This is a genomic window from Variovorax sp. PBL-E5 (assembly GCF_901827185.1).
GTDB lineage: Bacteria > Pseudomonadota > Gammaproteobacteria > Burkholderiales > Burkholderiaceae_C > Variovorax.
Genome location: NZ_LR594671.1, coordinates 4,017,541 through 4,073,266, shown reverse-complemented (window position 1 = coordinate 4,073,266; position 55,726 = coordinate 4,017,541). Strand labels below are relative to the sequence as shown.

Genomic DNA, 55,726 nt, shown 5'->3' with positions numbered 1-55,726 from the left:
ACCAGCCCACGCGGCCCGCATCCAGGCTCGGCCGCACCGGCGACTGCGACAGCACGTAGAGGTAGCGGCGCGTGAGCGCGCTAGCGCGGCAATGGAACTGGTCGGGCACCGGCTGCGCCCATTGCACCGCGATGTCGGCGGGCAGGAAGCGGTTGGTGCCGCGCACCCAGGAGAAGGGGGTGCGGTGAATGGCCGTGTCGAAATGCACCACCTGCATCAAGGCATGGACACCGGCATCGGTGCGGCCCGCGCAGAGCGTGGAGATCGGCTGGGCGGCGAAGCGGGTGAGCGCCGCTTCGAGCTTGTCCTGGACGGTTTGGCCCGACAGCTGGCTCTGCCAGCCCTGGTAGCCCTGGCCGTTGTAGCGGATGCCGAGCGCCAGCCTCACGGTGGAGTAGGCGGCGCCATGGCCGCTCAGCGCAATTGGCCGAGCAGTTGCTTGGCTTCGGCCTTGACGTCGCCCGAGCTCTCGGCAGCGACTTCCTCGATCAGTGAGCGGGCACCTTCGACATCGCCGAGTGCCTTCAGTTCGCGCGCCAGCGAAAGCTTGATCGCATGCGGGCTCTCCGCGCCTTCTTCGAGCGGTTCGAGCCGGCCACGCTCGGTGTCGGACGGGTTGCGATCCGGCAGGCCGGCCAGCGAACTCATGTCGAATTCGATGAAGCCGGAATCGCCGGGCAAGCCCGCGCGCAGGGTTGCCGGCTGCGTCATTTCGTCCTCGGGCGAGGGCGCGCGCGGAATCGGCTCGAGCACACCCGGTGCGGTGTCGAAGTCGTTCTCGAGATGAAGTGCTGCGATGGCGCTCAGCGGAGCGGCGTCGGTCGCCGCAGCGGCTGCGGGCGTCGGGGTGCGCGGAACCTCGCGCACCGTCGACGGGAATGGCTCCGGCGACGGTGTCGGCGGCAGGCTGGCCGTGAGCGGCGCCGGCGTCGAGGGCTTGGCCAAGTCGAGATCGAAATCGAGCGGCGCCACGGAAGGCACGAAGGCCGGTGGAGGCGCTGCGACGACCTGTGGCATGACCGGGCCGGAACTCGGGCTCAGGGCCGGCGCGGGCGAGGATGTCGCCGCTGCCAATGTGCCTGCGAATGCGGCGGCTTCGGCGGCGGAGACGCCGCGGCTGCCGGATTCATACAGCGGGTTGCCGGGATCCAGGTCCTTGCCCATTTCCGCCACGCGACCCCAGTCGCTGCCGGTGCCGCCGGTCAGCTTGTGCACATCGGCCGCGAGCGCCTCGTAGGCGCGCAGGTCGCGGCGCTTGGCATGGATCTCGAGCAGCTTGAGGTGGATGGCGGTGCGTTCAGGATTGACCCGCAGTGCTTCGCGCAGGATTTCCTCGGCTTGCAGATCGCGGCCGTAGGCCAGATAGACATCGGCTTCGGCCACCGGGTCCACGTCGCCTGCGTCCAGCTGGCTGGGAGAGTAGGACAGCGAGGAGACGACCGAATTGCCCCGGTTCTTGGTGTCGACCGACTCGCCGCCGCTGGCGCCGAAGAAGGAGTCCTTGGGCATGCGGCTTTCGATGAACACGCTGTCGCCGCTTTGGGGGCGCTTGCGGCCCAGCACGCGATGGAGAAAGAAGGCGACCAGCAGCGCGATCAGTGCGGCGGCACCGAGCATGAGCGGGTTGTCGAGCAGTTCCGCGAAGAACCCGCGCTCTGTCGGCGCAGGCGTGGCCGCCGGCTTGACAATGACCGGTGCCTTGGGCGCAGCGGAGGCAGTGGCCGCGGCCGACGAGGCGGCTTGCGTCGTCCCGTCGGCTGCTGTGGCAGATGCCGCGGCAGCGGGCGCGACGACAGCGGGCGTCGGCGGGCTGATCGCGCTCGCTGCCGATGCCGCGTTACCCGAGCCCGCAGTGCTTCCCGCAGCGGAGGCTGCGACCGACGGAGCGCTTGCCGCAGCGGGTGCGGCGCTGCTTGCCGTAGCAGCGGTCCCGCTGGCGCTTTGCAGCTTGTTCAGCTCGCTGATGTTCTTCGACAGTTCGGCAACGCGGGCGCTGCTCTCCTGTGCCTGCCGGGTCTGCGCCAGCTTGTCTTCGGCGGACACGTTCGCCGGGCCGCCCTGCGTGACCTTGAGTTTGTCGGCTGCTGCATTCGCCGCATTGCGATCCTCGACATTGGCCTGCAGCTTGCCCGAGGCCTGGCGGCCGGCGTCGGCGACGTTCGATTCGGGGGTGTTATCCGCCAGGCGGCGGCGGTACTCGCTGAAGTCGTGGCTCTGCGCTGTCACCATGCGCCGCGCTTCGGTCGCAGGAACGGCGCTCGCCTGGGACGGGTCCGGCAAGTCGAGCACGGCACCGGCCTTGATGCGGTTGACATTGCCGCGAATGAAGGCATTGGGATTGGCACGCAGCAGCGCCACCAGCATCTGGTCGAGCGATACGTCCGCTGTCTTGTAGGCACCGGCGATCTTGCTGGCGGTATCGCCGGCCTGTACCGTGACGTGCTGATCGCCGCCCGCGGGGGTGCGAATGGCCGGACTCGCGTTTGCCGCCCTTGGCGCTGCCTGCGTCGCGGCTGCGGACGGAGCGCCCGGCACCGCCGCCGGCGATGGGCGGCGGATCGGGGGTTCGATGACGGCCGGCGCGGTGGAACGCAGCGGCTGCGGCGGGGCTGCGCTGATCTGCGGCGCGATCGGCGCAACCGGCGCCGCGGCCAGCCGGCTGCCCGGCGGATCGAGCAGCACGGTGTAGTCGCGCACGATGCGGCCCGAATTCCAGTTGGCCTCGAGCAGCAGGTCGATGAAAGGTTCGCTGACTTGGCGGTTGCTGGTGAGGCGCACGACATAGCGCCCGTTGGCGCGTCGCTGCAGGCCCACCCTCATGTCCGACAGCACGGCGTTGTAAGGCACGCCCGCAGCGCGGAAGGCCTCGGGCGAAGCGATGGCGATCCGCAGGCCGTCGGCTTCGGATGCGCTGATCTCGGTGACGTCGATTTCGGCGCGAAGCGGTTCACCCAGCGCCGACTGGACATTGAGCCGCCCGAGCGCGAGCGCCGAAGCATCGGTGCTGACGAAGCCCAGGGCCAGAGTGATCGCCGCGCTCAGAAGGGACAGCCGCCCCCGGCCGGAAAACGTCGGGATCTGGCAAGGCGCCGGGAGGCGGGCCGCAGGCAACGGATGTCGTGTCATGCTGGTAGGGGCAGCGCGGCCCAAAAGTGTAAGGGGACGTTAACATCATCACCCTGCACTGACAAGGCGACAGGCCTTATCTACCCAGTGCGTGCCAACTTCGGCATGCCTGTCGCGTTGTGATGCAGCAACGCAGAACGGCGTTTCGGCCGTCCTGCGGTGGCTCAGGCTTCGAGCAGGATACGCAGCATGCGGCGCAGCGGTTCGGCGGCGCCCCACAGGAGCTGGTCGCCGACGGTGAAGGCGCCCACATAGTCCGGTCCCATCGCCAGCTTGCGGATGCGGCCGACAGGGATGCCCATGGTGCCGGTGACTGCCACCGGCGTGAGATCCTTCATGGTGGCTTCCCGCGTGTTCGGCACCACCTTGACCCATGCGTTGTCCGCGGCGATCAAGGCTTCGATGTCGGCGACCGGCACGTCCTTCTTCAGCTTGAAGGTCAGCGCCTGGCTGTGGCAGCGCATGGCGCCGACGCGCACGCAGAAGCCGTCGACCGGCGTCGCGGCCGTTCCGAAGGCGGCGCCCTGGCCCAGGATCTTGTTGGTCTCGGCGCCGGCCTTCCATTCTTCCTTGCTGATGCCGTCGCCGAGGTCCTTGTCGATCCACGGGATCAGGCTGCCGCCGAGCGGGACGCCGAAATTCGCCGTCTCGGCGGCACTCAGCGCCTGTTGCCGGCCGAGCACCTTGCGGTCGATCTCGAGGATCGCCGACTTCGGATCGTCCAGCAGCGCACGCACTTCGCTGTGGAGCGAGCCGAACTGCGTGAGCAGTTCGCGCATGTGCTGCGCGCCGCCGCCCGAGGCCGCCTGGTAGGTCATGCTGGTCATCCACTCGACCAGCCCGGCCTTGTAGAGAGCACCCACGCCCATCAGCATGCAGCTCACCGTGCAGTTGCCGCCGATCCAGTTCTTGCCGCCCTTGGCCAGCGCGTTCTGGATGACCGGGAGGTTGACCGGATCGAGCACGATGATCGCGTCGTCGTTCATGCGCAGCGTGGACGCCGCGTCGACCCAGTGGCCCTTCCACCCTGCGGCGCGCAGCCTGGGAAACACTTCGGTGGTGTAGTCGCCGCCCTGGGCGGTGACCACGATGTCGCACTTCCGGAGCGCCTCGATGTCGCGCGCATCCTGGAGTCGGGTCTCGTTCCTGGCCATCGCCGGGGCCTTGCCGCCGGCATTGGACGTTGAGAAGAAGACCGGCTCGATCAGTTCGAAGTCGCCTTCGGCCTGCATGCGATCCATCAGGACCGAGCCCACCATGCCGCGCCAGCCCACGAGGCCGACCAGAGGTTGATTTGCGTTCGCCATTTTCAGATTGCCCTTGTGAAAAAAGAAAGCTGTTTTCTCTTTGCGCCCGGCTCGTCAGAGCCGGGGAGGGGCGTGACGAATCGGGCTGTGGTTAGCCGGTAATCGCCGTTTTGGTGATCGAGGAAGACAGGGCCGCCACCACCGCGTCGCCCATTTCGCGGGTGCCGACCTTGGTGGTGCCTGCGGACCAGATGTCTGCCGTGCGCAGGCCTTTCGCGAGCACGTGCTTGACCGCCGACTCGATTCGGTCGGCGGCTTCGGGCTGGTTCAGGGAAAAGCGGAGCATCATGGCAGCGGACAGGATTGTAGCCAATGGATTGGCAACCCCTTTGCCGGCAATGTCGGGCGCGCTGCCGTGGCTCGGTTCGTAAAGGCCCTGGTTGCCCGCGTTGAGCGAGGCCGAGGGCAGCATGCCGATCGAGCCGGTCAGCATCGCGGCCTCGTCCGAGAGGATGTCGCCGAACATGTTGCCGGTGACAACCACGTCAAACTTCTTCGGCGCCTTGACCAGCTGCATCGCGGCGTTGTCCACGTACATGTGGTCGAGTTCGACGTCGGGATACTCCTTGCCGACCTCCGTGACCACGTCCTTCCAGAACTGGAAGGTCTCGAGCACGTTGGCCTTGTCGACGCTGGTCACGCGCTTGCTGCGCTTGCGCGCCGCCAGGAACGCGACGTGGGCGATGCGCTCGATCTCCGGACGCGAATAGCGCATCGTGTCGAAGGCTTCCTCGGCGCCCGGGAAATGGCCATCGACTGCGGTGCGGCGTCCGCGCGGCTGGCCGAAATAGATGTCGCCGGTCAGCTCGCGGATGATCAGGATGTCGAGTCCGGCGATGAGCTCGGGCTTCAGGCTGGACGCATCGACCAACTGCTCATAGCAGATGGCCGGGCGGAAGTTGGCGAATAGGCCGAGGTTCTTGCGCAGGCCGAGGATGGCCTGCTCGGGCCGCAGCGAGCGCTCCAGCTTGTCGTACTTCCAGTCGCCCACCGCGCCGAAGAGCACGGCGTCGGCTTCCTTGGCCAGCTTGAGCGTGGCGTCGGGCAGCGGATGCCCGTGCGCCTCGTAGGCCGCGCCGCCGACCGGCGCCGATTCCATTTCGAAGGAGAGATCGAGCACGTCGAGGACACGAATGGCCTCCGCGACGATTTCGGTGCCGATGCCGTCACCGGGAAGGACTGCGATTTTCATGAAGGTCTGTTCGGAAGTTGGAAAAGGATGGAGGTCAGGCGATCAGCTGGTGCGTGAGCCAGGGCTTCTGCGCCAGGCGTTCCGCCTCGAAGGCCTTGATCTTGTCCTTGTGGCGCAGCGTCAGGCCGATGTCGTCCAGGCCGTTGATCAGGCAGAACTTGCGGAAGGCCTGGACCTCGAAGGCCAGCTCGCTGCCATCGGGCTTGACGATCACCTGTCGCTCGAGATCGACGGTGAGGCTGTAGCCGGGAAAGGCAAGCGCCTCGTCGAACAACTGCGCCACCTGCGACTCGGCGAGCACGATCGGCAGCAGCCCGTTCTTGAAGCTGTTGTTGAAGAAGATGTCGGCATAGCTCGGCGCGATGATCGCGCGGAAGCCGTACTGGTCGAGCGCCCAGGGCGCGTGTTCGCGCGACGAGCCGCAGCCGAAGTTCTTGCGCGCGAGCAGCACCGAGGCGCCCGCATAGCGCGGCTGGTTCAGCACGAAGTCGGGGTTCGGCCGGCGTGACTTCGGGTCCTGGCCCGGCTCGCCCGGATCGAGGTAGCGCCAGGCGTCGAACAGATTGGGGCCGAAGCCGGTCTTGCGGATCGACTTCAGGAACTGCTTGGGGATGATGGCGTCGGTGTCGACGTTCTCGCGGTCCATTGGCGCCACGAGGCCCTTGTGCACGGTGAATTTCTGCATGGTGTTCTTGCTCCTCGGATCAGGCGAACTGGCGAACGTCGACGAAATGGCCGTGCACGGCGGCGGCGGCAGCCATGGCGGGGCTGACCAAGTGGGTGCGGCCACCCGCGCCTTGCCGGCCTTCGAAATTGCGGTTGCTGGTCGAGGCGCAGCGCTCCCCCGGCTCCAGCCGGTCGGCGTTCATCGCGAGGCACATCGAGCAACCCGGTTCGCGCCACTCGAAGCCCGCGGCCTTGAAGATCTGGTCGAGCCCTTCGCGCTCGGCCTGTTCCTTCACCTGGCCGGAGCCTGGGACGACCATCGCCAGCTTCACGTTCTTCGCGACCTTCTGGCCCAGTTTCTTGACCATCGCGGCGGCTTCGCGCATGTCCTCGATGCGGCTGTTGGTGCACGAGCCGATGAACACCTTGTCGATCAGGATGTCGTTCATCGGCTTGTTCGGCTCCAGGCCCATGTAGGTCAGCGCGCGCTCGATGGCACCGCGTTTGTTGGCGTCCTTCTCCTTGTCCGGATCCGGCACGTGGCCATCGACCGGCACGACCATCTCGGGCGAGGTGCCCCAGGTCACCTGCGGCTTGACCTGCGCCGCATCGAGTTCGACCACGGCGTCGAAATGCGCGTTCGGGTCCGACTGCAGCGTCTTCCAGTAGGCGACCGCCTGATCCCACTCGACGCCGGTCGGCGCGAGCGCGCGGCCCTTGACGTAGGCGATGGTCTTCTCGTCCACCGCCACCAGCCCGGCCCGCGCACCGGCCTCGATCGCCATGTTGCACACGGTCATGCGGCCTTCCATGCTGAGGTTGCGGATCGCGGCGCCGGCGAACTCGATCGTGTAGCCGGTGCCGCCGGCGGTGCCGATCCTGCCGATGATGGCCAGCACGATGTCCTTGGCGGTACAGCCCGGGGCCAGCTTGCCTTCGACCTTGACGAGCAGGTTCTTGGCCTTCTTGGCCAGCAGGGTCTGCGTCGCCATCACGTGCTCGACCTCGCTGGTGCCGATGCCGTGCGCGAGCGCGCCGAAGGCACCGTGCGTCGAGGTGTGCGAGTCGCCGCAGACCACTGTCATGCCGGGCAGCGTCGCGCCCGATTCCGGTCCGATCACATGCACGATGCCCTGCCGCTTGCTCAGGAAGGGGAAGAAGGCGGCGGCGCCGAATTCCTTGATGTTGCTGTCCAGCGTGGTGATCTGTTCCTTGCTGATCGGGTCGGCGATGCCGTCGTAGCCGAGCTCCCAATGCGTGGTCGGCGTGTTGTGGTCGGCCGTGGCGACCACCGAGCTGATGCGCCACAGCTTGCGGCCGGCTTCCCGCAGCCCTTCGAAGGCTTGCGGGCTGGTCACCTCGTGCACCAGATGCCGGTCGATGTAGAGGATCGCGGTGCCGTCTTCCTCGGTGTGGACGACGTGCTCGTCCCAGAGTTTGTCGTAGAGCGTGCGTGCCATGGTGGTCTCTTTCGTGGGAAATGGGATTGTCTTCAAGCGGCGAGCTGCTCGCTCGCCGGCGCGGATGCATGGAGGTGCTTGACGAGCATGCGCGCGGCGACCGGCAGCGTCGAGAAGTCGCGCGCGACCAGCCGGATTTCGCGTGCAGCCCAGGGGTCGTCGAGCGCGACGCTCGCCAGGCCGCGGCCGATGCCGCCCTGCATGAGCTCGAAGGCGCGCAGCGGCATCACGCCCAGGCCCAGGCCGTTGTCGATCATGCGGCACATGGCGTCGAGCCCGGTCACGTGGATGCGCAGCTTGATGGTGCGGTCGGCGGCCAGGGCGGCCTGGTGCATCGCCACGTAGATCGAGCTGTTGGTATGCAGGCCGACGTGGTCGGCGTCCAGCGAATCGACGAAATCGATCGAGCGGCATGCCGCCAGCGGATGGTCCGCGGGCACGACCAGCACCAGCGCGTCGCGACGGTAGAGCAGGCTCTGCAACTCGCTCGTGCCTTCCGGCAGGTGGCAGATGCCGAGGTCGGCCGCGCCTTCGTGCACGGCGCGCACCACCTCGCTGCTCAGGTGTTCCTCGAGGTCGATCTTGATGCCGTCGTGCGCGCGCGTGAAGGCACCGAGGTCTTCCGGCAGGAACTGCACGATGGCGGAGATGTTCGCGTGCACGCGCACATGGCCGCGCACGCCGTCGGCGTATTCGCTGAGTTCGCCCTGCATCTTCTCGAGGCTGTAGAGCACCGAGCGCGCGTGATGCAGCAGGCTCTCGCCGGCCGGCGTCAGATCGACGCCGCGCGCATGCCGGTACAGAAGGGGCGTGCCCAGGGTGGCTTCCAGGTCGGACAGCCGCTTGCTGATCGCCGACGCGGCAATGAACTCGCGTTCCGCCGCGCGCCCGATGCTGCCGAGTTCGCACACGGCCACGAACAGCTGCAGCGACGTGAGGTCGATGCGGCGGGCGAAACTGCGCTCGGAGGAAATCATGGGCGGCGTTGACATCTCGTATGGAGATGGAGGTGTGTATTTTCTATTGGTTTTTCCCGCAATGACATCGCGATCCGCGATGACCTTGATGCCGGTGCGCGATGAGCCAGGCGAAAAAAAGCGGACCGCAGTCCGCTTTTTTGATGCGCGACGCGACTTTCAGCGCGCGGCGATAGGCTTGACCTCGCGCTTGGGCGAGCCTTCGAAGAGCTGGCGCGGACGTCCGATCTTGTAGTCGGGATCGCCGATCATCTCGTTGAGCTGCGCGATCCAGCCGACCGTGCGCGCGAGCGCGAAGACCGCGGTGAACAGCGGCACCGGGATGCCGATCGCGCGCTGCACGATGCCGGAATAGAAGTCGACGTTCGGGTAGAGCTTGCGCGACACGAAGTACTCGTCTTCCAGCGCGATCTTCTCGAGCGCCATCGCAAGCTTGAACAGCGGATCGTTCTCCAGGCCGAGTTCGCCCAGCACTTCCTTGCAGGTCTCCTGCATCAGCTTGGCGCGCGGGTCGTAGTTCTTGTAGACCCGGTGCCCGAAGCCCATCAGCTTGACGTTCGAATTCTTGTCCTTGACCTGCTTGATGAACTCGCCGATCTTCTCGACGCCGCCGGCCTTCTGGATGTCGTAGAGCATGTTGAGCGCCGCCTCGTTGGCGCCGCCGTGGGCCGGGCCCCAGAGGCAGGCCACGCCCGCAGCGATCGCGGCGAAGGGATTGGTGCCCGACGAACCGCACAGGCGCACGGTCGAGGTCGACGCGTTCTGCTCGTGGTCGGCATGCAGGATGAAGATCCGGTCGAGCGCGCGCTCGAGCACCGGGCTCACGGTGTACGTCTCGCAGGGCGTGGCGAACATCATGTGCAGGAAGTTGCCCGCGTAGCTCAGGTCGTTCTTCGGGTACATGTAGGGCTGGCCCACGGTGTACTTGTAGGCCATGGCGACCAGCGTCGGCATCTTCGCGATCAGGCGGATGGCCGCGATCTCGCGGTGCTTCGGATTGTTGATGTCGGTGCTGTCGTGATAGAAGGCCGACAGCGCGCCGACCAGGCCGGTCATGATGGCCATCGGATGCGCGTCGCGGCGGAAACCCCGCAGGAAGAACTGCATCTGCTCGTTGACCATCGTGTGGTTCGTGACGAGCTTGGTGAAGTCGGCCTTCTTGGCCGTGTCGGGCAGCTCGCCGTACAGCAGCAGGTGGCAGGTCTCCATGAAGTCGCAACTGGTGGCCAATTGCTCGATGGGGTAGCCGCGATAGAGCAGCTCACCCTTGTCGCCATCGATGTAGGTGATGGCCGATTCGCAAGACGCGGTCGACATGAAACCCGGGTCGTAGGTGAACATGCCGGTCTGAGCGTAGAGCTTTCGGATGTCGATCACGTCGGGGCCCATCGTGCCCTTGTAGATCGGCAGCTCGATGCTCTGACCGCCGTTGCTGAACGACAGATTGGCCTTGGTCTCGGAAGCTTTCATTTCGGGTCTTTCAAAGAATTGTTCAGGAAGATAGGGATTGCGCGCCGTCGGTACGCATCAGCTGCAACAGTTCCGCCACTTCGGCACCGGCCCATCCGGGCACGGGCTCCTTCCTGCGCAGCAGAAGGTCCAGCAGATCGTTGTCCGACAGATCCATCAATGTCTCCAGTGCCTGCGCCTGCCCGCAGGTCAGGCTTGCCTCGTGCCGTTCGAAAAAGCGGGCAATGAACAGGTCGTTCTCCAGCAGGCCGCGGCGGCAACGCCACTTCAGCTTGCTCAACGCACGCACGCCGATCAGCTCCCCGGCCGCCGCGTCGGGAGGCCGGGAATTGCTGCCGGTGTCGTTCGTGGAATCCATGGTCCTAGATGGCGCGACGCACCATCAGCTCCTTGATCTTCCCGATCGCCTTGGTCGGGTTCAGGTTCTTCGGGCACACGTCGACGCAGTTCATGATCGTGTGGCAGCGGAACAGGCGGTACGGGTCCTCGAGATTGTCCAGGCGCTCGGCAGTGGCTTCGTCGCGGCTGTCGGCGATGAAGCGGTAGGCCTGCAGCAGGCCCGCGGGGCCGACGAACTTGTCGGGATTCCACCAGAAGCTCGGGCAGCTCGTCGAGCAGCTCGCGCACAGGATGCATTCGTAGAGGCCGTTGAGCTCTTCGCGCTCCTCGGGCGACTGCAGGCGCTCCTTCTCGGGCGGCACCGTGTCGTTCTGCAGGTAGGGCTTGATCGAGTCGTACTGCTTGAAGAACTGCGTCATGTCCACGATCAGGTCGCGGATCACGGGCAGCCCGGGCAGCGGCTTGAGCACCACCGTGCCCTTGAGCGTGTTCATGTTGGTCAGGCAGGCGAGGCCGTTCTTGCCGTTGATGTTCATCGCGTCCGAGCCGCAGACGCCTTCGCGGCAGGAGCGGCGGAACGACAGCGACGGATCCTGCGCCTTGAGCTTCATCAGGGCGTCCAGCAGCATGCGCTCATGGCCGTCGAGTTCGATCTCGATGGTCTGCATGTAGGGCTTGGCGTCCTTGTCCGGATCGTAGCGGTAGATTTGGAATGTGCGCTTCATCGTGAGGGCCTTGTTGCGTGTCTCGTGGGTTAGAAGGTGCGGACCTTGGGCGGGACCGAATCGACCGTCAGCGGCTTCATGCGGACCGGCTTGTACGAGAGGCGGTTGCCTTCGCGATACCAGAGCGTGTGCTTCATCCAGTTGGCGTCGTCGCGGCCCAGCGGCGCGACCGGATCGTCGGCCGGGCGCTCGTAGTCCTCGACCGTGTGGGCGCCGCGGCATTCCTTGCGGGCGGCGGCCGAGACCATGGTGGCCTGCGCCACCTCGATCAGGTTGTCGACTTCCAGCGCCTCGATGCGCGCGGTGTTGAAGACGCGCGACTTGTCCTTCAGCGTGACGCCAGCGACGCGCTCGCGCACGGCCGCGATCTTGCGCACACCTTCATCCATCGAATCCTGCTTGCGGAACACTGCGGCGTGCTGCTGCATGACGGCACGGATCTCGGCGGCCACGTCCTGCGCGTACTCGCCGGAGGTCGAGGCCTCGAGCTGGTTCAGGCGTTCGAGCGTGCGGTCGGCGGCGCCGGCCGGCAGCGCCTTGTGTTCCTTCAGCTTGTCGTTGAATTCGACGATGTGGTTGCCGGCCGCGCGGCCGAACACCAGCAGGTCGAGCAGCGAGTTGGTGCCCAGGCGGTTCGCGCCGTGCACGCTCACGCAGGAGCATTCGCCGACCGCGTACAGGCCGTTGACCACGGCGCTGTTGTCGTCACCCTTCTGGATCACCACCTGGCCGTGGATGTTGGTCGGGATGCCGCCCATCTGGTAGTGGATGGTCGGCACGACCGGGATCGGTTCCTTGGTGATGTCGACGTTGGCGAAGTTGATGCCGATCTCGTAGACCGAGGGCAGCCGCTTGTGGATCGTCTCGGCGCCCAGATGGTCCATCTTGAGCAGCACGTAGTCCTTGTTCGGCCCGCAGCCGCGGCCTTCCTTGATTTCCTGGTCCATCGAGCGCGAGACGAAGTCGCGCGGCGCCAGGTCCTTCAGGGTCGGTGCGTAGCGCTCCATGAAGCGCTCGCCGTTGCTGTTGATCAGGATCGCGCCTTCGCCGCGGCAGCCTTCGGTCAGCAGCACGCCGGCGCCGGCGACGCCGGTCGGGTGGAACTGCCAGAACTCCATGTCCTGCAGCGGGATGCCCGAGCGGGCCGCCATGCCGAGGCCATCGCCGGTATTGATGAAGGCATTGGTCGACGCGCCGAAGATTCGGCCTGCGCCACCGGTCGCCAGCAACACCGTCTTGGCCTGCAGGATGTGCAGGTCGCCGGTTTCCATTTCGAGTGCGGTCACGCCGACCACGTCGCCGTCGGCGTCGCGGATCAGGTCGAGTGCCATCCATTCGACGAAGAACTGCGTGCGGGCCTCGACGTTCTTCTGGTAGAGCGTATGCAGCATCGCATGGCCGGTGCGGTCGGCCGCCGCGCAGGCGCGCTGCACGGGCTTCTCGCCATAGTTGGCCGTATGGCCGCCGAACGGCCGCTGGTAGATCGTGCCGTCCGGATTGCGGTCGAAGGGCATGCCGAAATGCTCGAGCTCGTACACCACCTTCGGCGCTTCGCGGCACATGTATTCGATCGCGTCCTGGTCGCCGAGCCAGTCGGAGCCCTTGATCGTGTCGTAGAAGTGATAGTGCCAGTTGTCCTCGCTCATGTTGCCGAGCGAGGCACCGACGCCGCCTTGCGCTGCCACGGTGTGCGAGCGGGTGGGAAACACTTTCGAGAGCACGGCCACGTTGAGGCCGGCGCGCGCCAGCTGCAGCGAGGCACGCATGCCCGAGCCGCCGGCGCCGATGATGACGACGTCGAACTTGCGCTTGGTGATTTGTTCTTTGGTATAGGTCATGGGGGTCACACTCTCCAGAGCACTTGAATGGCCCAACCCGCGCATGCCACAAGCCAGACGATCGTGAAAACTTGGGCAACCAGGCGGATGCCGACCGGCTGGACGTAGTCCATCCAGACGTCGCGCATGCCGACCCAGACGTGATAGAGCAGCGAGGCGATCACCACGAAGGTCAGCACCTTCATCCATTGCGCGGCGAAGATGCCGGCCCAGAGGTCGTAGCCGATCGGCCCGCGCGTGAACAGCACCTGGGCCAGCAGCACGATGGTGAAAAGCGCCATCAGGCTGGCCGTGATGCGCTGGCTGAGCCAGTCGCGCAAACCGTAATGTGCGCCGACGACGATGCGCTTGGAGCCGTAATTCACAGACATTGCGTGCTCCTTCTCAGTAGATGCCGAACAGCTTGGCGCCGAGGACGATCGTCAGCAGGATGCTCAGCGCCAGCGTCGCGAGCGCCGAGCTCTTGCCGAATTCCTTGTTCACCGCGGCATGGCTCACGTCCATCCACAGATGGCGCAGCCCGGCGATGAAGTGATGAAGGTACGCCCAGATCAATGCCAGCGCCACCAGCTTCAGGAACCAGCCCGGAACGAAACCAAGGCCGCTGTTGAAGGCGGCCTTGAAGCGGGCAAACGAGATCTCGGAAGACACGGACGCGTCGAACATCCAGATGATGAAAGGCAGCAGCAGGAACATCAGCACGCCGCTCACACGGTGAAGGATCGACACGATGCCGGCCGGCGGCAGCCGGTAGGTCGTCAGATCGGTGAAGGCGTTGATGTTGCGAAACTCGCGCCGTGGTGGTCGGGGAGGTGTGGCCAGCTCTGTCATTGGGGGCTTTCGGTTTTTTCGAGGGGCGGCTTGTTCTTTGGCAGAAATGCAAACAACGAAAAATTGTATTGCAATGCACCATCCGGCTGCGCGAGCCTGCCCAGTCACCACACCGCCACTGTCGGATGCTCGGCTTAGCCGAGGTCGTTTTTGTAGTGGTGCGTGTCGGTGCGATAGAGGCCGCGCCGCAGCTCCATCGGCGTGTCGTGATAGGTATGCGCCACGCGCTCCACGCTCAGCAGCGGCGTCGTTGTCTCGATGCGAAGCAGCGCGGCCTGCGCCGCGTCGGGCAGCACGGCGCGGATCTTTTCCTCGGCGCGCACCATGCGCACGCCGAACTCGGTTTCGAACAGCGCATACATCGGGCCGTGCCAGGCGTTCAGCCGCTCCGCAGTCAACCCCTTGAAGGCCACGCCGGGCAGCCAGAGATCCTCCAGGATGGTCGGCGTGCCACGGTAGGCGAGCACGCGCCGCACCTGCAGCACGGCGTCGCCGGTGCGAAGCGCCAGCGCGCGCGCGATGTCGGCGCTGGCGCGCTGGCGGCGGCAATCGACGATCTCGCGATCGGCCGGTCCCTCGCTGTCGACATCGCCGCTGTCGGGTACCAGCTTCAGGAAGCGGTATTGGACATGCTGTTCGGTATGCGTCGCGACAAAAGTGCCCCGGCCCTGGCGGCGCACCACGAGGTTCTCGGCCGCCAGCTCGTCGATCGCCTTGCGCACGGTGCCCTGGCTGACGTGGAAGCGCGCGGCCAGATCGATTTCGCTCGGGATCGGCTCGCCCGGCTTCCACTCGCCGGCGTGCAGGCTCTGCAGGATCAGTGCCTTGATCTGCAGGTAGAGCGGGCTGAACGACGGCGTTGCGAGTTCGGCCATCAGGAGCGGGAGGTGGTCATATCGGCTGAATCTTATATAAGACATAAGACAAGCGCCATCGAAACCGCAAATCGGCATAAAATCGCAGACGGCCACAGGCCAGGGTTCGCCCGGGCGTCGCTGCCCGGTTCGACGCAGCGGCCGCGCTCTCGCGGTTGCGCACCGTTTTCATCATTTCCTGGAGTTATCCCATGAGCAAGAAGCCCGTTCGCGTTGCCGTCACTGGTGCCGCCGGCCAAATCGGTTATGCCCTGTTGTTCCGCATCGCTTCGGGCGAAATGCTCGGCAAGGACCAGCCGGTCATCCTGCAACTGCTCGAGATCCCGGACGAGAAGGCCCAGAAGGCGCTCAAGGGCGTGATCATGGAGCTCGAGGACTGCGCCTTCCCGCTGCTGGCCGGCGTGATCCCCACCGGCGACCCGATGGTCGCCTTCAAGGATGCCGACTACGCGTTGCTGGTCGGCGCCCGTCCGCGCGGCCCCGGCATGGAGCGTGCCGACCTGCTGGCCGCCAACGCCCAGATCTTCACCGCGCAGGGCAAGGCTCTCGACAAGGTGGCCAGCCGCAACGTCAAGGTGCTGGTGGTCGGCAACCCGGCCAACACCAACGCGTACATCGCGATGAAGAGCGCGCCCAGCCTGCCGCGCAAGAACTTCACCGCCATGCTGCGTCTCGACCACAACCGCGCCGCCAGCCAGATCGCCGCCAAGACCGGCACCGCCGTGGGCGACATCGAGAAGCTCACCGTCTGGGGCAACCACTCGCCGACCATGTACGCCGACTACCGCTTCGCCACCGTCGGCGGCAAGCAGGTCAAGGACCTGATCAACGACCAGGTCTGGAACGCCGACGTGTTCCTGCCCACCGTGGGCAAGCGCGGCGCTGCGATCATCGATGCGCGCGGTCTCTCGTCCGCGGCGTCGGCCGCCAACGCTGCCATCGACCACATGCACGACTGGGCGCTCGGCACCAACGGCAAGTGGGTCACGATGGGCATTCCGTCGGATGGCCAGTACGGCATCCCCAAGGACGTGATCTTCGGCTTCCCGGTCACCACCGAGAACGGCGAATACAAGCTGGTCGAAGGCCTCGAGATCGACGCCTTCAGCCAGGAGCGCATCAACAAGACGCTGAAAGAGCTGCAGGACGAACAGGCCGGCGTCGCCCACCTGCTCTGAGCCGCTCCCAGATGCTCGACTGGAACCCCGCGCTCTACCGCCGCTACGAAGACGAGCGCACGCGGCCGGCGCAGGAATTGCTGGCGCGCGTCCCGCTGGCACGGGCAGCGCAGGTGGTCGACCTCGGCTGCGGGCCGGGCAACTCCACCGAGCTGCTGGTGCAGCGCTTCAACGGTGCCACGGTCGTCGGCACCGACAATTCCGAGGCCATGCTGGCGAGCGCGCGCGAGCGCCTGCCGCAGGCGCGCTTCGAACTCAGCGACATCGCGACCTGGCGGCCCGAGTCGCCGCCCGATCTGATCTACGCCAACGCCGCGCTGCAATGGGTGCCCGGCCACGAGACGCTGATCCCGCGCCTCTTCGCCGCGCTGGCGCCGGGCGGTGTGCTCGCGATCCAGATGCCCGACAACCGCCAGGAGCCGACGCATCGCCTGATGCGCGAGCTCGCGGCCGAGGCGCCGTGGGCGCAGGCGATCGGCGATGCCGACAAGCTGCGCACCCTCTTGCTGTCGATCGAGGACTACTACGACCTGCTCGCGAGCGATGCCGCGAAGGTCGATGTCTGGCGCACCGCCTACCAGCATCCGATGGCGTCCGCGGCCGCCATCGTCGAATGGGTGCGTGGCACCGGCCTCAGGCCCTTCGTCGACCGGCTGCCGCCGGATCTGCAGGCCAGCTACCTCGCCGAATACGAACGCCGCGTTGCCGAGGCCTATCCGCCGCGCACCGACGGCCGCCTGCTGCTGGCCTTTCCGCGCATGTTCATCGTGGCGCAGCGCAAATCATGAGTGTTGCCGTTCACCCGCGCGATGCGCTGCTCGGCGCGCAGGCCGGCGCGGTCGTGCTGCCCGTGTGCGACCACTACAGCGGTGTCGAGGCGCGCATGCGCAAGAGCCTGGCGCTGCAGGCCGAGATGGCCGCCGAGTTCGGCGCCTGCGTGTTCGACGTCACGCTCGATTGCGAGGATGGCGCGCCGATCGGCTTCGAGGCCGAACATGCGGCGCTGATCGGCGAGCTCGCGCGCTCCGCGGCGCCCGGCATGCGCGTGGGTGCACGCGTGCATCCGGTCGACCATCCGGCCTTTGCGGGCGACGTGGTCACCATCGCCGGTGGCGCCGGCCATCGCCTGAGCCACCTGATGGTGCCCAAGGTCGAATCGATCGACGACGTGCGCGTGGCCGTGGAGGCACTCGATGCCGCCGGCGCCGAGGCATTGCCGCTGCACGTGCTGATCGAATCCCCGCTGGCCGTGCACCACGCCTTCGCAATTGCCGCCCATCCGCGCGTGCAGTCGCTCAGCTTCGGGCTGATGGATTTCGTGTCCTCCCACGGCGGTGCGATACCCGCCGAGGGCATGGGTGCCGCCGGGCAGTTCACCCATCCGCTGGTGGTGCGCGCCAAGCTCGACATCGCCTCGGCCGCGCACGCGCACGGCAAGGTGCCTTCGCACTGCGTCGTGACCGAGTTCAACGACGTCGGCGCCATGCGCGCCGCCGCGAAGAAAGCAGCCGGCGAATTCGGCTACATGCGCATGTGGAGCATCCATCCGAATCAGATCCGTCCGATCCTCGAGGCCTTCGCGCCCGATGACCGGCAGATTCAAATCGCTACAAAAATCATTGCCTCGGCCGCCCGTGCGGCGTGGGCGCCGGTCAGTATCGATGGCACATTGCATGACCGCGCGAGCTACCGTCATTTCTGGCAGGTGCTCGAGCGGGCCCATGCCACGGGCCGCGCGCTGCCTTCCGAAACACGGGACTGGTTTGCGCCGGCTTCCTCCTGAAAACCAACCCCCGAAAGAACAGAACCCATGAAGACCATCGTGCTGATCGCTGCCGCAGCCCTCGCGCTGCCGATGGCGGCAATGGCCCAGACCACGGGCCACGCCGCCGCGCCCGCCGCTGCCGCCTCGTCGGCAAAGCCGCCGCTCAAGCAGCGCGCCAAGACCAAGGCCAAGGCCGTGGCGCAAAAGGTCGTGCCCAAGCGCGTCCTCAAGAAAGTCGAAGAAGCCCAGCCCATCAGCGACGACACCAACGTCACGCTGTCGCCCGAGGATCTGGCCGTGGCGCAGCGCGTGCTCACCGGTTCGGTCAAGTGCGAGCTCGGTGCCAGCGTGAATGTCGAGGCGGATGACAAGAAGCCCGGCTTCTTCAACCTCACGCTCGGCGGCCAGCGCTTCCGCATGCACCCGGTCGAAAGCCGCACCGGCGCGATCCGCCTCGAGGATCCGCGGGCCGGCGCCATGTGGCTGCAGCTCGGCAACAAGTCGATGCTGATGAGCCAGAAGCAGGGCATCCGCCTCGCCGATGACTGCCAGGCCGCCAAGCAGATCGAAGTCGAGGAAGAGATGAAGAAGAACCCGCCCAAGAGCCTGTTCGATGGCGCCGACGCGCCGCCCGCAGGCAAGAAGTAAGAAAAGTCGTCAAGGCGCGGCTGCGTCCTCCACGCCGCAGCCGCCCGCCCTTTGTTCCGGAGAAAAGAAGATGTTGCAAGCCTACGTTGACCATGTCGCCGAGCGCGCCGCGCTTGGCATTCCGCCCCTGCCGCTGACGGCCAAGCAGACCGCCGAGGTCATCGAGCTCATGAAGAGTGCGACGGGCAAGGACGGCGAGTTCCTGCTCGAGTTGCTCACGTACCGCGTGCCGGCCGGCGTCGACGATGCGGCCAAGGTCAAGGCGAGCTACCTGGCGGCGGTCGCGCACGGCACTGAGAAGAACCTGCTGCTCAGCCGTGCCCGCGCGACCGAACTGCTGGGCACCATGCTGGGCGGCTACAACATCGGCCCGATGATCGACCTCCTGGACGACGCCGAAGTCGGTGCCGTCGCGGCCGAAGGCCTGAAGAAGACCCTGCTGATGTTCGACCAGTTCCACGACGTCAAGGAAAAGGCCGACAAGGGCAACGTCCATGCCAAGGCCGTGCTGCAGAGCTGGGCCGATGCCGAATGGTTCACCAGCCGGCCCGAAGTGCCGCAGAGCCTCACCATCACCGTCTTCAAGGTCAGCGGCGAAACCAACACCGACGATCTCTCGCCCGCGCCCGACGCCACCACGCGTCCCGACATCCCGATGCATGCGCTGGCCATGCTCAAGAACGCGCGCCCCGGCATCACGCCCGAAGAGGACGGCAAGCGCGGCCCGATCAAGTTCATCGAGTCGCTGAAGGAAAAGGGCCATCTCGTCGCCTACGTCGGCGATGTCGTCGGCACCGGCTCGTCGCGCAAGAGCGCCACCAATTCGGTCCTCTGGTTCACCGGCGAGGACATTCCCTTCATCCCCAACAAGCGCTTCGGCGGCGTGTGCCTCGGCACCAAGATCGCGCCGATCTTCTACAACACGATGGAAGACGCGGGCGCGCTGCCGATCGAACTCGACGCGAGCCAGATGAACATGGGCGACGTGGTCGAGCTGCGTCCCTATGAGGGCAAGGCGCTGAAGGACGGCAAGGTCATCGCCGAGTTCAAGGTCAAGAGCGAGGTGCTGTTCGACGAAGTGCGCGCCGGCGGCCGCATTCCGCTGATCATCGGCCGCGGCCTCACGGCCAAGGCGCGCGAGGCGCTGGGCCTGCCGGCCTCGACGCTGTTCCGTCTGCCGGTGAGCCCGGTCGACACCCGCAAGGGTTACTCGCTGGCGCAGAAGATGGTCGGCCGCGCCTGCGGCCTGCCCGAAGGCCAGGGCGTGCGCCCCGGCACGTACTGCGAACCGCGCATGACCTCGGTCGGCAGCCAGGACACCACCGGCCCGATGACGCGCGACGAACTCAAGGACCTTGCCTGCCTCGGCTTCAGCGCCGACCTGGTGATGCAATCCTTCTGCCACACGGCGGCCTATCCGAAGAAGGTCGACGTCAAGATGCACCACGAGCTGCCGGACTTCATGGCCAACCGCGGCGGCGTCTCGCTGCGCCCGGGCGACGGCGTGATCCACAGCTGGCTCAACCGCCTGCTCACGCCCGACACCGTCGGCACCGGCGGCGACAGCCACACGCGCTTCCCGATCGGCATCAGCTTCCCCGCGGGCTCCGGCCTCGTCGCCTTCGCTGCCGCGACCGGCGTGATGCCGCTCGACATGCCCGAATCCGTGCTGGTGCGCTTCAAGGGCAAGATGCAGCCCGGCGTCACGCTGCGCGACCTGGTGAACGCGATCCCGCTCTATGCGATCAAGTCCGGCCTGCTGACGGTCGAGAAGAAGGGCAAGAAGAATGTCTTCTCGGGCCGCATCCTCGAGATCGAGGGGCTGCCGGACCTCAAGGTCGAACAGGCCTTCGAGCTCAGCGACGCCTCGGCCGAACGCTCGGCCGCGGGCTGCACGGTGCACCTCAACAAGGAACCGATCGTCGAGTACATCCACAGCAACATCACGCTGATGAAGTGGATGATCGCCGAGGGTTATGCCGACGCGCGCACGCTGGCGCGCCGCATCGCGGCCCAGGAAGCCTGGCTCAAGGATCCGCAGCTGCTCAAGGCCGATGCCGACGCCGACTACGCCGCCGTGATCGAGATCGACCTGGCCGACATCCACGAGCCCATCGTGGCGTGCCCGAACGACCCCGACGACGTGAAGACGCTGAGCGAGGTCGCCGGTGCCACCATCGACGAAGTCTTCATCGGCTCGTGCATGACCAACATCGGCCACTTCCGCGCAGCGTCCAAGCTGCTCGAAGGCAGGCGCGACATCCCGGTCAAGCTGTGGATCGCACCGCCGACCAAGATGGATGCGGCGCAGCTCACCGAGGAAGGCCACTACGGCGTGTTCGGCAATGCCGGTGCGCGCACCGAGATGCCGGGCTGCTCGCTGTGCATGGGCAACCAGGCGCAGGTGCGCGAGGGCGCGACGGTGATGTCGACCAGCACGCGCAATTTCCCCAACCGCCTGGGCAAGGGCGCCAACGTGTACCTCGGCAGTGCCGAGCTGGCCGCGATCTGCTCGCGACTCGGGCGGATTCCGACCAGGGAAGAGTACATGGCGAGCGTCGGCGTGCTTGATGCTTCCAGCGCGCAGATCTACCAGTACCTCAACTTCGACAAGATCGACGAGTACAAGGACGTGGCCGACGGCGTCGCCGCCTGATCGCTTCGGCCGCCGGATGGAGAAGCCCCGCACCTGCGGGGCTTTTTCGTTGGGCCGTCTCCGACAGGCATGGAGGTCTTCGGCCGGCCGCCATGCGGGTGCCAAGGCCGACAATCGGCCTGGATCCGCGGCGCTGGACCGTGGTCACGGAGGCATTTCGCATGAGCTTCGCATCCATGATCGGCCGATGGGCCATGCAGCCTTTCTCCCGCGCGCTGCCGCCGCTCGGCGACACTGAACGTGCCGCGCTGGAGGCGGGTACGGTCGGCTTCGAGGGCCAGCTGTTCGCGGGACGGCCGGACTTCAGCGCGCTCGGCACCGTCGGTCCGAACCGTCTGAGCGCCCGCGAGCAGGCCTTTCTCGACCGCGAGGTGCGCACGCTGTGCGGCATGCTCGACGACCATGCGATCGATCAGGCGCACGATCTGCCGCCCGAGGTCTGGCGCTATCTGCGCGAGAACCGCTTCTTCGGGATGATCATTCCCGAATCCTTCGGCGGCCTCGGCTTCGGCCACTTCGCGCATGCGACGGTGGTGGCCCGCATCGCGACCGTCAACGTGGCCACCGCCGTCACGGTGATGGTGCCCAATTCGCTGGGGCCGGCCGAGCTCCTGCTGCGCTACGGCACCGACGCGCAGAAGCAGCACTACCTGCCGCGCCTGGCCGACGGGCGCGAGCTGCCGTGCTTCGGGCTGACCTCGCCCTATGCGGGTTCCGATGCGGCATCGATCCCCGACCGCGGCGTGGTGGTCGAGCGCGAATTCGAGGGGCGGCGCACGCGCGGCTTCCTGGTCGACTTCGACAAGCGCTACATCACGCTCGCGCCGGTCGCCACGGTGGTCGGGCTGGCCTTCCATGCGTATGACGACAGCCGGCCCGAAGGCGAGCGCGAACTCGGCATCACCTGTGCGCTGATCCCCGTGCCGCACGAGGGCATGGGGATCGGACGCCGGCATCGCCCGATGGACAGCGCCTTCATGAACGGACCGATCCATGGCCGCCAGGTGTTCGTGCCGATGGATTGGGTGATCGGCGGCGAGGCGCAGGTGGGCCAGGGCTGGCGCATGCTGATGGAATGCCTGGCCGCCGGCCGTGCCATCTCGCTGCCGGCGCTCGGCTCGGCGATGCAGCAGACCGCGCTCTATGTCAGCAACGGCTACGCGCAGATCCGCGAGCAGTTCGGTCTGCCGATCGGCAAGTTCCATGCGATCGCGGGTCTGCTGGCGCAGATGTCGGCCGAGCTCTATGCGAGCGACGCGGCGCGCCGCTTCACCGCCGCGGCGCTCGATGCCGGCGAGCGGCCCAGCGTGGCGAGCGCGATCCTCAAGGTGCAGCTGACCGAGGCCGGACGGCGCGCGGTCAACCACGGCATGGACATCCTCGGCGGCAAGGGCATCATCGCCGGGCCGTCCAACCTGCTCGGCATCGCCTACCGGCAGGCGCCGATCGCGATCACGGTGGAGGGCGCGAACATCCTTACGCGCGCGCTGATCGTGTTCGGCCAGGGGGCGGTGCGCTGCCATCCGCACGTGCTCGACGAGATGGCTGCAGTGCAGGCGCATGACGAGGCGGCGCTGGGCCGCGCGTTGATCGCGCATGGCGGCCATGTGATGCGCAATCTGTGGCACAGCCTGTTCGGCGCGCCACTGGTGGGCGAGGCGCCCGAGGTGCTCGCGCGCGAAGCGCGGCTCATCGCGCGCATGAGCGCCAAGTACGCGCTGACCGCCGATCTCGCGATGGGCCTGCTGGGCGGCAAGCTCAAGCGCATGGAACTGCTGTCGGCGCGGCTGGGCGACGTGCTCGCGCACCTGTACCTCGCGAGCGCATGCGTGTGGCGCTATCAGGTCGATGCGGTGCCCGCGCTGCTGCCGTTCGCGCAGGCCGCGATCCGGCTGCAGATCGACGCGGCCGGCCGGATCCTGCGCGAGCTCTACGCCAACCTGCCGACCGGCGGCCGGCGCGTGATCGGCGCGCTGGTGCTGCGGCGCATCGCGCACCTCGCGCCGCTGCGCGACGTGCAACTGCTGGCGCTGGCCGAACTGCTGCGCACGCAGCCGGACATCGTCGCGCGGCTGTGTCCCGACCTGAGCGAGCCTGCGGCCGGCGGCTTGCGCGATCTGATGCACGCGCTCGAACTCGGCGCTCGCCTGGGCAACGAGACCGCCGCGCTCAACAAGGTGCTGCGGCGCACGAATTCGCTGGATGAAGCGGCGCGCTCCGCGGCCGACCCGGCATTGGCGCTGGCCTATCTGCAGGCGGCCGACAAGGTGATCCAGGTGGACGATTTCGCGCAGGTAGGGCTGGTCGCCGGGCTCAGTCGCGCGGCTGGGATGCCAGCGCCGTCAATGCAGCCGCCGTCTGCGCATCCGCCGGAAAGAACGACTCCACGGCCAGTTCCTGCAGCGTGACGTCCACCGGCGTGCCGAAGATCGTGGTGGTGCTGATGAAGCTCAGCACGCCGTTCGGCGTCACCAGCTGGAAGGGCACCACCACGCCCGCGAGTTCGCCGCCGGCGGCCGGCGTGTCGTGGCTCACGCTGGGCGCCGGATAGGCGGCCAGCTCGTCGTGCAGCGCGACCAGGACGGCGTCGCCGGTGGCGGCAATCTGCTGCTGCAGACGTTCGAGCAGGTGCGCGCGCCATTGCGTGAGGTTCGCGGTCCTCGGCGCGAGGCCATCGGGATGCAGGCTGAGCCGCAGCACGTTGATCGGCGGCGTGACCAGCTCGGCGGCGGCTCCCGCCATCAGCAGCGGCACCAGCGCGTTGTGCGCCACCAGGTTCCAGTGGCGATCGACCGCCAGCGCCGGGAAGGGCTCGTGGCCCTTGAGCACGAGGTCGACCGCGCGGCGGGCCGACGCGAGGGCCGGGTCGTCGAGCGAGCGCTGCCGGTACATCGGTGCATAGCCGGCCGCCACCAGCAGCGCGTTGCGCTCGCGCAGCGGTACCTCGAGCCGCTCCGCGAGCCGCAGCACCATCTCGCGGCTGGGCTCGGCGCGGCCGGTCTCGACATAGCTCAGATGGCGCGTCGACACCTGCGCTTCGTTCGCGAGGTCGAGCTGGCTCAGGCGGCGGTGCTGGCGCCAGTGGCGCAGATGGGTGCCGAAGGAATCGGCGGCCGTGGGTTGCAGGGTGTGCGAAGTCATGACTGCGATCGTAGTGAAGGGCATGCGCAGCGGCCATGACCTCTCGCGTCATCGACCTCGGGCCGAGCGGACCGGATGAGGAGGCCGACACCGCCGGAAGGGCTGCAACGCGCCACCGGGCCGCTGTCATCGAACCCTGCTATCTTCGAGGTGCTTCCACGATTCACAGGAGTTGCTTCATGGCCAAAGAACCGGCACACGCCTTCGCTTCTACGCTCAAGACCTTCAAGACTGCATCGGGGAAGTCCGGCAAATACTGGTCGCTCAAGGAACTCGCCAAGCGCTATCCCAACGTCGACAAGCTGCCGGTCTCGATCCGCATCGTGCTCGAATCGGTGCTGCGCAACTGCGACGGCCAGAAGGTCACGGCCGAGCACGTCGAGCAGCTCGCCAACTGGGCGCCGAACGCCGAACGCACCGAGGAGATTCCCTTCGTCGTGACGCGCGTGGTGCTGCAGGATTTCACCGGCGTGCCGCTGCTCGCGGACTTGGCCGCCATGCGCAGCGTGGCCGACAAGCTCGGCAAGTCGCCCAAGACCATCGAGCCGCTGGTCCCCGTCGACCTGGTGGTCGACCACTCGGTGATGGTGGACTACTACGGCACGCCCAAGGCGCTCGATCTCAACATGAAGCTTGAGTTCCAGCGCAACAACGAGCGCTACCAGTTCATGAAGTGGGGCATGCAGGCCTTCGACACCTTTCGCGTCGTGCCGCCGGGCTTCGGCATCGTGCACCAGGTCAATCTGGAGTACTTCGCGCGCGGCGTCTACAAGAACCCGAACGACCAGGGCGACCCGCCCGTCTACTACCCCGACTCGCTGGTGGGCACCGACAGCCACACCACGATGGTCAACGGCATCGGCGTGGTGGGCTGGGGCGTGGGCGGCATCGAGGCCGAGGCCGCGATGCTCGGGCAGCCGGTCTACATGCTCACGCCCGACGTGGTGGGTTTCGAGCTCAGCGGCCAGCTGCGCGAAGGCGTGACGGCGACCGATCTGGTGCTGTACGTCACGGCAATCCTGCGCGGCGAGAAGGTGGTGGGCAAGTTCGTCGAGTTCTTCGGTCCCGGCGCCGCGACGATCACGGTGCCCGACCGCGCGACCATCGGCAACATGGCGCCGGAGTACGGTGCCACGATGGGATTCTTCCCGGTCGACGAGATGACGGTGGCCTACTTCGAGGGCACCGGCCGCACCGCCAAGGAGATCGAGCGCTTCGAGGCCTACTACAAGGCGCAGGGCCTGTTCGGCATGCCCGCGCCCGGCGAGCTCCACTACACCAAGGTGGTCCGGCTCGACCTCGGCACCGTGTCACCCAGCCTGGCCGGCCCGAAGCGGCCGCAGGACCGCATCGACCTCGGCCATCTCGCGACCAAATTCTCCGAGCTCTACAGCAAGCCGAACGAGGCCAACGGCTTCAACCAGCCGGCCGAGAAGCTCAGGCTGCGCCATCCGCTGTCGCACCAGGGCGAAGCGGCGGAGCAGGAACCCCCGATGCCGAAGCCGGGCGCGCCCCTCGCCGAGGTCGAGATGTTCGCCAACCGGTCCACCAAGGCGGCTGCCCACGTGGGCGCCACGGCGCCGCCGCCGCCCAAGGGCGAGGTGACGATCGGCAACGGTGACGTGCTGATCGCGGCCATCACCTCGTGCACCAACACCTCGAACCCGAGCGTGATGCTGGCCGCCGGCCTGCTCGCCAAGAAGGCGGTGCAGGCGGGTCTCCGCGTCAAGCCGCATGTCAAGACTTCGCTCGCGCCGGGCTCGCGCATGGTGACCGAATACCTCGAGAAGGCCGGCCTGCTGCCCTACCTCGAGAGGCTCGGCTTCTACCTCGCGGGCTACGGCTGCACGACCTGCATCGGCAATTCGGGCGATCTCACGCCCGAGATCAACGAAGTCATCACCCAGAACAACCTCATCGGTGCCGCCGTGCTGTCGGGCAACCGCAACTTCGAGGCGCGCATCCATCCGAACATCAAGGCCAACTTCCTGGCCTCGCCGCCGCTGGTGGTGGCGTATGCGATCGCGGGCAGCGTGATGGTCGACCTGATGACCGAGCCGGTCGGCAAAGGCAAGCACGGCAAGGACGTCTACCTGGGCGACATCTGGCCCAGCATGCAGGAGATCGACGAGAACCTGCGCTATGCGACGAACGCCAAGGCCTTCCGCAAGAACTACGAGCAGATCAAGGACAACCCGGGCAAGCTGTGGAGCAGCATCAAGGGCACGTCGGGCCAGGTGTACGACTGGCCGAAGTCCACCTACATCGCCGAGCCGCCGTTCTTCGAGGGCTTCAAGATGCAGCCGCATGCCGCCGATGCGGGATTCACCGGCGCGCGGGTCATGGCGCTGTTCGGCGACTCGATCACCACCGACCACATTTCGCCGGCCGGCTCTATCAAGGAAGATTCACCGGCCGGTATCTGGCTCAAGGCGAACGGCGTGTCGAAGGCCGACTTCAACAGCTACGGCTCGCGCCGCGGCAACCATGACGTGATGGTGCGCGGCACCTTCGCCAACGTGCGCATCAAGAACCTGATGCTGCCGCCCGATGCCAATGGCACGCAGGAAGAGGGCGGCTACACGCGCTTGCAGCCCGGCAACGAGAAGATGTTCATCTACGACGCCGCCATGAAGTACATGGCCAAGGGCGTGCCGACCGTGGTGTTCGGCGGCGAGGAATACGGCACCGGTTCATCGCGCGACTGGGCTGCCAAGGGCACGCAGCTGCTCGGCATCAAGGCCGTCATCGCGCGCAGCTTCGAGCGCATCCACCGCGCCAACCTGGTCGGCATGGGCGTGCTGCCGCTGCAGTTCCGCGGCGCCGATTCCTGGCAGGCGCTGAACCTCACCGGCGACGAGGAAGTCGACGTGGTGATCGGCGGCGAACTCAAGCCGCAGATGGACGTCAAGCTGGTGATCCGGCGCGCCGACGGCACACACCAGGAGGTCACGGTGCGCCTGCGCATCGACACGCCGATCGAGGTCGACTACTACCAGCACGGCGGGATCCTGCCGTTCGTGCTGCGGCAGTTGCTGGCGGGCTGATCAGAATCCTGCCGGCCGTCCGGCGTCAGTTCTGAGTCTGGCCGAGCCGTTGCGCCAGCCGGTCCAGCATCGGCCGGATGTGCGCGCCGACACGGATCTGGGGATTCGAGAAGCCATCTTCCTTGCCGGCATCGATTTCACGCTGGCGGATCACGGGGACGGCCGCCGCGAAAGCCTGCTCGAAGGAGCGACTCTTGCGCAATTGCTCGTCGAAGACCGCGCGCCCGAAGAAGGTGAGTTCGGACAGCCGGCCGCAGCCGTAGGAGGTGTGCTCGGCATCGGCGGCGGTCATGACGAGACTGTCCTCGTTGGCGAGCGGCTCGATCCAGCCGCCCGAAAAGCAGGCCGAGATGGCAATCACCCGGTGCCGGATGCCCGCCGAATCGAGCGCTTGCTTGAGGGCCTCGGGCGTGAGCGGTACCACGGTGAGCGGCCAGTGCGCCGCGGCGAGCTGAAAGTCGCTGCCGCCGTGCGAGGTGAGGTAGACCACGAGGAGATCCTTGTCGGGGTCCATGCGCGCTGCGATCGCCTTCACCGCGCGTTGCAGGTTGAGCGGCGTGGCCCAGGGCAGTTCGTGCGTGGTGGTGGGATGGTTGATGAGCTTCAGCACATGGCCTTGCGCGTCGAAGCGGTCTTCGAGCAGGTGCGCGACCATGGTGCCTTCACGCAGGAAGACATCGTCGGTCGCGTAGGGCGCGAACACGAGGCCGTAGACGTTCGGCTCGCCGGGCCGCCGCGGCGTGATGGCCGCGACGCTGCGCTGCCAGATCGCCTGCTGCTCTTCGAACACTTCCTGCGTGAGCTGCAGCCTCGGACGCCGGGGCTCGGTCGATGCGCTGGTGTCGCGCAGCCAGATGCGTTCCTGATCCTCCTGCATGCCCTGCCAGATGCCGATCGCCAGGATCGCCAGGATGCCCGGGACAAACAGGAAGAGGCGCTGTCGAGTCGGCATGTAGCGCGCCGCCAGACGCACCGCCGCGACGAACCACCATCCGAGCAAGACGCCGTAGACGGCCCAGAAACCCGATACCGTGGTGAGCGGCTTCGGCAGCCAGCCGCGCATGTAGGCGAGTGACATTCCCGTCATCAGCAGATAGCAAGGCGCTCCAGCCCAGGTCGCCAGGACGAACCATCGGCCGAGAGGGGCGCCGTCTGCATCGGCGCCGGCCGATAAAGGGCGCCGATAGAGCGCGCCCCAGCCCACCCACACCATCAGCGCGCTGGCCCACAGCACGTTGAGTTCGGCGGCGGCGTTGAAGCGAGCCGGGCCGTCGACCTCGAAGCGCTGGACGCCGATGGCAAGCAGGTTGGGAAGCAGCACGAGCACGAGCAGTTGCCACGGCGTTGGCGCCGCCGTGACGCGGGGTGCGAGCAGCACGGCGGCGCGCAATCCCTCGGCGATCCAACGAAAGATGCTTGTCGGCGGTTGCGGCTCGCGAGATGAAGCGGATGGAAGTGGCGTCGGAGGGAACTCGGTGCGATCGTCCGTCATGCCGGGATGATGCCGCAGCGCAAAAGGTTACTTTCGCTGCAGTTGGCCAAACGCTCGTGTTTTCGAGAATAATTCTCATTTTGACGATTTGGACCCGCGGGTGACCACAATGACCGGCGTGGCTTCGGCCACCATCTCCCTTGACCAGCTTCCCAATCGCCAGTGGGCGACGGTGCTCGATGTGGTGCGCCCTCGCGAGCCGGACGAGCAGGAGCTGGTGTTGCGCCTGACCGAGATCGGCTTCGTGCCGGGCGAGGCCGTGTGCATCGTCGCCAGCGGCGTGCCGGGCCGCGAGCCGCTGGCCGTGCGCCTGGGTCACACGACCTTCGCCTTGCGTCGGCACGAGGCTGCGCTCATTCGCGTCACGCCGGGGGCGGTGAACCATGGTTGAGGCCACGCTGCGTTTCCAGCCGGGTGCTGCGGTATCGGCCGCGCCGCCGGATCGCATCGCGCTGCTCGGCAATCCCAACTGCGGCAAGACCGCGCTCTTCAATCTGCTGACCGGCAGCCGCCAGAAGGTGGCCAACTACGCCGGGGTCACGGTCGAGCGCAAGGAAGGGCATCTGCGCACGGCCGCCGGCCGGCGCGTCTTCGTGCTCGATCTGCCGGGTGCCTACAGCCTCAATGCGCTCTCGGCCGACGAGGCCGTCACGCGCGACGTGGTCACCGGCAAGAGCAAGGAAGCGCTGCCCGATCTGCTGGTGTGCGTGACCGACGCCACCAACCTGCGCCTCAACCTGCGGCTGGTGCTGGAAGCCAAGCGCCTCGGCCTGCCGATGGTGATGGCGCTCAACATGACCGACATGGCGAAGAAGCAGGGCATCGCGGTCGATGTCGCTGCGCTGTCGCGCGAGCTCGGCGTGCCGGTGATCGAGACCGTCGGCGTCCACACGGGCGGGGCGCAAGGGCTGCTGGAAGCGCTCGACACGCCCGTGGTCGCCGCAGCGCCGCGGTCCTGGCAGGCGCCGGGGCTGGATGACGTGCTCGCTACCCAGCGCGAGGTGCGTCGCATCCTCGGCCTGGCGGTGCGCGAGCCGGTCGGCAGCCTGGTCACCAGCGACCGCATCGACCGCGTGGTGATGCATCCCGTGTGGGGCATGGGGGTGCTCGGCGTCACGCTGTTCCTGATGTTCCAGGCCGTGTTCAGCTGGGCCAACGTGCCGATGGACGCGATCAAGGCCGGCACCGACGCGCTGGGCGCCTTCATCAGGGATGTGATGCCGCCGGGCATGCTGCAAAGCCTGCTGGTCGATGGCGTCATCGCGGGGGCCGGCAGCGTGATCGTGTTTCTGCCGCAGATCCTGATCCTGTTCCTCTTCATCCTCGCGCTGGAAGATTCGGGCTACCTGCCGCGCGCGGCCTTCCTGCTCGACCGCGTGATGGGCACGGTGGGCCTGTCGGGCCGCTCCTTCATTCCGCTGCTGTCGAGCTTTGCCTGCGCGATTCCCGGCGTGATGGCCACGCGCACCATCAGCAACTGGCGCGACCGGCTGACCACCATCATGATCGCGCCGCTCATGACCTGCTCGGCGCGGCTGCCGGTCTATGCGCTACTGATCGCGGCCTTCATCCCTGAACGCAGCGTCGGCGGTGTGTTCAATCTCCAGGGGCTGGTGCTGTTCGCGCTGTATCTGTTCGGCATCGTTTCTGCGATGGCCGTGGCCTGGGCGATGAAGCGCTTTCGCGACAACCAGCAGCATTCGCCGCTGATGATGGAGTTGCCGGCCTATCGCTGGCCCAGCGTGCGCAACCTCGCGCTCGGCCTTTACGAGCGCGCATGGATCTTCCTGCAGCGCGTGGGCACGATCATCCTCACGCTGACGATCCTGCTGTGGTTCCTGTCGACCTTTCCCTCGCCGCCCGAAGGCGCGACCGGGCCGGCGATCCAGTACAGCCTGGCCGGCATGATCGGCCGCGGGCTCGAATACATCTTTGCGCCGATCGGCTTCAACTGGCAGATCTCGATCGCGCTGGTGCCCGGCATGGCGGCGCGCGAAGTGGCGGTGGGCGCGCTCGGCACGGTGTATGCGCTCTCGGCCACCGGCGAGGACGTGGCCGGCCAGCTCGGGCCGCTGATCGCGGGCAGCTGGTCGCTGGCGACCGCGCTGTCGCTGCTGGTCTGGTACGTGTTCGCGCCGCAATGCGTCTCGACGTTGGCCGCCGTCAAGCGCGAGACCGGTTCGTGGCGCTATGTGTGGATCATGGCGGGCTATCTGTTCGCGCTGGCCTATATTGCATGCCTGATCACCTACCGGGTGGCGCTCGCATTCACTGGAGGATGAAATGACCCAAGAGATCGTCGTTGCGCTGATCGTCGCGCTCGCCGCGCTCTACGCCGTCTGGCGCTGGATGCCGGCGCCCTGGCGCCGCGCTGCGGCCGCCGGGCTTGCCGCGGGTTCGCAGCGCGCAGGGCTGGTGGACGCGCAGCGCGCCGAAGCGCTGGCGGCCTCGCTCGCCAAATCCTCGGGCTGCGGTGCGTGCGACAGCTGCGGTGCCTGCACGCCGAAAAGCGCTCCCTCCTCCGAGCCGGAATCCGGAACGCCCGCAACGCGCCTTCGCTGAACGCGGCATGGCGGCAGCGCATGTCCTGATCGCAGGCGGAGGCATCGCGGGCCTGGCGAGCGCGCTGGCGCTGGGGCGCCGCGGCCATCGCATCGAGCTGCTCGAACAGGCCCTGGTCTTCGGCGAGGCCGGTGCCGGCATCCAGCTCGGACCCAACGTCACGCGCCGTTTGCAGGCGCTGGGCGTCGGGCCGGCCCTGATGCGCATCGCGGCCCGGCCCGACGCACTGGTCGTGCGCAGCGCCCTCGACGGCGGCGAGATCGCCCGCCTGCCGCTCGGCAACGCGATGCTCCACAGCTACGGCGCGCCCTACCTCTGCGCGCACCGTGCGGACCTGCATGCCTTGATGCTGGCAGCCGTGCGTGCGAGCGGGGCCGTGACGCTCAACACCGGCGTCCGCGTGGCCGAGGTGGTGGCGCGCGGCGGTGCGGTCTGCGCGTCCAGCGCCGATGCGCGGGCCTGGGAAAGCGATGTGCTGATCGGCGCCGACGGTCTCTGGAGCGCGGTGCGATCCTGCGTCACGGACGCTGCGCCGCCGCGCACGACCGGTCACACGGCCTGGCGCGCGCTGGTCCGGCAGTCGGCGCTGCCCAGGACGCTGCGCAGCACGCAGGTCAGCGTCTGGCTCGGACCGCGCCTGCATGCGGTGGCCTATCCGGTGCGCCGCGGCGAGGCGCTCAATGTGGTGGTGCTGGCCGAGGCGGCGCCCGCCGGCGATGCGCGCGACTGGGACCAGTCCACCAGCCTCGCCGCCCTGCAGGCGGCGACCGGCCATACCGGCACTGCGCTGCAGGGCTTGCTCGAAGCGATGCCGTCATGGCGTGCCTGGACACTCAGCGATCGGCCGCCGCTCAGGGGTCCGCAGCAGATGGCCGGCGAGCGCGTGGCCTTGGCGGGCGATGCGGCGCATCCGATGCTGCCTTACCTGGCGCAAGGCGCCGGCATGGCGATCGAGGATGCGGTCGCGCTGGCGGATGCGCTGGGCGGCGGCCCGTCGGAAACGGTGCCGGCCGCGCTCGCGCGCTATGCCGACGCGCGCTGGCAGCGCAACGCGCAGGTGCAGGCACGTGCACGGCGCAACGGCGACATCTTCCATGCCACGGGCCTTCTGCGTGCGGGTCGCGACGCGGCGCTGCGCCTGCTCGGCGCCCGGCTGCTCGACGTGCCGTGGCTCTACGGCGGCTGACCGGACTCAGAGACTGAAGGTCTGAAGGTGGTCGATGCGGTGCGCGAGTTCGTCAGCGCCGAGGTAGTGGCTGACCTCGCCGGTGCGCACGTCGGCCAAGGCGCTTTCGAGTTCGGCGAGCAGGTCGTCCCTGACCGCGGCATAGGCGGCCGGCAGATCGTCGTGGGCTTGTGCGTAGGCCTCGGCGATCAGGCGTGCAGCCGCGGGTGCGCCGCAGGCCACGCACTCGGCGATGGCCGTCGCGCTGGGCTGGGCGCCATGCGCCAGCAACAGCGCCGCCAGGTCGGGCGACAGCGCGCTGTCGATCGCATCGAGCGCATCCGGCGCGACGGGCGCGCCGGCGTGCACCAGCGCCGCAGCGGCCGCGTGGGCGCCGTGGCTCACCGCCAAGTCGGTCGCGATCGCGCTGCCGAGCAGCGGACCGTCGAGCGCGACGTCGGCTGCGGCCAGCCGATCGATCAGCGCCGCGTCATCGGTGGCGATCGCGTGGCGCAGTGCGATGCGCGAGAGCGGCCCGTCTCGGCCCAGCGTGCCATCGGCCAGCGGCGTGCGCCAGTCGACCATCGCGCGGCGGTAGAACGCGATCAGCCGGTCCATGAGTTCGAGGGACAGTGCATGCGCCTCGTGCCGCTCGTCGAGGTACTCGAGCAGTGCCTGTCCGGTGAAATAGTCGCCGATCGCTTCGAGCGGATCCTCGTCGAGATGCAGCACCTCGAACGCCGCACACAGGTCGGCCGCGAGCGTGGTCATGCCGTCTTCGTGCATCGCATGCGCCCATGGCTGGGGCAGCCCCTGTTTCCACGCGAGGATGTGGCCATGGTCCGCGCCCGGCTCGACGACGGCGTAGATGCGGTCGCTGTCTTCGAAACCGCCGATGGGAAGGCTGACGAGCTTGCCGTCCCAGGCGCCCTCGCGCGGGGCTTGCGCGGCGCCTTCGAGCTCGTGCGCGATCCATCCGCGCAGCGTCTGCGCGGTGTCGCTGCCGTTCCAGAACAGTTCGGTCCAGCTCACCGCTTCCTCGCAGCCATTCATGCGCAGGTGAAGGTCGTAGTCGATGCGCCCGCCGGCGGTCTGCCGCCACAGCGCAAGGAGCTCGGGCGGCAGCGGGCCGGCGCAGACGGCCTGCACCGCGGCGATCTGGTCGGCCGGCATCGGCGGCCGGGCATCGAAGATCACGCGCTTGGCGAAGAGCACGATGCCGTGCTCGCGCAAGAGGCCCAGTTCGGCTTCGTTGAAGAAATCGGTGGTCATCGCGTCGTCTCCAGGTTGGTCATGCGTGCGCGCAATGGGGGTTCTAGAGATCCGTTCGCAACTTCCAGATCTCGGGAAACAGCACCACGTCGAGCATCTTGCGAAGATAGCTCACGCCGCCGGTCCCGCCGGTCCCGCGCTTGAAGCCGATCACCCGCTCCACGGTGGTCACGTGGCGGAAGCGCCAGAGGCGGAAAGCGTCTTCGAGGTCCGTTAGCTCCTCGCCGAGCTGATAGAGGTCCCAGTGGTTCTTCGGATCGCGATAGATCACCAGCCAGGCCTGTTCGACGCCATCGCTGAGTTCGTAGGGCTGCGTCCAGTCGCGCTCGACATGGTCGGCCGGCACATCGAGCCCGCGGCGCGCGAGCAGGCGCAATGCCTCGTCGTAGAGCGAGGGTGCGCGCCAGGCCTGCTCGACCTCGGCCAGCAGGTCGGGGCGATGCGCATGCGGCTTGAGCATGGCGGCGTTCTTGTTGCCGAGCGCGAATTCGATGCAGCGGTACTGCCAGCTCTGGAAGCCGCTGGAGCTGCCGAGGTAGGGCCGCATCGCGCTGTACTCGGGCGGTGTCATGGTGGCCAGCACGTCCCAGGCATGCACCAGCTGCTCCATGATGCGCGAGACGCGCGCCAGCATCTTGAAGGCGCTCGACAGGTCGTCGGTCGCCACGCAGCGGATCGCGGCGCGCAGCTCATGCAGCATCAGCTTCATCCAGAGTTCGCTGGTCTGGTGCTGGACGATGAAGAGCATCTCGTCGTGCGCGGGCGACTTCGGATGCTGGGCGTTGAGGATGGCGTCGAGGCTCAGGTAGTCGCTGTAGCTCATCGAGGCGCTGAAATCGAGCTGCGCCTTTTCGTCGTGGACGATCTTTTCGGTGCTCATGGGGCGCTTTCAGGTCACTGCCAGTTTCTGGTTGAACCCGGGGCGCTTCCATTCGTCGGTCTCGAGCACCTGCACGAGGTGTTCGACCGCGCGCCACACATCCTCGAAGCCGAGGTAGAGCGGCGTGAAGCCGAAGCGCAGGATGTCGGGCATCTGCGAATCGCCGGCGCGGAAGTCGCCGATCACGCCGCGTGCGATCAGCGCCTGCACGATCGCGTAGGCGCCGGGTCCGTTGCCGCTCATCGCGAGGCAGACCTGCGAGCCGCGCAGGTGGTGCTCGCGCGGCGTGACGAGCGTGAAGCGGCCGGGGCAGCGTGCTTCCACCAGCGCAATGAAGGCATCGGTCAGCGCCAGCGACTTGGTGCGCAGCGCGGCCATGCTGCCCCGCGCGCCATCGAAGGGCTCGGCCGCGAGCACAGTGTCGAGTCCGCACTCGAGCGCGGCCAGCGCGACGATCGGCTGCGTGCCGCACAGATAGCGTGCGACGCCCGACGCGGGCTGGTAGTGCGGTGTGAATTCGAAGGGTGCCGCGTGGCCCCACCAGCCCGACAGCGGCTGCTCGAAGCGGTCCGCATGGCGCGCGTGCACCCAGACGAAGGCTGGCGAGCCAGGCCCGCCGTTCAGGTACTTGTAGCCGCAGCCGATCGCGTAGTCGGCATCGCTGTCGTTGAGTGCCACCGGCACTGCGCCGGCGCTGTGCGCGAGGTCCCACACGGCGAGCACGCCGGCGGCATGCGCGGCCGCGGTGAGCGCCTTCATGTCGTGCATCGCGCCGGTGCGGTAGTTGACGTGCGTGAGCATCAGCACGGCCACTTCGTCGTTCAGCGCGGCGGGCAGTTCGCTGGCGTCGATCAGTTTCAGCGTGAAGCCGCGCTCGCGGCACAGCGACTCGGCGATGTAGAGATCGGTCGGGAAATTGCTGCGCTCGCTGAGCACGATGCGGCGGCCGCCCGCCTTCGCTTGCGACAGCGCGGCGAACAGCACCTTGTAGAGATTGACCGAGGTGCTGTCGGTGCACACGACCTCGCCGGGTGCGGCGCCAATCAGGCGCGCGACCTTGTCGCCGAGGCGCTGCGGCAGGTCAAACCAGTTCGCCGTGTTCCAGGATCGGATCAGGCCCTCGCCCCATTCCTTCGCGACCACTTCGGCGATGCGCGCCGGCGTGGCCCGGGGCAGCACGCCGAGGGAATTGCCGTCGAGGTAGATCACGCCGTCGGGCAGCAGGAACTGGCCGCGCAGGGCGGCGAGAGGGTCTTGCGCATCGAGGCGCCGGCAGTCGTCGAGGTTCATGGTCGATCGGATGGAAGTTCGCGCAGGATCGCACGCACGGGGGAAGCATCGGCGCTCACGAGCTTGAGCGGCAATGCGATGAGTTCGTAGTCGCCCTCGGCCACGTCGTCGAGCACGAGGTTCTCGAGCACGCGCAGGCCGAGGCGGCGGATGGCCTGGTGGCTGTCGAGCGTCTTGCTGTCGGCCGGGTCGATGCTTGCGGTGTCGATGCCGATCAGCGTTACGCCGAGTGCCGCGAGCCGTTCGATGGTGGCGGGCGCGAATGCGGCGAGGTCGCCATCCCAGCGCTCGACCGGCGCCTGCGCATAGGTGCGCACCAGCACGCGCGGCGGCAGGCGGTCGGTCGCATGCGCGAGGTGCGTCCATTCGACCAGTGGTCCGCATGCGATCGCATGGATCACGCGGCACGGGCCGAGGTAGGGTGCGAGTTCGACTTCGCCAATGGTGGCGCCTGCCGGGTCGTAATGCAGCGGCGCATCGGCATGCGCGCCGACATGCGGCGACAGCGTGATCTCGCTGACATTGACCGGGCAGCCGGGCGCGATCGTCGCGGCCCAGCGCTGCCGGTAGGGCGTGTCGCCGGGGAAGACCGGGGCGCCTTCATGCACCGGCGGCGAGATATCCCAGATGCGTTGGTTCATGATGCAAAGTTAGCGCTGCTTGGTGGGTTGTGGTGTCGGTTATTAGCAACGGCTTCCATCTTGGCTTTGTCGATAGAATCGTTTCATAAATCGATTCATACTGTCGAGATGCGTCAGAACTTTTCCCTTTGAGAAATGGAGAGGTATTGACGCAAGAAATTGTTTCACCATGCCGATCGACCCAGTCACCCTTCTTCGTGCGAAAGGCCCGCAGCCGGCCAACAGGCTCGCCGAGCTGATGCGGGCGAGCCGGCCGACGTTGAGCCGGGCTGCGCGGGCCGCGGAGGGCGCGCTCATCGTGCGGGGGCGAGCGCGTCGCACGAAGTACGCAGCCAGGCGCGCGCTGCGCGGGTCGCTGGAGTCGCTGCCGCTTTTTCGCATCGACCAGGAAGGGACGCCCGAGCAGATTGCGGCGCTGGACTTGGTCCACCCCGACGGCACGGCCCTCAGCTACAGCGGCGACTTCGGATGGCCGCTCGACGGGGAGATGCAGGATGGCTGGTTCGAAGGCTTGCCGTATCCGATGCAGGACATGCGGCCGCAGGGCTTCATGGGCCGCACGTTCGCGCGGCAACACGCTGCGGTACTCCAGGTCGGCGAGGATCCGACGGCCTGGTCGAACGACGATGTGTTGTACGCGCTGTCGATCCTGGGCGCGGACACCGCGGGCGATCTGCTGGTGGGCGCGCCGGCCTGCCGCTTGTGGCTCGACCAGGTGCAGCGCGTGAAATCCGGTGACTCACCTGCGGGGTTGCCGGATTCGAAGCTGGCCAGGGAGTATCCGAGGCTTGCTTCGCAGGCGCTGGAACCGGGGGTGGCCGGATCCTCGGCCGGCGGCGAGTTCCCGAAGTTCACGACCCTGCGGCAGCGAGCCGATGGCGCGCAGCAGCATGTGCTGGTCAAGTTCTCGGGGTCGGACGATTCGCCGGGCACGCAGCGCTGGTCGGACCTTCTGGTGTGTGAACACTTGGCCGGACGTGCGCTCGAGGAACACGCCGGCATCGCCACTGCACGCTCGCGTGTCTACGCACACGCGGGCCGAACATTTCTGGAAGTCGACCGCTTCGATCGCCATGGCACGCTGGGTCGTTCGGGCATGGTGTCGTGGTTCGCCCTGAACCATGCTTTCGTCGGCAGCGCTGGGCGCCCTTGGGCGCAGGCGGTCCAGCCTCTGGCGCAGAAGGGCTGGCTGGAGACGCAGGACCTTGGCCGCATCCTGCGCGTGTGGCTCTTCGGGCAACTCATCGGCAACACCGACATGCACGACGGCAACCTGTCGTTCGTGCCGTCCCGACAAGGGGACACCCATGTGCTGCAACTGGCGCTCATCTACGACATGTTGCCGATGGCCTATGCACCCGTGCCCGGGGTCGAACTGCCTCCTCGCAACTACGCGCCGCGCTTGCCGCTGCCCGCGGACGCAGTCGCCTGGCAAGATGCGGCGCGCGCCGCTGTTGCCTTCTGGGCACTTGCCGCGGCCGACCGGCGAATCAGCGCGGCGTTCCGGCGGATCTGCAGCGACAACGAAGCGCTTCTCGGCAAGTTGGCTGCGCGCTGAGCCTCGACTTCTGCTAGACCTTGCCGAGAAGCAGGAATTCCATCAGCGCCTTCTGCGCATGCATGCGGTTCTCGGCTTCGTCCCAGACCACCGATTGCGGCCCGTCGATCACGTCGGCCTCGACTTCCTCGCCGCGATGCGCGGGCAGGCAGTGCATGAAGAGCGCGTCGGGTTGGGCCGCGCGCATCATCTCGGTGTCGACGCACCAGTCGGCGAAGGCCGCGCGCCGGGCCTCGTTCTCGGCCTCGTAGCCCATGCTGGTCCAGACGTCGGTGGTCACGAGGTCGGCGCCGCGGCAGGCCTCCATCGGGTCCTTGAAGACCTGGTAGCTGTCCGACGAGCGGATGCCGGCGATCGACTGGTCGACCTCGTAGCCGCTCGGCGTGCTCACGTGCACCTTGAAGCCGAGGATCTCGCTGGCCTGCAGCCAGGTGTTGGCCATGTTGTTGCCGTCGCCGACCCAGGCCACCGTCTTGCCGGCCAGGAAGGCCGGGTCCGGCATTCCTTCCGAATTCGTGCCGCGGTGCTCGAGGTAAGTGAAGATGTCGGCCAGGATCTGGCAGGGGTGGAATTCGTTGGTGAGGCCATTGATGACCGGCACGCGCGAATGCGCCGCAAAGGCTTCGATCTTGGTCTGCTCGAAGGTACGGATCATCACCAGGTCGACCATGCGGCTGATGACCTTGGCGCTGTCCTCGATGGGCTCGGCGCGGCCGAGCTGGCTGTCGCCCGTGGTCAGGTGCACCACGCTGCCGCCCAACTGGTACATGCCGGCCTCGAAGCTCACGCGCGTGCGGGTCGAGGCCTTTTCGAAGATCATCGCCATCGTGCGGTCGACCAGCGGCTGGTGCTTTTCGTAGGCCTTGAACTTCTTCTTGATCAGTGCGGCGCGTGCGAACACGTGCGCATACTCGTCGGCCGTGAAGTCCGAGAACTGGAGATAGTGCCGAATCGCCGGCGCCGCGCTCATGGCCGAGGCTCCGAGAGGAAGGTCTTCACGACCGGCACCAGCAGCGCGACGATCTCGTCCGCTTCGGCGGTGCTGAGGATCAGCGGCGGCACCAGGCGGATCACGTTGTCGGCGGTCACGCTCAGCAGCAGGCCGGCGTCGCAGGCGCGGTTCAGGATCACGCCGCAGGGCCGGTCGAGCTCGATGCCGAGCATCAGGCCCTGGCCGCGGATCTCGGCCACGCCGGGCAGGCTGCCGAGCTCGCGCTCCAGCGCGGCCTTGAGGTGCGCGCCGACCTTGGCAGCGTTGTCGAGCAGCTGGTGCTCTTCCATGATGCGGATGGTCTCGATGCCGGCGCGCATCGCGAGCGGATTGCCGCCGAAAGTGGTGCCGTGGTTGCCGGGGCCGAAGATATGGGCGGCGCGCGGGCCGGCGACCACGGCGCCGATCGGCACGCCCGAGCCGAGGCCCTTGGCCAGCGGCATCACGTCCGGCTTGATGCCGGCCCACTGGTGCGCGAACCACTTGCCGGTGCGGCCCATGCCGCACTGGACTTCGTCGATCATCATCAGCCAGTCGCGCTCGTCGCACAGCTGGCGCACTTGCCGCAGGTACTCCCAGCGCATCGGGTGGATGCCGCCTTCGCCCTGGATGGTTTCGAAGAACACGGCCACCACATTCGGATTGCCTTCAGTCGCCTCCTTCAGCGCGTCGAAGTCGTTGAGCGGCACGCGGATGAAGCCCTCGACCAGCGGGCCGAAGCCTTTCTGCACCTTGGGGTTGCCGGTGGCCGACAGCGTGGCGATGCTGCGGCCATGGAACGCGGCCTCGTAGACCACGATCTCCGGCCGCTCGATGCCCTTGTCATGGCCGAACTTGCGTGCCAGCTTGAGTGCGGCTTCGTTGGCTTCCAGGCCGGTGCAGCAGAAGAAGGCGTTGGTGAGCCCGGAAAGCTCGGTCAGTTTGGCTGCGAGTTGCTCCTGGCCCGGCACGTAGTAGTAGTTGGAGCTGTGGATCAGCTTGGTGATCTGGTCCTGCAGCGCAGGCACCAGCTCGGGATGGTTGTGGCCGAGCGTGTTGACGGCGATGCCGCCCAGGCCGTCGAGGTAGGCGCGCCCTTCGGTGTCCCACACTCGACAGCCTTGGCCGTGCGACAACGCGATCGGCAGGCGGCCGTAGGTGTTCATGACGTGGGGCGACGAGGGTGCGACAGCGGCGCTCATGGGGATCTCCAGAAAAGGGAACGCGGATTCTAGGCGGCCGGTTTGACAGCGTCGTTGAGGATTGCGCATTACAGCAATGCCCGCGTGGATCGCTCGCGGAACCCCCGGATAGAATCGTTGTGCGGCGCAGCAAGCGTCTGCGCCACCTTCACGCCAACCGATGATTTCTCCCAGCGCCAAAGAAGTCTTCATTCAGGGCATCACCCAGGATGGCCGGACCTTTCGCCCGAGCGACTGGGCGGAGCGGCTGGCGGGCGTGATGTGTTCGTTCCGGCCGGGCGGCGCCTATCCGGGCAGTCACCTGAGCTATTCGCCGTGGTGCGTGCCGACGATCATCAACGGCATCAAGTGCGTGGTCGTCAGCCGCGAACTGCGCGAGGCCAACGTGATGGCCTGGGACTTCGTGATGAACTTCGCCCGCGACAACGGCTTGCAGGTCGCCGAAGCCTGCCTGGTGCCGGATGCGTCGCCGGCGCCGGTCAAGCCGCCGCAGGCCGGCCGGGTCTGAAAGCGGGCAAGGGCCGCGCCCATGAAAAAACCGCCCGAAGGCGGTTTTTCACTTTGCTGCAGCGCACCCCGATCAAACGGCGGACTGGACGAAGGCCGGTCCGGGCTGTTTGCCTGATGACGTCAGGCGGCGGCCTTTTCAGGGGCGAGGGCCAGGTTCTTGACCTTGGCCGACAGGCGGCTCTTGTCGCGCGCTGCCTTGTTCTTGTGGAAGATGCCCTTGTCGGCGACGGTGTCGACGATGCTCTGGGCCTTCGCGAAGAGTTCGGCCGCCTTGGTCTTGTCGCCGGCCAGCACGGCCTTTTCGACATTCTTCACGGCGGTGCGGTATTTGGAGCGCAGCGAGGTGTTCGCGGCGTTGAGCTTGACGTCCTGGCGGACGCGCTTACGGCCCGACGCGAGGCGCGGGTTCTTTTTCTTGGGCTTGGCGGATGCCATAAATGAGTTTCCTTGGTGTCTGGGGATGATGCAGCAAAGCCAATGATTCTAGCAAACCCCCAGCCTTGCTCACTTCGTGTAGCCTGCAACCCCCTCGCAGGGGGCAATACCTGCGGACCGGCGGAGCCGGATCCGCGGTATTTCTGGAGTTGGTCCGACGCGTTGCGCGTCCGTGAAAGAGGGCGCATCGAGTGCACCTACACTTCCGGCGGTGTCGCTCTTCAGATCTGCCTCCACCGTTTCCCTGCTGACGCTCGCCTCCCGGGTCACGGGTCTCATCCGGGACGTGCTCATGACCTCGGTGTTCGGCGTCAGCGCGCTGACCGACGCGTTCTACGTCGCGTTCCGCATCCCCAATCTCTTTCGCCGGGTGTTCGGCGAAGGGGCGTTCAGCCAGGCTTTCGTGCCGGTGCTGGCGGCCTGCAAGACGGAACGCGGCGAAGCGGGTGCCAAGGAACTGGTGGACCATGTGGCGACGCTGCTCGTGTGGACACTGGTGGTGGTGTGCGTGCTCGGCGTGGTCGGGGCGCCGCTGATGGTCCTGGCCATGGCGAGTGGGCTGAAGCAGACCGCTGACGGATTCGACGCGGCGGTCGTGATGACGCGCTGGATGTTCCCCTACATCGGCTTCATGTCGCTGGTGGCGCTGGCCGGCGGCATCCTGAACACCTGGCGCAAGTTCGTCGTGCCGGCGGCCTCGCCGGTGCTGCTGAACGTGGCGCTGATCCTGTCGATCGTCGTCGGCGCACCCTGGTTCAGGCGTCATGGGATCGAGCCGATCTATGCGCAGTGTGTCGGCGTGATGGTCGGCGGCGCGCTGCAACTGGCGCTGCAGATACCGGCGCTGCGCGGCCTCGGCATGATGCCGCGCATCGGCGCCAGCATCGACGCGATGCGCATTGCGTGGGCCGACCCCACGACGCGCAAGATCGTCCGGCTGATGCTGCCGGCGCTGGTCGGCGTCAGCGTGGCGCAGATCTCGCTGCTCATCAACACGCAGATCGCCTCGCACCTCGCGCAGGGCAGCGTCAGCTGGGTCACCAGCGCCGACCGGCTGATGGAGTTCCCGACCGCGATGCTGGGCGTGGCGCTCGGCGTGGTGCTGATGCCGCAACTCGCCGCCGCGCGCGCGGCGAAGAACGACGCGCACTATTCGGCGATGCTCGACTGGGGTCTGCGTCTGGTGGTGCTGCTCTCGGTGCCTTGTGCGGTGGCATTGCTGGTGTTTTCGCAGCCGCTGGTCGCGGTGCTGTTCCACAACGGCAGGTTCAGCGATGTCGACGTGCAGCGCACCACGGTGGCGCTGATGGGCTATGGCGTCGGGCTGATCGGCCTGGTGGCGATCAAGGTGCTTGCACCCGGCTACTACGCGAAGCACGACATGCGCACGCCGATGCTGATCGCGGTCGGCGTGCTGGTGTTTACCCAGGTCCTCAACGTGTTCCTGGTGCCGGTGCTGCAGCACGCGGCGCTCACGCTGACGATCGGTATCGGCGCCATGGTCAATGCGGCGTGGCTGCTCATCGGCCTGATGCGCCGCGGCAGCTACAAGCCCGAGCCCGGCTGGGGCCGGTTCCTGCTGCAGGTGCTTGCCGCCGCGCTGGTGCTCGCCGCGCTCCTGGTCTGGGGCAACCAGCATTTCGACTGGATCGGCCTGCGCGAGCATCGTCTGTACCGCGTCGGCCTGCTGGCGGCGCTGATCGCGGGCGCCGCCGCACTCTATTTCGCGGTGCTCGCCGCGGCGGGGCTCAAGCTGCGCAGTTTCATGCGCCACTGAGCCTTGCAGGCGCCGCAAGCGGCGGTGCCGTCTTGACGCTCCTGCCGCGCTCCTCTACAAAGACACATGACGTTCAGCTTTTCGACGCCCACCGCTCTCGAGTACTTCGAATCGCTCGTGAAGAGCGACGAGCAGTTCCCGCTGCTCGAAGCGGCCGCCAGTCTCGCGCAGGACGAATACCCGGAACTCGACGTGCAGCAGGTGCTGGGCGACATCGATCAACTGCTCGCGCGGCTGCGGCGGCGCTTGCCGGCCGACGCGGCGCCCTTGCAGCGTTTGCGCGCGCTCAACCAGTTCTTCTTCCACGACCTCAGCTTCGGCGGCAACGTCAACGACTACTACGACCCCGACAACAGCTACCTGAACGCGGTGCTGCGCACGCGGCGCGGCATTCCGATCTCGCTCGCGGTGCTGTGGATGGAACTGGCCCAGGGCCTGGGCCTGCAGGCGCGCGGCGTGGCCTTTCCGGGCCATTTCATGCTGAAGGTCACGCTGCCGAAAGGGCAGGTGGTGATCGACCCCTTCACCGGCAAGTCGCTGTCGCGCGAGGAACTCAGCGAGCGGCTCGAGCCCTACAAGCGCAGCAATGGCCTGGTCGGCGATTTCGACGTGCCGCTCGGCCTCTACCTGCAGCCGGCGGCGCCGCGCGAGATCATCGGCCGGATGCTGCGCAACCTGAAGGAAATCCATCGCGCGCAGGAAGACTGGCAGCGTGCGATCGCGGTGCAGGACCGCCTGGTTGCCCTGCTTCCCGAGGCCTGGGGCGAGCATCGCGACCGCGGCCTCGCGCATGCCGAACAGGGCAACACCGCACTGGCGGTGCGCGACCTCGAGACCTATCTGGCGCATGCCGAGGATGCACTCGATCTCGATGCCGTCGCCGAACGGGTCGCCGCCTTGCGCCGCGCGAGGAACTGATGGACGCCTCCAGGGCCGCAGCGGTGGATCTCGGCACGCTGCACGAGTTCCACGGCATCCAGCCGGTGCTGCCGGTGGCGGATGCAGCAAGGGCGGCGCGCTACTTCTGCGACGTGCTCGGCTTCGAGCTCGACTTCATCGCGGGCGAGCCGCCGAGCTATGCGCGCGTGAAGAAAGGCGATCGCAGCTATGGCGATCCGGTGTACATCCGCCTCTGGCAATGCGGCCGGCGCGATGCAGCGGCATGGCGCGGCGAGATCGTGATCCATGTCGGCCGCGATGTCGACGGACTGCATGCGGCCTACGTGAAGCGCGGCGTAGCCATCGTCGAGGCGCTGGTATCGCAGCCCTGGGGCCTGCGCGAATTCGCAATCCGCGAGCCCGACGGGCACGTGCTGCGCTTCTGCGGCTACCTGTCGTAGGCAGGGTCTTTGGCCGTCGGGGTGGCACGTATCGTGCGGGATCGTAGCCATGGGCTTTCCTGCCATCGAAACCTTCCGTCGGTGGCTGAGTGCGTTCGCGCGCCGGGGCCAGCCGCTGCGGGTGCTGATCGCGCTGGGCGGTGCGGCGGCGCTGTGGGGGTTCGGCGGCCACCTCGAAGCGGCGCCGCCCGTTCTGCTGGGCATTGCCGCGAGTGCGCTGGCCGAGACCGATGACAGCTGGCGCGGGCGCTTGCGCACGCAGCTCTTCGCATGGATCTGCTTGGCGATCGCCGCGTCGGTGGCGGCGCTGCTGTTCGACAAGCCCCTGATCTTCGCCGCGGTGCTCGCGGCGGCGGCGTTCTGCCTGACGATGCTGGGCGCCGTCGACGTGCGCTACAAGCCGATCGGCCATGCGACGCTGATCCTTGCGTTGTCCGTGGTGCTGGCCGTCGGCCAGGCACCTGCAACGGGCATCGAACGCGGGCACCTGCTGCGCCTGTTGCTGGCCGGCGCGGCGGGGTACGGGTTGCTGTCGGTGCTCTGGTGCGCGGTGCTGCCGGCACAGCCGGTTCAGCTGCGTTTGGTGCGGTTGTTCGATGCGCTCGGCGACGGCATGCGTTTCAGGGCCTCGCTGTCCGGCGTCGCGCGCGGGCCTGACTTCGAACGCGAAGGGTTGTCGCTGGCGCTCTTCAATGCGGCGGTGGTGACGGGACTCAATGCGGCCAAGGAGAGCATCCTGCGCCGCATCGGCACCGGCGCGCCGACGGAACGCATCGCGCGCTATCGCGGGCTCTACCTGATCGCGCAGGACGTGCACGAGCGCGCCAGCGCGTTCCATCACGACACTGGCGCGCCGGATGAGGGATCGCTGCACGACGCCCTGCTGGTGCGCTGCCGGCAGGTGCTCGACCTGCTCGGGCAGGGCTGTATCCGCCTGGCCCATTCGATCGAGCGGCGCGAGCCCTTGGCGGCCGAGGCCGGGGCCGAGCGCGCGTTGGCGGATCTGCATACCGCGATCGCGCATGCGCGCGACAGCGCCGCCTTGCCGGATCGGATGGCGTCGCTGCCGTCGATCGAGGCCATCGCGCAGAACCTCGCGCAGCTCGAGGAGCGACTCGCCAGCGCGAGCCAGCCGTCCGGCCGCACGGTGCGTACCGACCTGGGTCCGCTGGACCGCGCACCGCGCTCGTGGCGTGATGCGGCCAGGCGCGTGCGGCGCCAGCTCGCGACGCGCTCGGCGCTGTTTCGCCACGCATTGCGGCTGACGCTCGCCCTGCTGGTCGGCGGCGGTGCGGCGTGGCTGCTTCGTCCGTCGCAGGGCGGCTGGATCCTGCTTGCGGCGCTCCTGGTCTGCCAGCAGAGCGTCGGTGAAACCGTCGCGCGCATCGGCCGTCGCATGGCCGGCACCTTGGTCGGTATCGCGGCCGGCTGGGGGCTGCAGCAGGTGCTTGCGCAACCGCTGCCGCACGCGCTGCTGGGCGTGGCGGCCGGCGTGTTTTTCTTCGCAGCGCGCGACGAGCGCTCGCTGCGCGCGACCGCGGCAATGGCGCTGCTGGTGATGCTGTGTTCCAGTCCGGCGAAGCTCGGTGTGGCGTCGATCGCGCCGTTGCTGGCCGACGCGGCCGCCGGCTGTGTGATCGCGGCGCTCGCGCTGCTGCTGGTGCTGCCTTACTGGCAGGCGCGGCGTATCAACGAACTGGCCGCGGCCAGCCTGCGCAACCACGCAGCCTATCTTCGTCAGGCCATCGAGCAGTACCGCGCCGGCGCGCACGACGACCTTGCCTACCGGCTGGCGCGGCGCAACGCCCACAACGCCGATGCCGCACTGTCGACGGCCGTGGCGGACCTGTTGCGCGACCCGCGATGGAGGTGGCCGCGCGCCCTCGCGGCGCTGCGATTCCTGCTTCGCTCACACGCCCTGCTGAGCGGACTCTCGGCACTCGGCGCGCGCCGTGCCGCGTTGCCCGATCCGCAGTGGGTCGCAAGGCTGCGTGAAGCGGCCGAAGGCGAGGCGACGGCGCTCGAGCACTTGGCCGATGAACTCGAGGCCGGTGCGATCGGTGCGGTGGAAACGGGCTTCGGATTCCCGGCCCCCGGTGGACTGGGTGCCGGCGGCGGCCGGGTTGCCCAACTCGCGGTCATGGAACTCTCGTGGATCCAGCGGCAGATCGGGGCCCTGCGTCGCCATGCGAGCGAATGGCTCTCGCGGGACGGCGGCAGGTCGCCGGACGATGCCGGCCGCGGGATCGGCGAGACGCGCGCGGGCTGACGCGCACGGCTAACGCGCCGGCAGCCTTTGCGCGCCCGACGGCGATCCTGTCAGCCCGAACTGGTGCCAGGCGCGGCGCAATTGCGTGTCGGAGCCGAAGCCAGAGACCTCGGCTGCCCGCGTGACGCTGGCGCCGGATGCCAGCGCCAGCTGGGCCGTCGCGAGCCGCAGGCGCCGCAGGTATTCGAGCGGCGCGATGCCCGCATGCTCGACGAAGAGACGCGTGAGATGCCGTGCCGAGGTATGGGCCACCTCGGCCATGCGCGGCACGGTCCAGTCGTCTTGCGGCTGCCCGCTCACGGCGTCCTGCACGCGGTGCAAGGCGGCGTGGAGGTGGTTGCGGTAGGCGAGAAAGGGCGACAACTCCGGATCCTGCGGCCCGCGCCGCAGCGCCATCACCATGGTCTGCGCGACCTGTGCCGCCAAGGCTTCGCCGCAGGTCTCGGCAATGCGATGCAGCATCAGGTCCAGGCCGGTCGTCACGCCGGCGCTGCTGTAGACGGGCGGGTCGAGCACGAACACGCGGTTGCTCACCACCTCGCAGCGCGGCTCGACCTGCCGCAGTTCGTCGAGGTGATGATGATGGGTGGTCGCGCGACGGCCCGCGAGCTGGCCCGCATGCGCCGCGAGCAGTGCGCCGGCACAGACCGTGATCAGTTCCAGCCGGTCACGCTCGAAATGCTGGCCGCGCAGCCAGTGCAGCAGTTCCTGCGTCTCGTCGCTGTCGACTGCGAGGGTGTGGCCGGGCAGGCCGAGCAGCACGATCCAGGTGGACCCGCGCCATTGCGTCGGCAGCGGCACAAGACCCGACAAGGCGACGCCGACCGAACTGATCGAGGCCGGCCGCGGGCTCGCGAAGTCCATCTCGAAGCGCGCCGGCTGGCCGGCCGCCAGCAGCAACTGATTCGCGATGCGAAGCGCTTCCGCCGGGCCGGCCCAGTCGAGCACCAGGCTGTGGGTCAGCAGGACGAAGACGACGCGGATCGGCGTCGGCGCGCTCACGTCAGGCGGCGACAGCCGCGCCGGCGCGCGCGAGTGCCTCGTCGACGCTGCACACCTGCGCGAAGCGGTCCTGCAGCACGGTGGCGGTGCGTGCCTTGATGTCGGCCGCGGACAAGGGCCGGCCGTCGGGCTGCACCATGTCGAAGGTCAGCGTCGCATCGATCACGTAGTCGACGGTCCAGCCGAGGTCCGATGCGTGGCGCGTCGTGGTTTCGCAGCACTGCTCGGTACGGATGCCGCTCACGATCAGCCGGCCGATGCCGTTCTCGGTCAGCCATGCCTCGAGCCCGGTGTGGACCAGGGCGCTGTGCCGGTGCTTGGTGAAGGTCGCGGCGGCATCGAAGCGTGCGAGCTCTTCGAGCGGGCGCACGTGGCCCGATTCGACCGCGAAGGGGTTGCTCGCGCTGGCGGGACCATCGACGTGGAAGATCCGCACGATCGGAATGCCGGCGGCAATGCAGCCTTCGATCAGCGCGTTCTGGGCCGCGATGTAGGGCACGAAGTCGCGCCGGGTGAAGTACGGGCGCTGGCGGAAGGACTCCTGGGCGTCGATCACTATCAGACAGCTTTTCATGGCGGATGCTCTTTCTCGTCGGGTGAATGATGCGCCGTATTCTTCTCGGACACCATGTGTCTCGTCCGCGCCATGCGGGACAAGAATCGATCAGATCCGGACACGCAGTCTCTCAGACCAGCCCGGCCACCTGCAGCTCTTTCTTGACGTAGGCATAAAAGAGCGGCGCGGCCACCAGCCCGGCCGGGCCGAACACCGCCTCGGCGACGAACATCGCGACCAGCAGCTCCCAGACCGTCATATGGGTCCGGCTGCCGACCACCTTGGCATTGATGAGGTATTCGGCCTTGTGGATCAGGATCAGGAACACCAGGCAGGCCGCCGCGGCAAAGGGCGAGACCGACAGCCCGACCAGCGTGATGACGGTGTTGCACACCAGGTTGCCCACGATCGGTACCAGGCCGGCGACGAAGGTCAGCGTGATCAATGCCGGGGCATAGGGCAGTTCCAGGCTCCACAGCGGCAGCACGAACAGCAGGAAGACGGAGGTCAGCAGGGCATTGAACGCAGCGATCCAGAACTGGGCCGCCACGATCTGGCCGAAGGCCTGCCCGAACAGCGTGATGCGCTGCTTCAGCTGATGGGTCAGGGGCCGGCCGGTGGCCGGAGGCTTCGAGACGGCCGCCAATGCGCCCACGATGAGGCCGACGTACGAGAACAGCACCCCGGCCAGCCATGCGCGCCCGGTCAGTGCGAGCGCCCCGGCCTGCGCGCGCAGGTAGCCGGCGACGATGCGCTGCACTTCGGCCGAACCCTCGGGCAGGTAGGCGCCGATCTCCGGCGGCAGCTTGAGCCGCAATTCCAGGATGGTACGGGCGATGTAGTCGAGCAATTCCTGGTACTGCTCCGGCGCGTTGAGGACGAACTCGCGCGCTTCGGAAAACGCGACGATCAGCATGCCGATCGGAGCCAGCACCATGAGCGTGGCGGCGATGCCGCGCGACAGCGAGGAGGGTGTGCGCGGCATCGCCGTGCCCGCGCGCGCAGGCAGCGATCGCCGCAAGGCGAGGTCCAGCACGCGGGCGATCCAGCGCGTGCCGAGAAAGCCGATGCAGATGCACAGCAGGCCGGGCAGCAGTCCATGCCACATCACCAGCAGCAGAGCGCTGGCGATGAGCAGGTAGCTCGCCGCAATCAGGGTCCGTGACGCCGGAGGCGGGGTCTCGCTCACGCGCTGCGGCGGCTCAGGCAACGACCACCGCGGCGCCGGCGCCGCGCTCGGCGATGGTGCCGATCTCGTGCACCGTCTCGCCGGCCGCCCGCAGCGTCGCCGCGCAGGCGGCCGCTTCGGCGGCGGTGATCACGACCACCATGCCGATGCCGTTGTTGAAGGTGCGGTTCATCTCGATGTCGTCGATGCCGGCCACTTTCTGCAGCCAGGCGAACAGCTCGCTCTGTGGCCAGCTGCCCTTGCGCAGGTGCGCGGCCGTGCCCTCGGGCAGCACGCGCGGGATGTTTTCGAGCAGGCCACCGCCCGTGATGTGCGCCAGGGCCTTGATCGGGTGCTTCGCCAGCGCGGCGAGAACGGGCTTCACATAGAGCCGGGTCGGCGCCATCACGGCTTCGCGGAAGGGGCGGCCGTCGAGCGTCGCGGGCAGATCCTTGTCGGCACGCTCGATCACCTTGCGCACCAGGCTGAAGCCGTTGGAATGCACGCCGGCCGAAGCCAGGCCCAGTACCACGTCGCCCGGCTTGACGTCCTGGCCCGTGAGGATCAACGACTTTTCGACCGCGCCGACTGCGAAGCCCGCGAGGTCGTATTCGCCGGCCGGGTACATGCCAGGCATTTCGGCCGTCTCGCCGCCGATCAGCGCGCAGCCGCTCAGCTCGCAGCCGCGCGCGATGCCACCGACCACGGCGGCGGCTGTGTCGACATCGAGCTTGCCGCAGGCGAAGTAGTCGAGGAAGAACAGCGGCTCGGCGCCCTGCACCAGCACGTCGTTCACGCTCATGGCCACGAGGTCGATGCCCACCGTGTCGTGCATGTTCCACTCGAAGGCGAGCTTGAGCTTGGTGCCGACGCCGTCGGTGCCGCTCACCAGCACGGGTTCCTTGTAGCGCTTGGGCACTTCGAACAGGGCGCCGAAGCCGCCGATGCCGGCCAGCACGCCCTCGCGCATCGTTTTTTTCGCCAGCGGCTTGATGCGATCGACCAGCGCGTCGCCGGCATCGATGTCGACGCCGGCGTCCTTGTAGCTGAGCGGGGTGGTCGGGTTGGAGTTCATGGGGTCGGGCGGACGAAAGAGGGGAAGGTCGAACAGGAGGACAATGACGCCGGCAACCGCAGTGGTCGGGCCGATAGAATTCCTCACGATTTTAAGGGCGGCCATGCCCTGTCCCATGAACCCTCGTTTCGCGTCATCCGCGCCACCCCAGCCGCTCGCAGCGGCCATGGCATGAAGCAGCTTGCGCTCGACATCGGCATCGCGTCCGGTCCGACGCTGGCGGGTTTCTTTGCCGGGCCGAACGAGCCCGCGCTGCGGCATCTGACGCTCTGGGTGGGCGATGCGCGCTCGCCCACGCTCCATTCGCCGGTGCCCACCTACCTGTGGGGCGAGGGCGGCAGCGGCAAGACACACCTGCTCGAAGCGGTGCGCAGCGCCTTGCGCGAGCAGGGCGCGAGCACCGGGTGGTTGCATGCCGGGGTGATGGACCCTCCCGAGTTCGATGACCGCTGGGGTGCCGTGCTGTTCGACGACGTGCATCTCTACACCGCGGTGCAGCAGCACGCGGCCTTCAACTGGTTCGTCAATGCGCAGACGCTGCAGCGCGGCGTGGTGGCGGCGGGCACCGTGCCGCCGGCCGACCTGCCGCTGCGCGAGGACCTGCGCACGCGCCTCGGCTGGGGCCATGTGTTCCACTTGCAGGTGCTGAGCGAAACCGAGCGGCGTGCCGTGCTGCGCCAGGCCGCGGACGATCGCGGCGTGATGCTGTCGGACGAGGTGCTCGATTACATGCTGCATCGCTTCAGCCGTGATCTCGGCAGCCTGATGGAGCTGCTCACGCAACTCGACGGCTATGCGCTGCAGACCCAGCGCGCCATCACCATCCCACTGATCCGGTCGATGCTCGAAAATGAATAAGGGCGCGCGTTGCGTCTCCTCTCTCCAATGATCAAGAAATTCATCGACAAACTCCTCGGCAAATCCGCTGATGCCGCTTCCAGCAAGAACCGCTTTGGCAAGCGCCAGGAGGTGGCCGCGTCGGTGCACGGCATCGATCCGTCCCTGGTCGACGAACGCGCCAGGAACGTGGTCACCACGCTGCAGGATGCGGGCTACGAGGCCTACGTGGTCGGCGGCGCCGTGCGCGACCTGCTGCTCGGCCTCAGGCCGAAGGACTTCGACGTCGCCACCAACGCCACGCCCGAACAGGTGAAGAGCCTGTTTCGCCGCGCCTTCATCATCGGTCGGCGCTTTCGCATCGTTCACGTGGTGTACGGCCGCGGGCGCGAGCACGAGGTGATCGAGGTCTCGACCTTCCGCGCCTACATGGAAAGCGTGGGCGCCGAGCAGGTGGCGGGCAACGAGCGCACCAGCAAGAGCGAGCTCGCCGGCATGAAGCACGCCGTCGACGCCAGCGGCCGGGTGCTGCGCGACAACGTCTGGGGTCCGCAGGAAGAGGATGCCGCGCGCCGCGACTTCACCGTCAACGCGATGTACTACGACCCGGCCAGCCAGGTGGTGGTCGACTATCACAACGGCATCAAGGACGCGAACAAGCTCACGCTGCGCATGATCGGCGATCCGATCACGCGCTACCGCGAGGATCCGGTGCGCATCATTCGCGCGATCCGCTTTTCGGCCAAGCTCGCCGCGCTCGGCTTCAAGCTCGAGCCCAAGACGGCGGCGCCGCTGGTCGAGTCGAGCCGGCTGCTGGCCGACGTGCCCCAAAGCCGGCTGTTCGACGAGATGCTCAAGCTGCTGCAGACCGGTCACTCGATCGCGACGGTGGCGCAATTGCGCAAGCTCGGCCTGGCGACCGGCATCTATCCGCTGCTCGACGTGGTGGTGGAGCGTGCCGACCAGCCTTTCGTCAAGGCCGCGCTGCTCGACACCGACCGCCGCGTCGGCGAGGGAAAGCCGGTGGCGCCGAGCTTCCTGCTGGCCTGCGTGCTGTGGGCCGATGTGCGCGACGGCTGGGCGCAGCGCATCGAAGGCCGCAACGGCCAGCGCTCGCAGCCCGCGTTTCCCGCGCTGCAGGACGCCATCGACGACGTGTTCAATTCGCGCATCGGCGACGTGTCCGGTCGCGGCAAGCTCGCGGCCGACATGCGCGAGATCTGGATGATGCAGCCGCGCTTCGACAAGCGCAGCGGTGCCACGCCCTACAGCCTGGTCGAGCAGGCACGCTTTCGCGCGGCCTTCGACTTCATGCGGCTGCGCGCGGATGTCGGCGAGATCGGCGAGGCAATCGCCGAGTGGTGGCAGGAATTCAGCACGGCCGACGACGTGCGCCGGCAGGACCTGATGGAACAGGTGCGCGACGAGCAGCACAAGCGCACGCGCCAGCGGGTGCCCGCACGGGCAGCGGATGCGGCGCCGGCCAGCGCGCCAGCGGCGCAGGCCGACGAGGCGGCGCTGCCGCCGGACGGCGAACTCGCCACGGCGCCCCGCAAGCGACGCCGCCGGCGCAAGCCGCGCACCGGCGGCGGCGGCGGCGAAGCCGGCAGCGCTGCCGCCGAATGACGATCCGGGCCTACGTCGCCATCGGCGCCAACCTCGGCGACGCGCGCGCGACGGTGACCCGAGCGATGCAGGATCTGAACGGGCTGCCGCGCACCCGCGTCGCGTCGCGGTCCTCGCTGTACCGCAGCGCGCCTGTCGATGCCGGCGGACCGGATTTCATCAATGCGGTGGTCGGGCTCGATACCGCGATGGACGCGCATGCGCTGCTTGCCGCACTCCAGCGCCTCGAACTCGGCGCAGGCCGCGAGCGCCCCTACCGTCACGCGCCGCGCACCCTCGACCTCGACCTGCTGCGCCATGGCGATGCCGTGATCGACACGGCGACGCTCACGCTGCCGCATCCGCGCATCGCGCAGCGCGCCTTCGTGCTTCTGCCGCTGGCCGAGATCGCGCCCGAGCTGGTCACGCCCGGTCAGCTGGCGCAGGTGGCGGACCAGCGCATCGAGCGGCTCTGAGGCCGACGCCGGCCCCGCCCATTACACTTGCGCGGTTTTTCACGATGGCGTCACGCGCATGTGATGGCCGCGAATCCAGGAGATCGCCATGTTCGGCAAGCTGCTGCCCCGCGAGGGGAATTTTTTCGAGATGTTCAACCAGCACGCCGACCGCATCGTCGAAGCCGCGCGCGCGTTCGAGCAACTGGTGGCCAACTACAACGACTTGCACCTGCGCGAACAGTACAACCGCGATGTCGACAACGCAGAGCGCGCGGCCGACCGCGTGACGCACGACGTCAACCGGCTGATTCACAAGACCTTCATCACGCCGATCGATCGCGAGCAGATCCACAAGCTGATCAACACGATGGACGACGTGGCCGACCTGATCCAGGACTCGGCCGAGACCATGGCGCTCTACGACGTGCGCCACATGACCGAGGAGATCACCCGCCTCACGACGCTCAGCGTGAAATGCTGCGAACGCGTCAAGGACGCGGTCAAGTTCCTCTCCAAGATCACCGACCCGGCCACGGCCGAAGCCACGCTCAAGGCCTGCGAGGAAATCGACCGGCTCGAATCCGACGCCGACCGCGTGATGCGCAGCGCCATGAGCAAGCTGTTTCGCGAAGAGCCCGACGTTCGCGAGGTCCTCAAGCTGAAGGCCATCTACGAATTGCTCGAAACGATCACCGACAAGTGCGAGGATGTCGCCAACGTCATCGAGGGCATCGTCCTCGAGAATTCCTGAGCACGGACGGCGAATGGCAACGGTTCAGGTCGCCCTCTGGGTGGTGGTGGCGCTGGTGGTGTTGGCCATCGCCTTCGATTTCATGAACGGCTTCCACGACGCGGCGAATTCGATCGCCACCGTCGTGTCGACCGGCGTCCTCAAGCCCGGGCAGGCGGTGGTGTTCGCGGCCTTCTTCAACCTGGTCGCGATCTTCGTCTTTCATCTGAGCGTCGCGGCCACTGTCGGCAAGGGGATCGTGCAGCCGGGCGTCGTCGACGTGCACGTCGTGTTCGGCGCGCTGGTCGGCGCCATCAGCTGGAACTTCGTTACCTGGTACTACGGCATTCCGAGCAGCTCCTCGCATGCGCTCATCGGCGGCATCGTGGGCGCCGTGATCGCCAAGGCCGGCTCGGGTGCGCTGATCGCCTCGGGCATCTGGAAGACGGTGGCGTTCATCTTCATCTCGCCGCTGCTCGGCTTCTTTCTCGGCTCGTTCATGATGGTCGTGGTGGCCTGGGTGTTCAGGACCTCGACGCCGTCGCGCGTCGACCGCTGGTTCCGGCGCCTGCAGATCATTTCGGCCGGCGCCTACAGCCTCGGCCATGGCGGCAACGATGCGCAGAAGACGATCGGCATCATCTGGATGCTGCTGATCGCGACCGGCTATGCGGCCGCCGATGCGGCCAATCCGCCGACCTGGACGATCGTGGCCTGCTACACGGCAATCGCGCTCGGCACCATGTTCGGCGGCTGGCGCATCGTCAAGACCATGGGCCAGAAGATCACCAAGCTCAAGCCCGTGGGCGGCTTCTGCGCCGAGACCGGTGGCGCACTGACCTTGTTCCTGGCCACGGCATTGGGCATTCCCGTGTCGACCACGCACACCATCACCGGCGCCATCGTCGGCGTCGGCTCGACGCAGCGCGCCAGCGCGGTGCGCTGGGGCGTGGCGGGCAATATCGTGTGGGCCTGGATCTTCACGATCCCGGCGTCGGCCTTCGTGGCGGCGATCGCCTACTGGATCGGGATCCAGGTGTTCTGACGCACTACTGGGACATCAACCGGCCTTCTTCGACCTGGTTCTCGAAGTAGCGCTGGAAGCTGAAGGCGATGCTGGCCATGAGAACCGTGCTGCCGATCATCAGCGCCAGCACGATGGCGCCGATCGTGAGCCAGTTGGTGCTGCCTGCGGCACTTTCGAGCGGCTGGCCGGCGTTGTAGCGTGCGTTCCATTTTTCGGGCGTCATCAGTCCGTAGACGATGGCGGTCAGGGCACAGCCCGCGATGGTGAAGCCCAGGAGTGGAATCAGTACCCAGCTCAGGCCGTCGTCCATGCCGAACTGCTTGACGCGTTCGAGGCCATACAGGCCGAGTGCGGTGGGGATCGGGAGCAGCCACCCCAGGACGCTGCCGAAGCCGCCAAGGTAGAAGCAATGCAGGCCCAGCGGGCCGCCAAGAAAGGCCAGCCAGGCCGTCAGGGTCTTGTTCTTCATTCGGGCCTCGTCGAGCTGCCTTCGCCCAGAACCTTTTCCATCAGCACGACGTCGCGCCACTCGCCGAACTTCCAGCCGCAGTCCTTGAGCACGCCGACGTGGCTGAAGCCCTGGGCGCGGTGAACCCCGACCGACCCCGCGTTGGCGGAGTCGCCGATCACCGCGATGAGCTTGCGCACGCCGACGGATTCGGCG

General features: G+C 67.5%; 51 protein-coding genes (2 of these 51 running past the window's edge). 22 read left to right on the top strand and 29 right to left on the bottom strand.

Annotated elements, in window-relative coordinates; all coding sequences use genetic code 11:
* The 14 genes from truA to WDLP6_RS19770 all read right to left on the bottom strand — a co-directional run.
* Positions 1-388: the beginning of a tRNA pseudouridine(38-40) synthase TruA gene (truA, locus tag WDLP6_RS19835; protein WP_162593732.1), read on the bottom strand. It extends 425 nt beyond the left edge of the window; only the first 388 of its 813 coding nucleotides appear in the window; its start codon is at positions 386-388; its stop codon lies off the left edge, out of view.
* Between the two features lie 26 nt (positions 389-414).
* Positions 415-3,126 carry a FimV/HubP family polar landmark protein gene (locus tag WDLP6_RS19830; RefSeq protein ID WP_162593731.1) on the bottom strand — a complete coding sequence of 904 codons (2,712 nt, stop codon included), beginning with the start codon at positions 3,124-3,126 and terminating at the stop codon, positions 415-417.
* A 164-nt stretch (positions 3,127-3,290) separates the two neighbouring features.
* Positions 3,291-4,433: an aspartate-semialdehyde dehydrogenase gene (gene asd / locus WDLP6_RS19825; protein ID WP_162593730.1), complete on the bottom strand. Its 1,143-nt coding sequence runs from the start codon at positions 4,431-4,433 to the stop codon at positions 3,291-3,293.
* A 91-nt stretch (positions 4,434-4,524) separates the two neighbouring features.
* Positions 4,525-5,625: a 3-isopropylmalate dehydrogenase gene (leuB, locus tag WDLP6_RS19820; RefSeq protein WP_162593729.1), complete on the bottom strand. Its 1,101-nt coding sequence runs from the start codon at positions 5,623-5,625 to the stop codon at positions 4,525-4,527.
* Positions 5,626-5,659: 34 nt separating this feature from the next.
* Positions 5,660-6,310, bottom strand: a complete 651-nt coding sequence (gene leuD / locus WDLP6_RS19815; protein ID WP_162568845.1) for a 3-isopropylmalate dehydratase small subunit — start codon at positions 6,308-6,310, stop codon at positions 5,660-5,662.
* Between the two features lie 19 nt (positions 6,311-6,329).
* Positions 6,330-7,751, bottom strand: coding sequence for a 3-isopropylmalate dehydratase large subunit (gene leuC / locus WDLP6_RS19810; RefSeq protein WP_162593728.1), 1,422 nt, complete (start codon positions 7,749-7,751; stop codon positions 6,330-6,332).
* A gap of 32 nt (positions 7,752-7,783) precedes the next feature.
* Positions 7,784-8,728, bottom strand: a complete 945-nt coding sequence (locus WDLP6_RS19805; RefSeq protein ID WP_162595169.1) for a LysR substrate-binding domain-containing protein — start codon at positions 8,726-8,728, stop codon at positions 7,784-7,786.
* Positions 8,729-8,887: 159 nt separating this feature from the next.
* Complete coding sequence (gene gltA / locus WDLP6_RS19800) at positions 8,888-10,198, bottom strand: citrate synthase (RefSeq protein WP_162568843.1); 1,311 nt, start codon at positions 10,196-10,198, stop codon at positions 8,888-8,890.
* Positions 10,199-10,220: 22 nt separating this feature from the next.
* Positions 10,221-10,556, bottom strand: coding sequence for an FAD assembly factor SdhE (locus WDLP6_RS19795; protein ID WP_162568842.1), 336 nt, complete (start codon positions 10,554-10,556; stop codon positions 10,221-10,223).
* A 4-nt stretch (positions 10,557-10,560) separates the two neighbouring features.
* The gene (locus tag WDLP6_RS19790) at positions 10,561-11,262 is read right to left on the bottom strand and encodes a succinate dehydrogenase iron-sulfur subunit (RefSeq protein ID WP_162568841.1); all 702 of its coding nucleotides are present in this window, start codon (positions 11,260-11,262) and stop codon (positions 10,561-10,563) included.
* Positions 11,263-11,291: 29 nt separating this feature from the next.
* Positions 11,292-13,100 (bottom strand): succinate dehydrogenase flavoprotein subunit, encoded by a 1,809-nt coding sequence (sdhA, locus tag WDLP6_RS19785; protein WP_162593727.1) that lies wholly within the window; start codon positions 13,098-13,100, stop codon positions 11,292-11,294.
* A 5-nt stretch (positions 13,101-13,105) separates the two neighbouring features.
* Positions 13,106-13,471 carry a succinate dehydrogenase, hydrophobic membrane anchor protein gene (gene sdhD / locus WDLP6_RS19780; protein ID WP_162593726.1) on the bottom strand — a complete coding sequence of 122 codons (366 nt, stop codon included), beginning with the start codon at positions 13,469-13,471 and terminating at the stop codon, positions 13,106-13,108.
* 13 nt (positions 13,472-13,484) lie between these two features.
* Positions 13,485-13,931, bottom strand: coding sequence for a succinate dehydrogenase, cytochrome b556 subunit (gene sdhC / locus WDLP6_RS19775; protein WP_162568838.1), 447 nt, complete (start codon positions 13,929-13,931; stop codon positions 13,485-13,487).
* 134 nt (positions 13,932-14,065) lie between these two features.
* Positions 14,066-14,806: a GntR family transcriptional regulator gene (locus tag WDLP6_RS19770; RefSeq protein WP_232077142.1), complete on the bottom strand. Its 741-nt coding sequence runs from the start codon at positions 14,804-14,806 to the stop codon at positions 14,066-14,068.
* A gap of 191 nt (positions 14,807-14,997) precedes the next feature.
* Between WDLP6_RS19770 and WDLP6_RS19765 the strand changes: the two genes are divergently transcribed.
* The 6 genes from WDLP6_RS19765 (at position 14,998) to WDLP6_RS19740 (ending at position 23,461) form a co-directional block, all read left to right on the top strand.
* Positions 14,998-15,984: a malate dehydrogenase gene (locus WDLP6_RS19765; protein WP_162593724.1), complete on the top strand. Its 987-nt coding sequence runs from the start codon at positions 14,998-15,000 to the stop codon at positions 15,982-15,984.
* Between the two features lie 11 nt (positions 15,985-15,995).
* Positions 15,996-16,772, top strand: coding sequence for a trans-aconitate 2-methyltransferase (gene tam, locus WDLP6_RS19760; RefSeq protein WP_162593723.1), 777 nt, complete (start codon positions 15,996-15,998; stop codon positions 16,770-16,772).
* A complete protein-coding gene (locus WDLP6_RS19755) occupies positions 16,769-17,767 on the top strand; it encodes an HpcH/HpaI aldolase/citrate lyase family protein (protein WP_162568834.1) in 999 nt (332 codons plus the stop codon). Before tam ends, WDLP6_RS19755 begins: the two co-directional genes overlap by 4 nt.
* Positions 17,768-17,794: 27 nt before the next feature.
* On the top strand, positions 17,795-18,397 hold the full coding sequence (locus WDLP6_RS19750) for a hypothetical protein (protein ID WP_162593722.1): 603 nt from the start codon (positions 17,795-17,797) through the stop codon (positions 18,395-18,397).
* A 70-nt stretch (positions 18,398-18,467) separates the two neighbouring features.
* Positions 18,468-21,053, top strand: coding sequence for a bifunctional aconitate hydratase 2/2-methylisocitrate dehydratase (locus WDLP6_RS19745; protein ID WP_162593721.1), 2,586 nt, complete (start codon positions 18,468-18,470; stop codon positions 21,051-21,053).
* A gap of 161 nt (positions 21,054-21,214) precedes the next feature.
* Positions 21,215-23,461, top strand: coding sequence for an acyl-CoA dehydrogenase (locus WDLP6_RS19740; RefSeq protein WP_162593720.1), 2,247 nt, complete (start codon positions 21,215-21,217; stop codon positions 23,459-23,461).
* Here the strand turns inward: WDLP6_RS19740 and WDLP6_RS19735 are convergent.
* Complete coding sequence (locus WDLP6_RS19735; RefSeq protein WP_162593719.1) at positions 23,367-24,194, bottom strand: helix-turn-helix domain-containing protein; 828 nt, start codon at positions 24,192-24,194, stop codon at positions 23,367-23,369. The genes WDLP6_RS19740 and WDLP6_RS19735 overlap by 95 nt on opposite strands.
* A 179-nt stretch (positions 24,195-24,373) precedes the next feature.
* Between WDLP6_RS19735 and acnA the strand changes: the two genes are divergently transcribed.
* A complete protein-coding gene (acnA, locus tag WDLP6_RS19730; RefSeq protein WP_162593718.1) occupies positions 24,374-27,241 on the top strand; it encodes an aconitate hydratase AcnA in 2,868 nt (955 codons plus the stop codon).
* 25 nt (positions 27,242-27,266) lie between these two features.
* Here acnA and WDLP6_RS19725 read toward each other — a convergent pair whose 3' ends face one another.
* A complete protein-coding gene (locus WDLP6_RS19725) occupies positions 27,267-28,619 on the bottom strand; it encodes a C13 family peptidase (protein WP_232077140.1) in 1,353 nt (450 codons plus the stop codon).
* 223 nt (positions 28,620-28,842) lie between these two features.
* Here WDLP6_RS19725 and WDLP6_RS19720 point away from each other — a divergent pair, with 223 nt between their 5' ends.
* From WDLP6_RS19720 to WDLP6_RS19705, 4 genes are read left to right on the top strand one after another with little or no spacing between them, the layout of a single operon-like run.
* Positions 28,843-29,124: a FeoA family protein gene (locus WDLP6_RS19720; protein ID WP_162595168.1), complete on the top strand. Its 282-nt coding sequence runs from the start codon at positions 28,843-28,845 to the stop codon at positions 29,122-29,124.
* Positions 29,117-31,015: a ferrous iron transporter B gene (gene feoB / locus WDLP6_RS19715; RefSeq protein WP_162593716.1), complete on the top strand. Its 1,899-nt coding sequence runs from the start codon at positions 29,117-29,119 to the stop codon at positions 31,013-31,015. Before WDLP6_RS19720 ends, feoB begins: the two co-directional genes overlap by 8 nt.
* A 1-nt stretch (position 31,016) precedes the next feature.
* On the top strand, positions 31,017-31,295 hold the full coding sequence (locus WDLP6_RS19710) for a DUF6587 family protein (RefSeq protein WP_162593715.1): 279 nt from the start codon (positions 31,017-31,019) through the stop codon (positions 31,293-31,295).
* Between the two features lie 7 nt (positions 31,296-31,302).
* The gene (locus WDLP6_RS19705; protein ID WP_162593714.1) at positions 31,303-32,481 is read left to right on the top strand and encodes an FAD-dependent monooxygenase; all 1,179 of its coding nucleotides are present in this window, start codon (positions 31,303-31,305) and stop codon (positions 32,479-32,481) included.
* 6 nt (positions 32,482-32,487) lie between these two features.
* Here the strand turns inward: WDLP6_RS19705 and WDLP6_RS19700 are convergent, their stop codons facing one another.
* From WDLP6_RS19700 to kynB, 4 genes are read right to left on the bottom strand one after another with little or no spacing between them, the layout of a single operon-like run.
* Positions 32,488-33,732 (bottom strand): SMI1/KNR4 family protein, encoded by a 1,245-nt coding sequence (locus tag WDLP6_RS19700; protein ID WP_162593713.1) that lies wholly within the window; start codon positions 33,730-33,732, stop codon positions 32,488-32,490.
* Positions 33,733-33,775: 43 nt separating this feature from the next.
* Complete coding sequence (gene kynA / locus WDLP6_RS19695; RefSeq protein ID WP_162593712.1) at positions 33,776-34,612, bottom strand: tryptophan 2,3-dioxygenase; 837 nt, start codon at positions 34,610-34,612, stop codon at positions 33,776-33,778.
* Positions 34,613-34,621: 9 nt separating this feature from the next.
* Positions 34,622-35,902: a kynureninase gene (kynU, locus tag WDLP6_RS19690; protein ID WP_162593711.1), complete on the bottom strand. Its 1,281-nt coding sequence runs from the start codon at positions 35,900-35,902 to the stop codon at positions 34,622-34,624.
* Positions 35,899-36,543 carry an arylformamidase gene (gene kynB, locus WDLP6_RS19685; protein ID WP_162593710.1) on the bottom strand — a complete coding sequence of 215 codons (645 nt, stop codon included), beginning with the start codon at positions 36,541-36,543 and terminating at the stop codon, positions 35,899-35,901. The genes kynU and kynB overlap by 4 nt, the downstream gene beginning before the upstream one ends.
* A 169-nt stretch (positions 36,544-36,712) precedes the next feature.
* Between kynB and yjjJ the strand changes: the two genes are divergently transcribed.
* Positions 36,713-38,101 (top strand): type II toxin-antitoxin system HipA family toxin YjjJ, encoded by a 1,389-nt coding sequence (gene yjjJ, locus WDLP6_RS19680; RefSeq protein ID WP_162593709.1) that lies wholly within the window; start codon positions 36,713-36,715, stop codon positions 38,099-38,101.
* 13 nt (positions 38,102-38,114) lie between these two features.
* On the opposite strand, the gene argF is transcribed toward yjjJ, so the two are convergent.
* Together argF and WDLP6_RS19670 are read right to left on the bottom strand one after the other, a co-directional pair.
* Positions 38,115-39,071: an ornithine carbamoyltransferase gene (argF, locus tag WDLP6_RS19675; RefSeq protein WP_162568819.1), complete on the bottom strand. Its 957-nt coding sequence runs from the start codon at positions 39,069-39,071 to the stop codon at positions 38,115-38,117.
* A complete protein-coding gene (locus tag WDLP6_RS19670) occupies positions 39,068-40,273 on the bottom strand; it encodes an aspartate aminotransferase family protein (protein WP_162593708.1) in 1,206 nt (401 codons plus the stop codon). The genes argF and WDLP6_RS19670 overlap by 4 nt, the downstream gene beginning before the upstream one ends.
* A gap of 160 nt (positions 40,274-40,433) precedes the next feature.
* Here WDLP6_RS19670 and WDLP6_RS19665 point away from each other — a divergent pair, with 160 nt between their 5' ends.
* Complete coding sequence (locus tag WDLP6_RS19665) at positions 40,434-40,781, top strand: DUF3579 domain-containing protein (protein ID WP_162593707.1); 348 nt, start codon at positions 40,434-40,436, stop codon at positions 40,779-40,781.
* A 122-nt stretch (positions 40,782-40,903) separates the two neighbouring features.
* Here WDLP6_RS19665 and rpsT read toward each other — a convergent pair whose 3' ends face one another.
* Entirely contained in the window at positions 40,904-41,218 is a 315-nt protein-coding gene (gene rpsT, locus WDLP6_RS19660; protein WP_162568816.1) for a 30S ribosomal protein S20, read from the bottom strand.
* 211 nt (positions 41,219-41,429) lie between these two features.
* On the opposite strand from rpsT, the gene murJ reads away from it, so the two are divergent.
* The 4 genes from murJ (at position 41,430) to WDLP6_RS19640 (ending at position 46,604) form a co-directional block, all read left to right on the top strand.
* Complete coding sequence (gene murJ, locus WDLP6_RS19655; RefSeq protein ID WP_162593706.1) at positions 41,430-42,995, top strand: murein biosynthesis integral membrane protein MurJ; 1,566 nt, start codon at positions 41,430-41,432, stop codon at positions 42,993-42,995.
* Positions 42,996-43,061: 66 nt separating this feature from the next.
* Positions 43,062-43,913: a SirB1 family protein gene (locus tag WDLP6_RS19650; protein WP_162568814.1), complete on the top strand. Its 852-nt coding sequence runs from the start codon at positions 43,062-43,064 to the stop codon at positions 43,911-43,913.
* Positions 43,913-44,335 carry a bleomycin resistance protein gene (locus WDLP6_RS19645; RefSeq protein WP_162593705.1) on the top strand — a complete coding sequence of 141 codons (423 nt, stop codon included), beginning with the start codon at positions 43,913-43,915 and terminating at the stop codon, positions 44,333-44,335. The genes WDLP6_RS19650 and WDLP6_RS19645 overlap by 1 nt, the downstream gene beginning before the upstream one ends.
* Before the next feature lie 49 nt (positions 44,336-44,384).
* Complete coding sequence (locus WDLP6_RS19640; RefSeq protein ID WP_162593704.1) at positions 44,385-46,604, top strand: FUSC family membrane protein; 2,220 nt, start codon at positions 44,385-44,387, stop codon at positions 46,602-46,604.
* Positions 46,605-46,613: 9 nt separating this feature from the next.
* Here WDLP6_RS19640 and WDLP6_RS19635 read toward each other — a convergent pair whose 3' ends face one another.
* The 4 genes from WDLP6_RS19635 to purM form a co-directional block, all read right to left on the bottom strand.
* Positions 46,614-47,606, bottom strand: a complete 993-nt coding sequence (locus tag WDLP6_RS19635) for a GlxA family transcriptional regulator (RefSeq protein WP_162593703.1) — start codon at positions 47,604-47,606, stop codon at positions 46,614-46,616.
* 1 nt (position 47,607) lies between these two features.
* The gene (locus WDLP6_RS19630; RefSeq protein ID WP_162593702.1) at positions 47,608-48,180 is read right to left on the bottom strand and encodes an isochorismatase family protein; all 573 of its coding nucleotides are present in this window, start codon (positions 48,178-48,180) and stop codon (positions 47,608-47,610) included.
* A gap of 112 nt (positions 48,181-48,292) precedes the next feature.
* The gene (locus WDLP6_RS19625; RefSeq protein ID WP_232077136.1) at positions 48,293-49,351 is read right to left on the bottom strand and encodes an AI-2E family transporter; all 1,059 of its coding nucleotides are present in this window, start codon (positions 49,349-49,351) and stop codon (positions 48,293-48,295) included.
* A 13-nt stretch (positions 49,352-49,364) separates the two neighbouring features.
* Positions 49,365-50,405, bottom strand: coding sequence for a phosphoribosylformylglycinamidine cyclo-ligase (gene purM / locus WDLP6_RS19620; RefSeq protein ID WP_162593701.1), 1,041 nt, complete (start codon positions 50,403-50,405; stop codon positions 49,365-49,367).
* 171 nt (positions 50,406-50,576) lie between these two features.
* Between purM and hda the strand changes: the two genes are divergently transcribed.
* From hda to WDLP6_RS19595, 5 genes are all read left to right on the top strand, one after another.
* Complete coding sequence (gene hda / locus WDLP6_RS19615) at positions 50,577-51,263, top strand: DnaA regulatory inactivator Hda (RefSeq protein ID WP_162593700.1); 687 nt, start codon at positions 50,577-50,579, stop codon at positions 51,261-51,263.
* 27 nt (positions 51,264-51,290) lie between these two features.
* On the top strand, positions 51,291-52,868 hold the full coding sequence (gene pcnB, locus WDLP6_RS19610) for a polynucleotide adenylyltransferase PcnB (protein ID WP_162593699.1): 1,578 nt from the start codon (positions 51,291-51,293) through the stop codon (positions 52,866-52,868).
* The gene (gene folK, locus WDLP6_RS19605; RefSeq protein WP_162593698.1) at positions 52,865-53,323 is read left to right on the top strand and encodes a 2-amino-4-hydroxy-6-hydroxymethyldihydropteridine diphosphokinase; all 459 of its coding nucleotides are present in this window, start codon (positions 52,865-52,867) and stop codon (positions 53,321-53,323) included. Before pcnB ends, folK begins: the two co-directional genes overlap by 4 nt.
* 88 nt (positions 53,324-53,411) lie before the next feature.
* Complete coding sequence (locus WDLP6_RS19600) at positions 53,412-54,056, top strand: DUF47 domain-containing protein (RefSeq protein WP_162568807.1); 645 nt, start codon at positions 53,412-53,414, stop codon at positions 54,054-54,056.
* Between the two features lie 13 nt (positions 54,057-54,069).
* Positions 54,070-55,080, top strand: coding sequence for an inorganic phosphate transporter (locus tag WDLP6_RS19595; RefSeq protein WP_162593697.1), 1,011 nt, complete (start codon positions 54,070-54,072; stop codon positions 55,078-55,080).
* 4 nt (positions 55,081-55,084) lie between these two features.
* On the opposite strand, the gene WDLP6_RS19590 is transcribed toward WDLP6_RS19595, so the two are convergent.
* Together WDLP6_RS19590 and WDLP6_RS19585 are read right to left on the bottom strand one after the other, a co-directional pair.
* The gene (locus tag WDLP6_RS19590; protein WP_162593696.1) at positions 55,085-55,531 is read right to left on the bottom strand and encodes a TM2 domain-containing protein; all 447 of its coding nucleotides are present in this window, start codon (positions 55,529-55,531) and stop codon (positions 55,085-55,087) included.
* On the bottom strand, positions 55,528-55,726 hold the 3' end of the coding sequence (locus tag WDLP6_RS19585; RefSeq protein WP_162593695.1) for a GNAT family N-acetyltransferase. 323 nt of this gene lie beyond the right edge of the window; the window shows 199 of its 522 coding nt (coding positions 324-522); its start codon lies beyond the right edge, outside the window; the stop codon is at positions 55,528-55,530. The genes WDLP6_RS19590 and WDLP6_RS19585 overlap by 4 nt, the downstream gene beginning before the upstream one ends.

What these genes read in the sequence shown, in the direction of transcription:
- WDLP6_RS19795 (WP_162568842.1), bottom strand. Translation starts at nt 10,556, where the DNA reads ATGGATTCCACGAACGACACCGGCAGCAATTCCCGGCCTCCCGACGCG.
- WDLP6_RS19705 (WP_162593714.1), top strand. Translation starts at nt 31,303, where the DNA reads ATGGCGGCAGCGCATGTCCTGATCGCAGGCGGAGGCATCGCGGGCCTG.
- sdhD (WP_162593726.1), bottom strand. Translation starts at nt 13,471, where the DNA reads ATGTCTGTGAATTACGGCTCCAAGCGCATCGTCGTCGGCGCACATTAC.
- WDLP6_RS19740 (WP_162593720.1), top strand. Translation starts at nt 21,215, where the DNA reads ATGAGCTTCGCATCCATGATCGGCCGATGGGCCATGCAGCCTTTCTCC.
- leuC (WP_162593728.1), bottom strand. Translation starts at nt 7,751, where the DNA reads ATGGCACGCACGCTCTACGACAAACTCTGGGACGAGCACGTCGTCCAC.
- WDLP6_RS19750 (WP_162593722.1), top strand. Translation starts at nt 17,795, where the DNA reads ATGAAGACCATCGTGCTGATCGCTGCCGCAGCCCTCGCGCTGCCGATG.
- yjjJ (WP_162593709.1), top strand. Translation starts at nt 36,713, where the DNA reads ATGCCGATCGACCCAGTCACCCTTCTTCGTGCGAAAGGCCCGCAGCCG.
- acnA (WP_162593718.1), top strand. Translation starts at nt 24,374, where the DNA reads ATGGCCAAAGAACCGGCACACGCCTTCGCTTCTACGCTCAAGACCTTC.
- argF (WP_162568819.1), bottom strand. Translation starts at nt 39,071, where the DNA reads ATGAGCGCGGCGCCGGCGATTCGGCACTATCTCCAGTTCTCGGACTTC.
- leuD (WP_162568845.1), bottom strand. Translation starts at nt 6,310, where the DNA reads ATGCAGAAATTCACCGTGCACAAGGGCCTCGTGGCGCCAATGGACCGC.
- tam (WP_162593723.1), top strand. Translation starts at nt 15,996, where the DNA reads ATGCTCGACTGGAACCCCGCGCTCTACCGCCGCTACGAAGACGAGCGC.
- WDLP6_RS19640 (WP_162593704.1), top strand. Translation starts at nt 44,385, where the DNA reads ATGGGCTTTCCTGCCATCGAAACCTTCCGTCGGTGGCTGAGTGCGTTC.
- WDLP6_RS19805 (WP_162595169.1), bottom strand. Translation starts at nt 8,728, where the DNA reads ATGATTTCCTCCGAGCGCAGTTTCGCCCGCCGCATCGACCTCACGTCG.
- WDLP6_RS19735 (WP_162593719.1), bottom strand. Translation starts at nt 24,194, where the DNA reads ATGACTTCGCACACCCTGCAACCCACGGCCGCCGATTCCTTCGGCACC.
- feoB (WP_162593716.1), top strand. Translation starts at nt 29,117, where the DNA reads ATGGTTGAGGCCACGCTGCGTTTCCAGCCGGGTGCTGCGGTATCGGCC.
- WDLP6_RS19765 (WP_162593724.1), top strand. Translation starts at nt 14,998, where the DNA reads ATGAGCAAGAAGCCCGTTCGCGTTGCCGTCACTGGTGCCGCCGGCCAA.
- purM (WP_162593701.1), bottom strand. Translation starts at nt 50,405, where the DNA reads ATGAACTCCAACCCGACCACCCCGCTCAGCTACAAGGACGCCGGCGTC.
- hda (WP_162593700.1), top strand. Translation starts at nt 50,577, where the DNA reads ATGAAGCAGCTTGCGCTCGACATCGGCATCGCGTCCGGTCCGACGCTG.
- WDLP6_RS19830 (WP_162593731.1), bottom strand. Translation starts at nt 3,126, where the DNA reads ATGACACGACATCCGTTGCCTGCGGCCCGCCTCCCGGCGCCTTGCCAG.
- WDLP6_RS19665 (WP_162593707.1), top strand. Translation starts at nt 40,434, where the DNA reads ATGATTTCTCCCAGCGCCAAAGAAGTCTTCATTCAGGGCATCACCCAG.
- WDLP6_RS19630 (WP_162593702.1), bottom strand. Translation starts at nt 48,180, where the DNA reads ATGAAAAGCTGTCTGATAGTGATCGACGCCCAGGAGTCCTTCCGCCAG.
- rpsT (WP_162568816.1), bottom strand. Translation starts at nt 41,218, where the DNA reads ATGGCATCCGCCAAGCCCAAGAAAAAGAACCCGCGCCTCGCGTCGGGC.
- WDLP6_RS19745 (WP_162593721.1), top strand. Translation starts at nt 18,468, where the DNA reads ATGTTGCAAGCCTACGTTGACCATGTCGCCGAGCGCGCCGCGCTTGGC.
- WDLP6_RS19720 (WP_162595168.1), top strand. Translation starts at nt 28,843, where the DNA reads ATGACCGGCGTGGCTTCGGCCACCATCTCCCTTGACCAGCTTCCCAAT.
- kynA (WP_162593712.1), bottom strand. Translation starts at nt 34,612, where the DNA reads ATGAGCACCGAAAAGATCGTCCACGACGAAAAGGCGCAGCTCGATTTC.
- kynU (WP_162593711.1), bottom strand. Translation starts at nt 35,902, where the DNA reads ATGAACCTCGACGACTGCCGGCGCCTCGATGCGCAAGACCCTCTCGCC.
- WDLP6_RS19700 (WP_162593713.1), bottom strand. Translation starts at nt 33,732, where the DNA reads ATGACCACCGATTTCTTCAACGAAGCCGAACTGGGCCTCTTGCGCGAG.
- sdhA (WP_162593727.1), bottom strand. Translation starts at nt 13,100, where the DNA reads ATGACCTATACCAAAGAACAAATCACCAAGCGCAAGTTCGACGTCGTC.
- WDLP6_RS19710 (WP_162593715.1), top strand. Translation starts at nt 31,017, where the DNA reads ATGACCCAAGAGATCGTCGTTGCGCTGATCGTCGCGCTCGCCGCGCTC.
- folK (WP_162593698.1), top strand. Translation starts at nt 52,865, where the DNA reads ATGACGATCCGGGCCTACGTCGCCATCGGCGCCAACCTCGGCGACGCG.
- WDLP6_RS19650 (WP_162568814.1), top strand. Translation starts at nt 43,062, where the DNA reads ATGACGTTCAGCTTTTCGACGCCCACCGCTCTCGAGTACTTCGAATCG.
- asd (WP_162593730.1), bottom strand. Translation starts at nt 4,433, where the DNA reads ATGGCGAACGCAAATCAACCTCTGGTCGGCCTCGTGGGCTGGCGCGGC.
- kynB (WP_162593710.1), bottom strand. Translation starts at nt 36,543, where the DNA reads ATGAACCAACGCATCTGGGATATCTCGCCGCCGGTGCATGAAGGCGCC.
- WDLP6_RS19595 (WP_162593697.1), top strand. Translation starts at nt 54,070, where the DNA reads ATGGCAACGGTTCAGGTCGCCCTCTGGGTGGTGGTGGCGCTGGTGGTG.
- WDLP6_RS19645 (WP_162593705.1), top strand. Translation starts at nt 43,913, where the DNA reads ATGGACGCCTCCAGGGCCGCAGCGGTGGATCTCGGCACGCTGCACGAG.
- WDLP6_RS19755 (WP_162568834.1), top strand. Translation starts at nt 16,769, where the DNA reads ATGAGTGTTGCCGTTCACCCGCGCGATGCGCTGCTCGGCGCGCAGGCC.
- sdhC (WP_162568838.1), bottom strand. Translation starts at nt 13,931, where the DNA reads ATGACAGAGCTGGCCACACCTCCCCGACCACCACGGCGCGAGTTTCGC.
- gltA (WP_162568843.1), bottom strand. Translation starts at nt 10,198, where the DNA reads ATGAAAGCTTCCGAGACCAAGGCCAATCTGTCGTTCAGCAACGGCGGT.
- WDLP6_RS19590 (WP_162593696.1), bottom strand. Translation starts at nt 55,531, where the DNA reads ATGAAGAACAAGACCCTGACGGCCTGGCTGGCCTTTCTTGGCGGCCCG.
- WDLP6_RS19600 (WP_162568807.1), top strand. Translation starts at nt 53,412, where the DNA reads ATGTTCGGCAAGCTGCTGCCCCGCGAGGGGAATTTTTTCGAGATGTTC.
- WDLP6_RS19770 (WP_232077142.1), bottom strand. Translation starts at nt 14,806, where the DNA reads ATGGCCGAACTCGCAACGCCGTCGTTCAGCCCGCTCTACCTGCAGATC.
- WDLP6_RS19790 (WP_162568841.1), bottom strand. Translation starts at nt 11,262, where the DNA reads ATGAAGCGCACATTCCAAATCTACCGCTACGATCCGGACAAGGACGCC.
- WDLP6_RS19670 (WP_162593708.1), bottom strand. Translation starts at nt 40,273, where the DNA reads ATGAGCGCCGCTGTCGCACCCTCGTCGCCCCACGTCATGAACACCTAC.
- leuB (WP_162593729.1), bottom strand. Translation starts at nt 5,625, where the DNA reads ATGAAAATCGCAGTCCTTCCCGGTGACGGCATCGGCACCGAAATCGTC.
- pcnB (WP_162593699.1), top strand. Translation starts at nt 51,291, where the DNA reads ATGATCAAGAAATTCATCGACAAACTCCTCGGCAAATCCGCTGATGCC.